The organism is Phyllobacterium sp. LjRoot231, assembly GCF_964253365.1.
Taxonomy (GTDB): Bacteria; Pseudomonadota; Alphaproteobacteria; order Rhizobiales; family Rhizobiaceae; genus Phyllobacterium.
Genome location: NZ_CAXUQT020000001.1, coordinates 1,532,501 through 1,586,159, shown reverse-complemented (window position 1 = coordinate 1,586,159; position 53,659 = coordinate 1,532,501). Strand labels below are relative to the sequence as shown.

Sequence of the window (53,659 nt, the reverse complement as noted above, 5' to 3'; positions counted from 1 at the left end):
GCGCTCGCTGATCTCTCTACTGCAATCGCCATGTATTCCGGCGATCCGGCCGTCAACTGGTCAAATCTGCATGATTGGGAAGGGTGGAAGGCGATAAGCCCGGCGTCAGTCAATACAGCGACGCCTACGCCAACCGCACCTCCCAGCGCCGAAACGGTCTATCCGCTCCAATCGAAGAAAAGTCCGAGCAGCGCGATAACGCTGTCGGCCTCGACCATTTCAGAAGCAGCTGCCGTCAACGCCACTGTGGGAACGTTGAGTGGTGGCACGACGTACCGGCTGGTTTATGATCCCGGCCGGTGTTTCAAGATTGTCGGCGGGGAGCTGCGTGTTGCGCGCAGGCCAATACCTCCCGGCAGTTACGCGGTGCAGGTTTCATCGCCATAGCAAACACAGCCCGTCGCGGTAACAGCGGCGGGCTTTTTGCAGATTACCCGCTCAACCCCGACCCTTCTGCGCTGTTGGCAGACAGGATCAAGGCGATATCCTTAGACCCGCATGCAGAGCATTTGAGCTTGGGAACAAGATCATCCCTCATGGTGCTGTGATCGCGGCCTAGACGCTTTGCCAGCGCTTCCAGATCGAGCATGACGCAATGATGGCATTCGGGGTTATTGCAATAGGCCCGCAGATTATGTTCATTATCGATCAGGGAACCGATGGTGTCTAAATGGATTGTCATGCAACGGAGATAGGAACCGGCACGGGATTCGGCAATGGAAGACGAGAAGTGGTTTAAAGAAGTCACGGTAATGACCAGCACGCTCGGACGGATGCGTGTCGTCACATCAGCGCTTCAGGCGGCTGAGTTCCTGCTGACCGACTGGCCAATTGAGGAAGGCGAAGCGCTATCCGCTGCGAAATATGCCCTCCTGTCATGCCTTGAAGGCAAACTCTCTCCCGGATCGGCGCGGTTCGCGTTCATCCAGGCTGCGAAGGAAGCCAATATCTATGTCGATGCACCGGAGCGAGGACCGCCAACCGGCAAGCCGACGCGGTGGCATCGGAGCAAACCACGCCGCCGGGCGTGACCTATTTGCTGGTGCCGTTCTTCACGCTATCCTGAAAATGGTTAGGCAATGCACGGCCGCGCGAGTCGTCTTTCTCGATATCGTTATGCGGGTGCCAAGAACGGATACGATGATCGAGATCCTGTTCGCGCTGGCGAACCTCCGCCGCATGCTTCGGAAGCAGTGCAGATCCGTACAAGTGATTTTCAGGAGCCCACGGCTGGCCCGAAACCGCTTCCACAAGTTTGATCAGCTCATGCTGATACCGCATGTGCCGGACGTGAACGAAGCGGCTATAGCGATGCGCCGTGTCCGATCGGAACCAGACGAACCATGCGTCGTCTCCCACCGTATCGCCGCTGCTGTTTTTGAATTGCATCGTGGTGACCTCGATGCCGATATCTTCGAATGACGTGTGTCGGCCGACAGCACTGCCAAGCCAAAGCAGCCAATGCTTTTCAGGTTGCCGATCGTGCTGGTGCCATTTGAAGCCTGAAGCACTCAACCAGGCTTCGCTGATCAGTTCTTCAGTCATCCGGCGTTCCTCAACGGGTTAAGCGCAAGCGAAAGGTGCGTCAGTCCTTTTGCAGTGATGCGAGCTTGGGTATAAGTGCGCTCGTGCCCGTCCTCTCCGATCTTGACCGTCAACTTTGTCTCAAGATTTCCGGTCCTGATTTGAGAAGAGTGGGCGATAAGGACGCTGCTGCCCGTGCGACGATACACCCAGCCGTTCCTGACAAGCCAGTTCGTCAGATCCATTGGCCGCATCTGAAGGCTCTTGGCGGCATCGGTGACGCAAAGGCTTCCGTCGGCATTGGCGATGCGCTGCAGAGCGTCATGCGACGGCTGAAGCTGTTGCACCTTACCTTCTAGCGCGATGACCTTCTCGACGTTGTCCAAGAGCAGTGCGCGAAGATGAGCCGGATCATTGAGTGAGACTGATGGGTCTTTAGCGCGGCGTTCGCATTCGAGGAAATATTGCCGCGCTTCCTTGCCCTTGGCGCTACGCTCCACCATAGATATCTCTTTCGCCATATCGATCGAAATGACGTACTCCAAACTCGGCCGACCTTTTTCGGAACTTTCCGAATAAGTCACAAAATCGCTGTCGAGGGTGAAATTATATTGGACGATACGATCCTTGATCCAAGTTGAGAAATGATCCTTGTTGCCAAGGAAGGCATGCAAGTCACGGGCATTGACCGACTGAACGATATCGCCACCAATGGTGCGTTTAATAACTACCGGAAAAGATGTCATAGGATGATCCTTAGAACGGTTGATCAACATCCAATCGAGGATGCCTTTGCTTTTCTGGGCTATGGGCTATCCTCCCAACCATGCTGCGTTTCGATCCTTCCACGCGAGCAGCTCGACCTTGGCGTGGCCGATGGCGCCGGGATGGCACACACCGGTAAATTCGAGCGTTGCGGCGCTGGTCATCATCGCAAACTGGACGCGGTACCGAAGCACTTGACGAACGCGCAGCGTGCCGCGCTCGATGTCACGCTTAAGCGATGGACAGTACCGAAGGCTGGTCGCGGCGCATTCCTTGTGCAGCAGCGGCTCGACCTGCATCACGCAAAGCCCTTCTGCACCAGGTTGCGGCCGCGCGTGCGATAGTGAAACCTTGGTGCGCTGGTGAAGAGTTTTGCCGCAAAGATCGCACAATCCGTCAGCGATCACTTCGCGATGGCGCTGCATGTGCGGTTTTCCGAATTGCGGCTTGCCCTCTCCCGGCGCGACGGCGTTGCAAGCGGCTATCCTGCCCTCCGCATGCGGACATTTCGCAAGGTGCTGCGATTCTTCGGCCGACCACGAAACGGAGTACGGCACCGGCATGTTGCCGTAGCGAAGTTCTCGGGTCATTTAATCGGCTCCCGTTGGACCATCGAATCCGCCTGGGCGGTCATCGTGCTTTCCTGATCCATTGCATTCGAGACAAATGTGGGTGCCGTCCAGCACCGATCCTGTCCCGTCGCAAACGATGCAAGGTTCCGATGCCTGTGCGTGAGGTTGGGAAAGTGCACGTCCATCGGCCAGACCGCGACCATAACCCTTCTCTTCCTCGTTGATCAGCGCGCGGGCGTGGTCAGCGCGCATTCCATGCATCTCGCGATCCTTGTCACTATCCTCGGCACGATATCGTTCGATCTCGCGTTCCATCTCCCGTACGTCCGCAGCCGACATGCAGCAAATTGGCTCACAAACTTCGTGCGAACCAAAGTGATCGCGCGCCGCCGCAGGATCGGTGAACACTTCTTCGCAGTGGAAACAGCGCCACTCTTGGCTGGTGATGTGAGCGGCGAATGCCATGGCAATACACACGACAAGATCGTTGGGAATCGGAGTTCCATCGATCTTACGCACCCATTTTGCATTGTGCGGCTTTGCAGCCCACGTCGTATAACCCTGTTGCGCAATACTGATCGGATCGTTCATGGCGTGCTTTCCCCTTTGACGACGATCACGGTGCCGCATTTGTAATTCAGTTCGACGGGCTCTTGGTTCCAGACACGATCGAAGATGGATTCGAGGTCCGATTGCACGGCCGCAAGGGTCTGCTCTGTCACCTCAAGGCGTGCTTTGAGAACAGCGACCTCGATGCGCTGCCGCATGCGCTCGTCCCGGCCGTCCGGATGGTGGATGTTGCTGTGGCTCATGACAGTTCCCTTCAGTGGAGGCCAAAAGCGCGCATGTTGTTGGTGCGCTGGGATTTCGCTCGAACAGCGTCTTCACGCCATTTCAGTTGCTCGACCATGCCGGCGCTCTCGACAATCAAAGCCTGGACGTGTGCTTCGTAGCTATGCCCGCGAGTGACGGCACATTCGCCACCGCCAAGCTGACCATCGTCGCAACCGTGTTTGCTGCCAGTGTGAGCAGCCTGGTAAAGCGGACAGAACTGAACGTCGGAATGCGGGCATTTGGTCTTGGTCATGGGGTTTCCGCCTTCAGTTTTGCCCGGTGAATGTCGCCATCGTTGGCGACATAGAGTGGTGGTTTGCAGCCGTGTTCGCAGCGCAGCGCCTGCATTTTCTTGGCCGCTTCTGCCAGAGGTGTCGGAAGGTCGAAACCTTTGAACACATGGCCGCACGCGCCGCATCTGGCCCAGATTGCGCTGGTCATTCAGGCACACTGATCGACACCGATATCCGTTTGCGATTTTCGTCCACCTCGTCGCCATCTACGACCATTGGCACGCGCAGTTCCTGACCATCAACCGATACCGTAGGATGGTGCCAGCTGACGCCCAGCGGCACTCCGCGAAAGACGGCGGCTTTGCCGCAAATCGTGCAGTGGCCCGTAATGTCGACCATCTTGATTGTGTCGTCTTCGATGTTCGCGACGTTGACCTGAAACTGAAAATCAGGATGCGGGCATTGCGTGGAAGCGCTCATTGCTCCCACTCCCAAAAGCCCTGCATCCCCTTCGCTGGCACAAACGGCTCGAAGACCTTGATCTCCGATAGCGGCCAAGCGAAGTTCGAGTGCTGGTTGCGATCGCTGTCATTCAGCTTGCCGCCGAACTCATGCACGATATCGTTGCCGCCCTTGGCCTTGCCGATCTTCACGGTGCCGAGAATCGATGACAACGGAAGGATTCCCGGTGATGTGATTGCGCGCTCGAGGAGCGGCAACGCGATCTCCTTGTTCAAGCAGGTTGTCCAAGCCTGATCGGACGTAAGGCGCGTAATCAGGTCTGCGAGCTCGCCGCGCTTCATCGGCCGGGCACCTGCATGTATGGCGATGGTTGTTCCGATGATGACGTGAGGCACGGGCCAGCCGCGAAACTCGTAGGGCTTTGCGTTGGCCATGATGAGCGAGGCCCAAGGTTGCCAGATGGTGATTGCTTTCATTGCGATACTTTCGGAAATTGGGTGTGGGTGATGGCGTCGAGCAATTCGTGGACGCTGGTGCGGTGTGCTGGTTGAGCGCTAGGCGCGGGTTTTCGCGGGTCGAAACGTAATCGTTCCCATCGACCGGCGTTGGCGAGGACGCGTTTTTCGAATTCGCTATTGTTGACTAGGAGGTTTGCAATTCCTTCGGCCCACGTGTCGTAATCTGGCGGCCGCCGCCACATTTTCGTGCGCCTGTTTCCAATGCTTTTGAGGCATTCGGCACAAGCTGGCGAGTATTCAAACAATTCAAACACTTGGTCGTCTTCTTCATCAGCGCACGTCGTCACGCTCAGAAAATCCGGACATATGAACCGTTCAAAACCGCGAAGCTTATGCGAATAGCCGTGGTTACATCTAGCGATATCCCCGCAAAGGCAGCACACAAGGCCCAATTCTTCGCCGACGTGACGCACTGTGTCCCATGGCTGATAAAACTTGAGATAGCCTGCGAGGTGAACTTTATAGAGCGAATCTGGCACCGCGACTTCTCGGTCCCAAGTTGCCGCGGGATTTGCCTTGCGAAAAACGGGATCAAACAGCTTGTCCAGCGCGTCAATGATTTCCTGCCTGTCGGCGTGGACGAATTGACCGGCGGACAGGATGGCATCAACCATCTGAGATTGAGTATATATTTGTTCGTTGGACAAGCTGTTCATGGACTTAGGAAGAACCAAGCGGCATTGGAGCGCCGAGGAATGAATTGTGCGGCGCTTGGGACATTGGGGCAGCATGAAGCTTCAAATGCTTCTGGACTTCGATCTCCATGCGGACGGTTTCAACTATGCCGGTGGCAAGCTTAGCGACTGCATTCGCTCGAGTCGGATTGCTTGTCCCATTACGAATTGCGTCGATTTCATCAAAAATGGCGTCACGCAAACCGGCGGTCGTGCGCGAGATAGCGGGCTGTTCTGTTTTTGTAACGGCGGGAGTCGACATATCATTTCCTTTAAGAGCCCGTGAAATAGGTCGATGAGTTGGGCAAAGTCTCAGACCGTTCGTGATTGGTTGCGCGCACCTGGCTAGGTTTGTGGCACCTTCGGAAATGCATCGTGGGTCATGCCGTCGAGGTGACGGCCGGCGGCTTTCTTGCCGATGCGCTGAAAGGGCCAGCCGGATTCGATGCGTTCTCCGCCTGCAGTCAGTCGAATGCAGGTCGAACCGTCGATGGGCCAGTGACCATCGTTCGCCGCAAGCGGCTTCCATTCGCCCCATTGCTTGAACAAAAATGGGACATTGGCTTCTTTGCATTGATCGCGGATCATTCTGACCCAATCCGGATGCAGCGGCCGGGCATGGGGACCGCTTTCGCCGCCTACGATGATCCAGTCGAGTTTGCGCAAACCGTCCAGATGGTTGGTGAGGTACTTCGATCCGATCGGGTGCCACGTAGCCCAGCGGAACGATATCCCGCTCAAGAACGGCTCCATCGAGAGGAAGAGCACAGCAGGACGTGGTTCGACGGCCGTTAAGTGAATGACGCGCCGATCGGCTTCGGGCTGATCCTCCGTCGAGGTGCCAAGCCAAACGTGCCCGCGTATCTCGTCCCAAAACGGTGGGAGCATCTTCTTGATGTTTTGCGGCCGTTTGGTCAGCAACTGCCAATCGAGCGCTGGTGTATCCCTGATCAGCTGCCACAGATCAGCCCGCCACGACGGATCGACGGCATTGTCGAACACATCCGCCAGTGAAGAGCAGAAAACGCGCTGGCGGCGTCCGTGGAGGCCGTAGAACTCTAGAGCGTCGCGTTGCCAGCGATGCGGTTTGCTCCAGTTGGATGCGGAAGTCCTGCGACGAGGCGCACCAGGCCCCCAATTCGTCGCGGTACCGCCTCCGAAGCGCTGGTTGCGCGCCTCGGCATAGCAATGGTCGCAGCCAGGTGAAACCTTCTGGCATCCTTCCCATGGGTTGAACGTATGGTCGCACCACTCAATCGCGCTGTTCTCAGCCATGTGGTTGCCCTCTTTCCCGCATTGATATGAACTGCCGCATTAGCTCCTCGGCGAGGTGCCGAATGAGGCTCGTATCTCCCCGTAATCCCTCTATCGCTTCGTACAGAACTCTGGCTGCGCCGCTCAACTCGTTGGGTCCAAGGGTGCCGTGCTCATTCGAAACGAAGCTGTTTTCCAACCGCGCCACTATCTCCGCAGTCATACTGCGATGATTGTCGGACGCCGATTTGTCGACTTTCGCCTTTAATTCTTCCGGTATACGGAGCCGGAAATGTAAATCTTCTCTAGCCATGTGATCCGATCTCGCTGCGCGCTAACTCGGTCAGAGCGGTAATCTTCGCGCGCTGGTTAGCGATATGAGTTTCAATTATCGGCCGGGCGAGTGACCAAGGGACATTGAACAGCTGGTGCCCGTTGTTTCCGCTCGGTACGCCAAGCTGCAGGCCGTCCTGCCGCCTTCCGAACGCATCGCGGATATCAGGCGTCTCGCGGCGGTTAATTTGTTCGGAGATATCGGCAAGAAGCTTTTCGGCGGTTTCAACCTCCCGATAAGCCAGAGCGATATCCATGGCGGTTTGCTTGCTGACGAGGCCCTTGGTGTCATCCATGAGGACTTGCCTCCAGCCACGCCTTAGCCTCGGCCAGCTCGCGCTCGTAGCGCTCCTGATCGATGACGATGATGCGGGAGTAGTCGATGTAGAAGGAGGAGACGGTCTGCTTGGCGCACCACGCCACCCAGAACGAACTCAACTTCTGGAAGCCAACAAGCTCGTTGAACGCGTCCTCATGGTGGTTGTCGCTCATGTAGGATTCGATCACGCCTTCGATATCTAGATCAAAGCCGTGCCGTGTGGTGGTAAAACACCACGCCGGCAGGTTCGGCTCGCCATCGATCACAACGTCGTCGCCGAGACGTTCGAGCATTTCCTGCACGTCGGTAAAGTAATCACCGCCTTCCAGCGTGACCATGTTGTCATCTTCCGGAACGACGGTGGCCTTAACAAAGCGGCTTAGGTCGTAGCGCTTGGCATTGACTTCTTTGTACTCGGCGCTTTGCAGCGTCATTGAGTTTTGAGCATGCTCCATTGTCGTGAATATCTGGTCGCCGCTACCGGTGGCCCAACAGTTCGGGTTTTCGGGGTTGGCCTTAACGAGAAGCGGCAGCGGCTTCGTAGCGTCGTGATCCGCTGGTATGGCGATGCGAAGGCGCTGAAGGTCGAGATCGATTTCGCTGGTCATTGGACAGTACGCTCCGCTGGAAAGTATTCCTCGTTGCGCGTCTCTCCGAAGCAATAGTTGTGACCATGCAGGCCGTGCTTGCCCATCCACACCCACAGCGCGTCGGCGAGCATCTTTTCAAGTTCCGCCTTCTGTGCCGACTCAGCGTGGATCATGGAGCCGTCCTCGCCCCAAGACTCCTCATTGTGTTCTTCGTACTGCTCAAGCACGTTGTCAGCGTCGAAGATGTTCGTTGTCGGTACCTTCTTGTTGGCCTCGATGATGGTGAAGCCATGAACGTGCGCGTCGTCGGCGCGAGCGGCCGCGATCGCAGCTTCCCTGGTGGACACATCCACGACGGAATAGCTTTCCGGTTCGGCTCCATGCGCCCAATACCAGAGGAAAGGATTTGTCATGCTGGGGATTCCTTCGATGCGAGGTGTTTTGCAAGCTCGGCCTTGCCGAGGGCTGTGAGGTGGATTTGGTGCGTTAAATCAACGTCGGGAATATCGCGGCCGTCGCCCCTGTCGGATGGAACGGTCACGGCAAGTGGCACGGCCATAAGAAGGCCGCGACGGAGGAGAAGATCGCAGTCCTCGCCGTCGCAAACGTGGTTATTGCTCGGCGCAAGATGGACAAGCGGCCACATGTTGGAGCCAGCGGCAAAGCCCGTGAACGGAGCTTCCTTCAGGCAGGCGATCTGCTCGGCGGTCAGTTCGGTCATCGTGCGCTACTCCTCGCCTTGCAACGCTCGACCACGACGGCAACATCCGTCACGACCATTTCGAACCGCGGGCTTTTGGGACAGGCTGCGATGGCCGCGTATTCCGATCGGATGGTCCGGACGTGCGCGCCGACGCGGTGCTGATTGATCCCGAGTGAATTAGAGCACTCAATGTTCGTGGCGCAGGGGTATGCCTTGAAGAACGCGCGCACCGCTGCGAGGTTTTGTCGGCCGAGTTGGATTTGCTTATGGTTCATGCCGGATCTGGCTCCGTAGCTGCTGCTGGCCACGTTTCGTCACCACGCAGGCGCTTTGCCTCAACGGCAGCAAGGTAGCTGCCATGAGCGTCTTTCTCCGGATCGTAGTCGTCGCCGGGTTGCGCTGGTGTCTGCGCGATCGTCAGCGCGCCATTGGAATGCGTCGCGGTGATCGTGAAAACCATGTCAGGAAACGTTTCCCGCAAAGCGGAAATGCGAAGGTTCATTTCAGCGTGCAAGTCCGTCATGGGTGGCTCCTTAGCCAGCAGGCGACGCAGCCGACCATCAGCGCCAGGGCAACGATGGCGATGTAGGCGATCGTGGTGTGGTTGCTGGTTTCAAGATCGACGTCGCGATCCTCCCACGCGGACATTTCCGCGTAGGCTTTGTCGGTAAAGCGATTGAGATCATCGCGGGCGCGGTTGTCGTTCATGCCGAAACCCTCACGCTTGCCAGCCTGACGAACTCACCAAACTTCAGGCTCGGGTAGCAGTCGGCGATGTTTAGATAACGCTGGTATCGCGCTTGAGCCCGAGACGTGGCCGGGATCGTTTCGCTGTAGCCGTTGAACTCGACCTCAAACGCACGCCACGGCTTGCCCATGTGCACGGACTGCTTGTCGAGGTGGTCCTTCAGGGCATTGCGACCAGCGTCAGTTACGGCAAAGTAAGCCATGTCGCCGCGCTGCCCGACCTTCTCCCAGTAGGGAGAGGCGGCGAACTCCTTGGCGTCCTGGCTGTCTTCGCTCGTAGCGAAGTAGTTGCGATGACTCTCGCGCAACGGGCTAACAGGTCTACCGAGCGCGTGGTCAATGTGGTCAAAAGCCTTGTGCTCAAGATAGCGATTGACGCTGACGTTCATCAGTAGTCACCGATGTTAGTAGACACGTGATCTTCGTCCACGATGAAGGTGGAGCCGCTGCAATAGGCGGCAAATATCAGCTTCTGCCAGCTGCGCCACGGTCCCAATTTGATTGAGGTTTTCGCGTCCATGCCTTCGATGGTGAGCGATGAGAATTTCCCTTCGGGGGTGACAGTGATCTGCACGGCGCACGCTTTCGGCTGAACCCTTTCTTCCTCGTCGAGATACACTTTGAGGTAACCCTGCAAGACCGAGGAGTCGGGATAGGCTTCCTCAACGAGGCACGTCACGCTGGCGCCGTAGCGGCCTGCCGAGTTTTCCTCGACATACTTGACCATGGTCTCGACGACCTGCGAGAGTTTCAGCTCTTTCGGCGCGATAGAGAGGATCTCGGCCATTTCCTCTGAAATCTTCGCGTTGATAAGGCCTGACAGCGTTTCGTCCATCTTGGCGCGAAGTAGTGCCATGACCATATTGCCGTAGGCCGGAACGTCGAGCTTGTATTGGCCAATATCGAGCGCCTTCTGAACAACCTGCTCGATCTGCTTGTTGACGCTACCGTAGGATCGGAAGGCGTCATTTACTGCGCCTTCGATAGCCTCTCCGATCTTCTTCTCAACGTGCGCGCGGAGCTTGTCTTCGCTGGTTTGGCGATGAACCTCCGCAATGATGAATTCTGCGAGCTGGGACGGTGCCGCAGGTGTGTTTTCGATATCGGTCATATTCCAGTGTCCTTTCTGGGTGGGTTGTGAATGATCTTTTGGACGCGTGCTGTTTCCCGCTCGCGCATTTCTTCGGTGTCCCAGCCTTCCTCGGCCTCGATCTTCTGAATGATCGCGTTTGCAAGGCGCTCCGCTGCCCTCATGATCTCCGCGCGACGCTCGTTGCGACGCTTGAGGATCCGCGAGCCGTTGGGGTTTAAGATCGGATGATATTCGGCACCGGCATCTGCGACCTGGCGCGCGTCGAAGCGCTCGAAATGCGGGATGCGATACGCTAGCTCCCAGCTGCCATGGTTGGTCAGATCCCGCACCATCAGATTGAGCTCGGCACCACGGGTGTAAGGCGTGGCGTCCTGGCCAACCGGCATTGCTGCAATGTTCCCTTCAAAGCGGGAAGGTGCGCGTGCTGGCGTACGGCCGGAAAACTCGCGGTTGACCGCAGCGTCCACTTTATCCAAGTCGACATGCGGCTTGCCTACCTCAAAGCCTTCGATCCAGCGGCGCACAGCTTCCGCGCCGTAGCTCGAAACCGTCATACCCATGATCATCAAGCCGCGCGGTTGTTCTGCAGTTTCGGGATGCTTGCGCAAATCCGAACTCATGGAGGTGGTGGCGCCGATCAAAGCGCCACGCTTGACGTAATCAAGCGCGCGTTCCTTGCACCAGATCATGTGATCCTCGGCGGTGCGCTTTGGCGTCTTGGGGTGGATATCCAGCTCTGCCCGGCCTTCGCTGGTCAGGTAGAGCGTGTCACTGTGCCCATTCACGCCGACATACTTCGGGAATAGCTCGCGGGGCAGTGATTTACCGAGCGGTCCCATGTCTTCGATCATGCTGCGCTCGGTTGCCTTACCGCCGGCATCGAAGATGTATTTCAGCGCCTGGAGTGCCTTGGGGGAAATGCTCATACCTCAAGCACCTTTGCGCGGCGATCGGACTGCCACTGCTTGATCAGGGGCACCAGCTCGTTGATGTGGAACCAGCCCTTGCCTTTGAGCGCTTCGACTTCGGCGTCACACGTCGCGAGGTCAGTCGCGACCTCCTCCGGACGCATGGTCAGCAGCTCGGTGTAGCCGTTTTCATCGACGGCGGTGTCCAGCGAGGCGCGCAGCACTTCGTGCAGAGGGCGGGTCAATGGCTCATCCTCGTAACCAACTTGCCCTGGTCGTCGTAGATGAACGCGAGATAGCCTAGCTCGTACTCATCGGTGCCAGCCCGGCGAGCGACTTCGAGATCTTCGAAGATTTCGTTGCGCATTTCGGTAGCCGGCACCCTGTCTGGTCCACGGATACTCCATGTGAAGGTTTTCAGACGGTATTGCCCGAACGGCGCCATGTCCGCGACGTTGATCGCGGCGGATGCAGACGTGAGTTCGTTGATGACGTGCCCGGTATCGTCAGTGATCGTGACCCGTTGAAAGCCTTCCTCGATGAGTATCAGCGCATGGTGGCGCGCGGCATGCACATCGGAAAAATCTACAATGGATATTTGTTCAGCCATTGGATCGCCGTCTGGAGAGGCTTTGCGCCCATTCACCAGAAACTCGCCGGGGCGGGCCTTTTTTCCCCAAAGGCTCGTCTTGCCAATACCAAGCTGCCGTCCGTTGATTGACTCGGTGCGCACGATTGGACCGGGCTGCATGGCGCGTTTCTCTTCGTCCGTCCAATTAAGCGCGGCGGCGTCCAGCTTGCCGGTATCTTCAAGCCCCAGCTTGACGGCGCGTTCTTTCTTGAACCGCTCAAGGCGGTCAAAGTCTATGCGTCCGTGAGCGCGAGTTAGATAGGCGACCAGATCATCACCGCTGGAGAACGCGGCCATCGTTTGTGGTATCAGATGTGGTGGCGCGTCCTCGGTGATTATCCACCCGCCATTATCGGCAGGGATGACATGGTAACCGTTTGCGAAATCGAGATGCTTTGCGGAGGTCAAAATGCACCCCCAGCCGACAGGCCATAAACAGGCTGTTTAAGGGAGCTTGCACGCAACTTGCACGCAGATGTCGCTTTGTTCCCGCAACGTTTCCCATCAGTTCCCCATAGACCCACATAGGATAAGCACCGAATCCCATAGGTTCTACATAGGTTTTTGGAATTACCCCCTGCGTTGACATCGTAGGGGTCACAGGTTCAATCCCTGTCACGCCCACCATCTGAACCGAAGCACGTCTCGGTAGTGGCAGGCAGTTCCTGGACGAGAACCCGACAATAAAGGTCCGGCTCAGCCGTGAAGGTTTCAGAACCTCGTGGGGAATCTTTCTGCGCCACGTCATCGGGGCACGATCGTGCGCCTTTCCTGAGATGCGTGCGCAAACTGCTTTCTACAATTCAGTTTGGTTTGATCGTGTGAAGCGCACCCCGCCCGATGCAAACTTCGTTTGTGTGACAAGACCTTACCCTACATCCCGTAGGACGGCGAGTGCGGAAAAGATTTCGGCTGACCTTTCGACTTCGGACGGCGGTCGTCGCTTCGTCCCTTGGACGAGACTTGCTCCAACGAGGCGCCGCCTCCAAGTGGCATGCGAACGTTTTCGATGATAGATTCCTATCCCGGCGATGACGTAATGAAGGACATCCCGAAGAATTGTGGCATTGCCACACCGCACTGGAAGATGCGGCCGATGGGCTAATAATTGCCGTCTCCATATGAAGGCTTTCGCAATTACTCACGATTCCGGTCTGGTTCGCCCCCGGAAATCAAACCAAAGTATGAGTCTATCAAACCAGCGCATTATTTCCCCGCACGTTAGTATGGTGGAGTATCCATGGATGCCTCGCTACTGTCTGGGGAACGACAAACGTGCCGAAGCAGAAGCAGAAGCCGATTCCGCCTCAGACGAAGGATTAAAGTTATGGAGAAGCAGGATACGATTTGGGTCATGCTGTTTCTGGTGGGTTCTGCTACCATCGTGACCCTCGCATTTACCACCGGCGATATATTCGCCCTGTATTGAGCCTATCAGACTGCATCATTGTCGATCAACCAAACCAGCAGCAGTTAATGGTTTTCCATACTATGGATTAATTCGCTCTGCGGGCTGACGATTCCATCCATTTAGACTGTAAATTTTGCCATATTTGACCGATTATAGAAATAAATCACAAAAACATAAGCGTATATAAAATATATATATTATTATAATTGCGACAAATACCGAATTATTTTCTTTTAATCACCAAAATATTACTTTCTAGCATCTAGAAATTGCGCGAGATTATTTATAAATAGATTGGTAGATCGGGAACCGCCGACGCTGGAAAATATCCAGCGTGACACGACGGAACTGGACGGTCTTACAGCAGGAGGGCGACAACCTCACCCTCAATACTTCTGGAGGCGCCAAAAATGCGCTCTTTAATAGTTAGGACGGCACTGACCGCCTTGTTTATTTCCACTCCATTTGCAACCGCATTTGCCGCTTCACACGGCGGTGGCGCGGGCGCATTCCACGCCTTCCACACGGGTCGATCCGTTAGCAATGGTAGTCAAAATTCCAATCGTATGGTTACCACCAGCCCGTCCTTTCAATCCGGGAGCCGTATGGACATGAATTCAGTTAGCCAAGCAACAGCCACTCCGGGAAATACAGATATCAAAGTACGATAGACCATGCGTTGAAACTAACCCAGCTTGACTGATGCCAAGCACGGAAGAGTACCTGTTCACGACGATGAGACACGGCAACAGTTGAGCACGAAATCGCCCCCGGGACGTCCCGGGGGCGATTTCCTGAGCGTGTGCCGTCTTGGCGGTATTGCGCATCGGGTAGGCGCGTTCGGTTTGCCGTGAGCGTGCCATCCATCACGATCTTATGACCGCCTGCCTCGCTTGTAGTGGCAGACGCGCACGCCTACCTTGTTCCTGGCATTGCCCCGTCACCGATTAGGTGTAGCCTCCAGAACAATTCCAACCCTTCGGCGGAGATTCGAGATGCAGCTTGGTATGATTGGACTGGGGCGTATGGGCAGCAATATGGCACAGCGCCTGATGAAGCATGGTCACGACTGTGTCGTGCACGATACCCGCGCCGAGAGCATGGTGGAGTTGCAGGGCCTCGGCGCCAAGGGCAGCACATCGCTGCAGGAGTTCGTCTCGATGCTGGCAAAGCCCCGCGCTGTCTGGCTTATGCTCCCCGCCGCGGTGGTTGACAAGGTGCTGGCGCAATTGGTGCCTTTGCTCGACAAGGACGATAGCATTATCGACGGCGGCAATTCCTATTACCATGATGACATACGCCGCAGCGGCGAGCTTAAATCGCACGGCATCCACTATGTCGATGTCGGCACGAGCGGCGGTATTTTTGGCTTCGAGCGCGGCTATTGCCTGATGATCGGCGGCGAAAAGGATACCGTCCAGCATCTCTCTCCGATTTTTGCCGCTCTTGCGCCGGGCAAGGGCAACGTATCCGAGACACCCAGCCGTCTGGAGAACCCGGTCGCCGGCAGCACAGCCGAACAGGGTTACCTGCATTGCGGACCACATGGTGCCGGACATTTCGTCAAAATGGTCCATAACGGCATCGAATACGGGCTCATGGCTGCCTATGCGGAAGGCCTGAACATTCTGCGCAATGCCGATATCGGCCTGCGCTCGCATGAGGTGGATGCGGAGACGACGCCGCTGCAGCATCCAGAACATTACCAGTACGATTTCAACCTGCCCGACGTCGCTGAGGTATGGCGGCGCGGTAGCGTGATCAGTTCCTGGCTTCTCGACCTGACAGCCGATGCCTTGCATGGTGATCCGGCGCTGGCGAGCTATGAGGGGCACGTTTCCGACTCGGGCGAAGGCCGCTGGACCGTCATGGCTGCGATCGATGAGGCCGTACCGACGCCCGTACTTAGCGCTGCGTTGCAGGAGCGCTTCTCGTCGCGCGGCAATGCCGACTTCGCCAACAAGATCCTGTCCGCCATGCGACGTGAATTTGGCGGGCACGTGGAAAAACAGGCGCCGAAATCGGCAGGGTAATCCCACCCGCCGGACGCCTGTGCTTACAGGAGTGAAAATCATGGATATGAAAATGTTAAGAAGGAGCCTTCCCGCACTCGTCCTCGGCGCTGCTGTGGCGGTATCGCTGCCCTTGCAGGCCAGTGCTGACAGCACTGCGAAAAAGGCTCAGTCAACCATGATGAAGGCATCCAACCGGGTCAATGTGCGCGGGACGGTCGAGAGTTTTAACGACACGTCGCTCGTGGTCAAGACCCGCGAAGGATCGGATGCAACCGTCACGCTGAGTGATGGCTGGGTTGTCGGCGGCGTCGCCAAGGCGTCGCTCGATGACATCAAGAAGGGCGATTTCGTCGGGATAACCAACGTGCCGAAAAGCGATGGGGGCAACAGCGCGCTTGAAGTGGTGATCTTCCCCGCCGCCCTCAAAGGCACTGGTGAAGGTGATCGGCCATGGGACCTGAAGCCGAACAGCAGCATGACCAATGCCACTGTCGCCGACGCAGTCAAGGATGTTGACGGCCGCACACTGACGGTCACTTATCGCGGCGGGGAAAAGAAGATTGCAGTTCCCGACGGCACGCCGATTGTCACCCTTGCAAAGGCCACAAAGGACGATTTGAAGCCGGGTACAACCGTCTTCGTCTCCGCCGATAAGGGCAGCAACGGCACCCTCACCTCGAAACGCGTCATCGTCGGCACGAATGGCGTCGTTCCACCCATGTAATCACAAGCCAATATCCCGGAAACAGTGCTGTTTCCGGGATATTGTTATGCCTCAATGCTGCGCGCCAACCTCGCTGTCGAGATGCGCCATCTGGGCTTCGGCATAACGCGTCCCGGCAGCAGCGCCTTTCGGGACGGCATTTTCGATGGCGCTCAGGTCGTCGCTCGTAAGGTCGACGTCGAGTGCGCCAAGCGCTTCGCTTAACCGGTCACGCCGTCGCGCACCGACCAGCGGTATGATGTCCTCGCCCTGCGCTGCGACCCAGGCAATGGCGATCTGCGCGACCGTCACGCCCTTGCGGGCGGCAATCTTTTGCAAAGCTTCGACCAGAGCCAGGTTCTTGTCGACATTGTCGCCCTGGAAGCGCGGGCTATGCGTGCGAAAATCGCCCGGATCCGTATTATTCTTCTTCCAGTACCCGCTGATGAGACCGCGTGAAAGCACGCCGTAGGCAGTGATTCCGATCCCGAGTTCGCGGCAGGTCTGGAGAATGCCGTCTTCGATGCCGCGCGAAATCAGCGAGTACTCGATCTGCAGGTCGACGATCGGATGCACGGCTGCGGCTTTCCTGATCGTTGCCGAACCAACCTCGGACAGGCCGATATGCTTGACGTAACCAGCCTTGACCATGTCGGCGATCGCGCCAACGGTATCTTCGATCGGCACATTGGGATCCAGCCGCGCCGGCCGATATATGTCGATATAGTCGACACCCAGGCGTTGCAGCGAATAGGCGAGAAAGTTCTTGGTCGCTTGCGGCCTCGCATCAAAGCCGGACCAACCGCCCGCGGGGTCGCGAAGCCCGCCATATTTAACGCTGATGATCACGTCTTCACGCTTCTTGCCCTTCAAGGCCTCCGCAATCAGCATTTCATTGTGGCCTTGACCATAGAAATCGCCGGTGTCGAGGAGATTGATCCCGGCATCAAGCGAAGCATGAATGGTGGCGATGCTTTCCGCGCGATCGGAGGGGCCATACATACCCGACATGCCCATGCAGCCGAGACCGATTTCGGAAACGCGCGGCCCGGTTTTTCCAAGTTGACGATATTGCATATTCTAACTCCGTATATTCCCAACGTTCCCGATCAATATAAAACAACTATGTTTGTGCGATAATCCCGTCTATTATGTACGGGTTGTTCGGGAAAATGCACAATGAACGAGCCTGATCTGTCCGACCTTGGTGCTTTGGTAGCTGTCGCACAGGCGCGCAGCTTTCGCGCGGCCGCCACGCTTCGCGGCGTCTCGGCATCTTCCTTGAGCGAGGCCATCCGCCGGCTGGAAGCGCGGGTAGGCGTGCGGCTTCTCAACCGGACGACACGCAGCGTCACGCCCACAGAGGCCGGCACCCAGTTGCTCGAACGCCTCAATCCTGCGCTCGGGGAAATTGCCGGAGCGCTCGACGCGCTCAACAGCTTTCGCGACAGCCCTACCGGAACGCTCAAGCTCAATGTGCCGATCATCGTGGCGCAAAAGATCCTGCCACCGATCATCAACCGGTTCCTTACCGCATATCCCGGAATCACACTGGAAATTTCGGCAATCGATACTTTCATCGATGTACTGGCGGCGGGCTTCGATGCAGGGATCCGCTACGATGAGAGCATCGAGCGCGACATGATTGCGATTCCCATAGGGCCCCGCACCCAGCGCTTCATGGTTGCGGCGGCACCATCGTACTTGGCGAAAAACGGCAAGCCCGAGCATCCGCGCGATCTGGTCGATCACGCGTGCATTCGCCACCGCTTTGCCAGTGGCGTCATTCCAAGCTGGGACTTCGAGCGAAATGGCAAGCTGATAAAAATTATGCCGAAAGGCCCGCTGATTGCCTCGACCGCGGAAATCGGCATCGGCGCCGCCATCGCCGGTATCGGGCTGGTCCATACGTTTGAGGAATATCTCAGTCCGGCAATCGCCTGCGGCGAGCTCGTCCCGGTGCTTGGCGCCTGGTGGCAAAATTTTACCGGTCCACGCCTCTACTACCCCAGCCGCGCGCATATGCCCGTACCGCTACGGACCTTCGTCGATTTCATCAAAAGCGCCGAGGAGCGCACTCAACTTCGAGCCTAGCTCTCTTGCATCCGTCGCGTTGCTATGCCATGACGCGCGCTCCCTATTCGAGGGCGCATCGCGCCGCCTTTGCAGGCAAATTCTCGATCTCTGAAATTCGCTGGACGAAAGGAGCGCTGTAATGGCTCAGGCGCTGGGTTTCGACTTTGGCACGACAAACACGGTTATGGCGCTCGCCGATGGAGCGACCACGCGTTCCCTGGCTTTCACCAGCGCATCCGGTACCGCCGACAGCATGCGCACAGCCTTGTCTTTCATGAAGGATCCCCTCGCCGGCGCTTCAGCTTTGAAGGTTGAGGCCGGACACGCCGCGATCCGCCAGTTCATCGATCACCCAGGCGAATGCCGTTTCCTGCAATCAATCAAGACGTTTGCTGCAAGTGCCTTGTTCCAGGGCACTCTGATCTTTGCCAAGCGCCAGACCTTCGAAGACCTGATGGAGATCTTCCTGCGGCGCCTCAAGGTCTATGCGGACGACAACTGGCCGTCGGACATCACACGTGTGGTCACCGGGCGCCCGGTACATTTCGCCGGGGCCAGTCCAGATCCGGCATTGGCGACGGAACGTTACAATGAAGCACTGTCGCGCTTCGGTTTTCCGGAAATCCACTTCGTCTACGAGCCAGTCGCTGCAGCTTTCTATTTCGCGCAAAATCTCAAATCCGACGCCACGGTTCTGGTAGCCGATTTTGGCGGCGGCACGACCGATTATTCGATCATCCGCTTCGAGACTTCCAGCGGCAAGCTCAGCGCGACACCGATCGGTCATTCGGGTGTCGGTGTTGCCGGAGATCATTTCGATTATCGCATGATCGATCAGATTGTCGCGCCGCAGATCGGTAAAGGCGGTTTCTTCAGGAGTTTCGACAAGACGCTTGAGGTTCCCGCCTCCTGGTACGCCAATTTCGGCCGCTGGAACCAACTTTCGATCTTCAAGACCTCCCGCGAATTTGCAGCGTTGAAGAAACTCGTCCGCGACAGCCTCGAGCCGGAAAAACTGGAGACCTTTGTCGACCTGGTCGATCACGACGAAGGTTACCCGCTCTATCAGGCCGTGTCCGCAACGAAGATTGCGCTTTCATCGGCGGATGAAGCGGAGTTCGACTTTGCGCCGCTTGGGCGCGGCGGCCGCAAGACCATCCGCCGATCTGATTTTGAAAACTGGATCGCCAGCGATCTGGCACGCATCGAAAGTGCCCTCGACGACGTGCTGGAGAAGACAAAAACGGCGCCTGCACAAATCGACAAGATATTCCTCACTGGCGGAACATCATTCGTCCCGGCCGTCCGCCGCATCTTCACCGAGCGCTTCGACCGCGACCGTATAGAGAGCGGCGGCGAACTGCTCTCCATCGCCCATGGCCTTGCCCTTATCGGCGAGCGTGACGACATCCGGCAGTGGACCGCCTAGGGTCAAATTCCTTGAGGGATGACAATCCGGCCGCAACGGTCTATCCAACAGCTTTGAAAATGCATTCGGAAACGGGATTATGAAAGAAGCGATCACGCTCAAGCAATTGACGGCAGCAATCGGAACCGAAATTGGTTGTTCGGAGTGGCGCGTTGTCAGTCAACAGATGATCAATCAGTTCGCCGATGCGACCGATGATCATCAATTCATTCATACCGATCCTGAGCGCGCGGCGGAAACTCCCTTTGGCGGCACCATTGCGCATGGTTTTCTGACCATCTCGCTCCTGTCGACACTGGCTTATGAGGCGCTCCCCATGATCGAAGGCGCGACGATGGGCATTAATTACGGTTTCGACAAAGTCCGCTTCATGGCACCGGTCAAATCCGGCAAGCGGGTGCGGGCTCGCTTCAAGCTCGTCGACGCAGATATTCGCCCGTCCGGCCGTGTCCTCAACAATTACGAAGTAACGCTGGAAATCGAAAACTCGCTCAAGCCCGCGCTCGTCGCCAATTGGCTCACCATTGCGGTACTTGAACATCCGCCGGAAATGGATTGAGACCCTCTGCCTCAGGCCGGCTGAACCAGGCTTCCAGCCTCTTCAAGCGGCGCGGCGCTGTTCCCATAGATCGTCACCAGATCCCTGAAGGCAAAAGGGCCCTGAACAAACATTCCCATATCGTAGGGATTGCGGATTTGTGCGCCCTTCAAAAACAGCAGATGCATCTTGAAAAAGTTCTTCTTCGCCCGTGCATAGCGGGTGGCGCTGTGAATATGTTTGAAACGAATCTGCCGGATAACGAGTTCGTTGAGGGGCTTGATGCCGAGCGCCTTCACAGGATCTGATTTATAAAAATGAATAATATCCGTGATGGTCTGGAATTCCGCCCATAAAACCGGAGTCTCCTGGCAGATAACCCGCACATCCTCTCGCAAACCGGCGGCTCGCGGATGAAACGCGATCATCAACAGGCATGAGCCTGCCGCCAGCAATGACACGGGCTTTTGTTTTAGAAGTTCCGGATTGCTACGCCAGACATCGGCGATGGCTTCCACAGCCGGAACTGTCCCAAGGCTGTGCCCAACAATCACAACCTCATCGGCATCGCTAGTTCGCAATTTTTGCGCGAGATGTTCTGCAAAGTCCCGCCTACGTTGCAACAAGCTCGGGTTGCGGTGGTGAATACGATCGGATGCGGCTGTCCAATCATCAAGCAGGTACGAAAAAAACACTTTATCGCCCGGCCAGCGAACGAGCAGGCGGCCAAGCACCAATGCCAACGGGATCGTCCAGAAGAGATGGAAAGCGCTGTGACCGGCGAATAGCGGAAAAAGACCAACGCCGATCGTGACCAAAGTGATGAAACAGGCGAGGGTAAACGGCCACATGAAGAAAATGCAGAAGCGCCAGCTGGTGCGAAGATAGCGCCAGAATGTGCCCGTCAGCAATATATCAAGAAACGCCATGAGCCCTGTCGCGAAGCGTGTGGCGACGTTACGAGCTGCATAGGTATCGAAAATATCGGCCGTACCATATTGGCAGAATTCCGTTTCGGTCTGCCAGTTCGCTCCAGTGGTTTCGATTTGCATGGAAGCGATGTTCTGCCCTTCGGCTGCCATCGGTCCGGCTTGGGTTTTGGCATGCCAGAGCCGGTTGAAGTCGGCGGAGCTGTTCAGGTAGCGGCCGCGTACGGCATCGGGATGCAACCCTTCATAACCGGTAAAATTGATAACCAAACGCTTTTTGACAGCCATTTCGCTTCTCTATGCAAAGAGACTACGCGAATCGGCAGTCACCGGCATCTCATTTGGGGCAAACGGCGGCGCAATTGTGGTTGGCCGTTCGAAGTTGAGCGCCACTAACATAAAATTGCTGCGGTTTGTACTGCCCTGCCCCAGTTATCTTCCGTGAAGGAATCCGCAAAATTGGGGATGAGTTTTAGTACGTTTACTAGATCCTTTTGAGAGTTTAACAAGGGCTACATCCAAGATCTCCCGCATAGGTTGTGTTGTCCGGATGGCAATGCTGCTGTGCGTGGTTCGACGGGGCTCACCATGAGGGAGGTGGGTTGATGGCAAGGAGCCAAGATTTGCATGGCAAAGAGTCAAGAGTTACGACAACGATCCCAGATTTGCGAGGTTGGCGACTATCCATGCAATCCTCAATTTCCCTCATGGTGAGCCTGTCGAACCACGCACAGCAGCATTGCCATCCGGCAAATCAGCACCCTTAAAAACGACCCGATCAAAAATAATCGTGGCTGTTTATCCACGTCCTCCAAACCTCGGTTATTCTAACCTGGTCCTTTCCATGGGGAACTGCTTCCGGAGCCGTTCGAAGTGGGGAGAGGATCGGCGCCTCCGATGGCGGGTAACGGGCCCGTCGTCCGGGGAAGTTCTGTCCAAGGGTTCCCCTGCCGGTACTAAGGCCGGTGCGTGCTGGACGAGCACTGTGAGGGCGGCAGATTGGCTGGGCGCAGTCCTGGCCGCTGGCGTTTCCGACGCGGAACGGACGGGATCAAAAAACGCCGGACGGGCGGTCTTCGGATCGCATTACTTATCTACCAAGACGCGCTTCGACGACCGCCCGTCTTTCCCACCACCAATCAATGGCCAGACGCGAAAGCGGGCGTGGCAAAGGGCAAGCACACCCGGTTCTTTGACATCGAGAGAAAAGCGAAGAATGCTCTAGATAGCAACGTCCCGTGCGGATTCCTGCAAAAATGCGTAAGCGTAGCTGGAGAACGACCGCCAGCATTCAACACGAAAACTGTTTTCGCCGGTGCGCCACAAGACGATCTCGATCTTGCCGAGAACAGTCCGGGATGCGGCTCCTACGGGAAAAGCCTTGAGCGACAGATCCTGCGGACACCCCCCATTGACGACCGCATCGGCGCCCTTGCCAACCACAATAATTCCCACGTTGCGATGCGAAACATCGACCGCCGAATGCAGCACCTTTACCTTGGCAAGATCAGCAACAAGGCTGCTGTCTGCAGTGTCGATGATCAACCATTCATCGGGGCCAAGCCATAGCGCCGTGCGGCTGCCGCTGGAAGCAGTTGTCTTCGGCTTCATCGGCAAGGCCAAACCCAACACCTTGGACAGTGCCGGGACCGCATCAGCCTTGGCGCGGAGTGAAACGCGGGTCGCGTTGTCAGCCAGGGTGACCGATACGGATGCGACGTCTGAACGGCCCGCTTGCAGCGGATGCAACCTTCTTGCCTGGATAATCTCAACCATTCAAACGCTCTCCTTTTTCATCGAAGAAAACCGTTCCGGTGACTTCCACTTCGATCACTCCATTCGGCATTGGTACGTACAGCGTCTCGCCAAGGCGTTTCGTCCCGTCGATCACCAGCGCCAGAGCGATGGAGCATCCGCAATTTTCCGACCAATAGGACGATGTCACATGACCGATCATGGTCATTGGCACCGGCTGGTTCGGGTTGGCGACAATCTGCGCACCCTCTTCCAGCACTGTTGTCGGATCAACCGTCTTCAGTCCCACAAGCTGTTTACGGCCATTGGCCACCAGATCCCGGCGCAAAAGACCGCGGATACCGACATAATCCGTCTTGTTCTTGCCGATGGCCCAGGTCAGCCCCGCATCCTGTGGGGTCACGGTTCCATCTGTGTCCTGGCCGACGATGATATAGCCCTTCTCGGCGCGCAGAATATGCATCGCTTCAGTCCCATAGGGTGTTAAACCAAGGGGCTTGCCGCGTTCATAGACGGCCTCCCAAACGGCGCGGCCATAATCCGCTGGCACATTGATTTCGTAGCCGGATTCGCCCGTAAACGACATGCGGAACAGCCGTGTCGGCACACCGCAAATCTTGCCTTCGCGCACGCTCATGTGCGGCATGGCCTCGTTGGACATGTCGATACCCTCAACCAGCGGCGCAATAATTTCGCGCGCCTTCGGACCCTGCACGGCAATCACCGCCCATTGCTCCGTCGTCGAAGTCAACCACACATCCAGATGCGGGAATTCGGTCTGAAGATAGTCCTCCATATGATGCATGACGCGCGGCGCGCCACCGGTCGTCGTCGTCACATGGAAACGATCTTCCGCCAGGCGCCCGACGACACCGTCATCGTAAATGAAGCCATCCTCGCGCAACATGATGCCGTAACGAAGACGCCCGACGCCGAGCTTTTCCCAAGGGTTGGTATAAAGCAGTTCCAGGAACTTCGCCGCATCCGGGCCGACAACTTCGATCTTGCCGAGCGTCGATGCATCGAAGATACCGGCCTGATTGCGCACGGCAACGCATTCACGGTTGACTGCGCTGTGCATGTCTTCGCCGGCTTGCGGATAGTACCACGCGCGTTTCCATTGACCGACGTCCTCGAACGCGGCACCCTGAGCGTGGTGCCAGCCATGCATTGGCGTGCGCCGCGTCGGATCGAACAGATCATGGCGCGCGTGATTGACGATTGCGCCAAATGTGACGGGCGTGAACGGAGCACGGAACGTCGTGAGCCCCACGGCAGGGATTGGCCGGTTCAGGGCTTCGGCGGCAATCGCGAGGCCGTGCAGATTGGACGTCTTGCCCTGATCCGTCGCCATGCCGTTGGTGGTGAAGCGCTTGACGTGCTCGATCGAATGCATACCCTCGCGCACAGCCAGACGCACATCTTTGGCAGTGACATCGTTCTGGAAATCGACAAACGCCTTGACGGTCGTATCCGCGCCCGCGCCCGGAGCCGAACCAATCATGCCGCCGATCCAGTCGGTTCCACCGGTCGCAACAACCGGTGTGGCTTTGCCTCCGCCAGCCGCAAGGGCCTCGTCCAGTGTCGCTTGCAAGCCATCTGTGCCATTGCAAGCGCCGATGGAAACGCAATCTTGCGCGTAGGTGCCGGGCAAGAAACGCTCGTTTGCGGCATCCCACGCGACCTTGCCGCGAGACTGCGAAAACAGATGCACCGACGGCGTCCAGCCACCGGACATGATCAGCGCATCGACGGCGACTTTCCGTTCGTTGCCACCTCTGGTCGGCTGGATCGACATGGACGAGACGCGCCGTTTGCCGCCTGCACTGAATACGGCATGACCGGTCAGGACTTCGATGCCAAGCGAGCGGGCCTCATCAACAATCGCGGATGTCGGGTTATCGCGCGTATCCACGATCACTGGTACGTCGACACCGGCGCGTTTGAGATCGATCGCTGCTGCATAGGCGGAATCGTTGGAGGTGTAGACCCCCACCTTGCGACCGATGGCAACGCCATACTGGTTGAGGAATATCCGCGCAGCTGATGCAAGCATAACACCCGGGCGATCATTGTTGGCGAAGACCATATGCCGTTCGATGGCGCCGGTGGCCAGCACGACTTTCTTGGCTCGAACCTGCCATAGGCGCTCGCGCGGCATATCCGAAGCCGGAGTGCTCAAATGATCGCTGATGCGCTCAACCAGACCGACGAAATTCTGGGCGTAATAACCAAACGCTGTCGTTCGCGTCAGGACGGTGACGTTGTCCATCGCCCGCAATTTTGCGATCGTCGCTGCTGCCCATTCATAGCCCGGGACGCCGTCGATGGTGACGTCGCTTTCATAGCGCAATGCGCCGCCAGCTTCAGCCTGCTCGTCGCACAAGATGACCTCAGCACCTGTCGATGCGGCGCTGAGTGCCGCCGCAAGACCTGCTGCACCTGCGCCGACAACCAGCACATCGCAATGCGCAAAACGGTTCGAATAGCGATCCGTATCCGGCTCGCCCGGCACGACGCCAAGCCCCGCTGCGGCGCGTATTTTCGGCTCGTAAATCGTCTTCCACGCGAACTTCGGCCACATGAAAGTTTTGTAGTAGAAGCCTGCCGGCAGCATTGGCGAAAACACATCATTGACAGCTCCGACATCGAAGGTCAGGGACGGCCAGCGGTTCTGTGATTTGACCTTCAGCCCGTCGTAAATCTCCTGCACGGTCGCACGGACATTCGGCTGTTTGCGTGACTTGTCGCGTTCGATATCGACAAGCGCGTTCGGCTCTTCGCTACCTGCTGAAAGGATGCCGCGTGGCCGGTGATATTTGAATGAACGCCCAACGAGATGAATACCGTTGGCTAGCAGCGCCGAGGCCAGCGTGTCGCCTTCGAGGCCAGTCAGGTTCTGCCCGTCAAATGTGAAGCGGATGGTTTTCGCCGGAGTTAACCGGCCGGCACCCTGGATACGGTTGCTGCCGGAGTGGGTAGAGGTGCTCATGGGCTTATACCTCGACTTTCTTGGCACGGGGGCGTTTCGTTGCAGGTCGTTCAGTCGGCTCGGCAGTCGCAGGTGACAACAATGTGTCCACATCCGGACGAGGCTCACCGGCTTTATAAACAGTCAAAAACTTGTCCGAGACGGAATCGCGAACGGCATTGAAGAACCGCCCGCAACCATGAATGTGCCGCCAACGCTCGAACTGCAGTCCCTTCGGATTCTGGCGGAAATAGAGGAAACCGGCAAAATCCTCATCAGATTGTTCAATAATGGGATTGGCGCGAACCAGGTGCGCTTCACCCGCATTGCGGAATTCGAGTTCCGGACGCTCTTCTTCACAATAAGGGCATTTGATGAGAAGCATTGTTTTTTCTCGTTCCTTGAAAATCAGTGCGCAACAGCAGCGGCGGCAGCTTCGTCGATCAGGCGCCCGGTGGTGAAACGCTCGATCGTAAACGGCGCATTGATCCGGTGCGGCTCATCGCGAGCAATCGTATGCGCAAACACGTTGCCCGAGCCCGGCGTCGCCTTGAAACCGCCTGTTCCCCAGCCGCAATTGACATAGAGACCGGGCACAGGCGTTTTGGCCAGGATCGGTGAGCGATCGGGCGTGACATCAACAATACCGCCCCAGGAGCGGAGCATCTTCAATCGGGTCAGAACCGGAAACATCTCGCAGATCGCATCGAGCGTGTGGTTGATAATGTGAAGACCGCCGGTCTGGGAATAGGACGTGTATTGGTCGGTTCCCGCACCTATGACCATCTCCCCCTTATCCGATTGGGAAATATAGGCGTGAACCGTGTTCGACATGATCACGCAGGGGATAAGCGGTTTGACTGGTTCCGATACCAGCGCCTGCAGCGGATAGCTTTCGAGCGGCATGCGCACGCCGGCCATGTTCATAATGACGGAGGTATGACCAGCTGCCACAACGCCGACTTTCTTGGCATTGATCGGGCCGCGATTGGTATCGACACCCACCACAGCACCGTTAGCCGCACGGCGAATGCCCGTGACTTCACAATTCTGGATGATATGCACGCCGCGATCGGCCGCCGCACGGGCATAACCCCAGGCGACGGCATCATGCCGAGCGGTACCGCCTCGCCGCTGCAGCGCTGCGCCAATGATGGGATAACGGGCATCCGCTGAGAGATTGATTGGCGGGCAGAATTCTTTCACCTGTTCCGGCGTCAACCATTCATTATCGATGCCGTTGAGGCGGTTGGCGTGAATATGGCGTTTGAAAACCTGAACGTCATGGATGTTGTGCGCCAGCATCATCACACCGCGCGCCGAGTACATCACATTGTAGTTGAGGTCCTGGCTCAGCCCCTCCCAGAGCTTCACCGCGTGTTCGTAAATACCAGCGGATTCGTCGTAGAGATAATTGGAGCGGATGATCGTCGTATTACGGCCGGTATTTCCGCCACCAAGCCAGCCCTTTTCGAGAACAGCTACGTTAGTAATGCCGTGTTCCTTGGCCAGATAGTAGGCGGTCGCAAGGCCGTGTCCGCCCGCGCCAACGATGATGACGTCATATTCCGGCTTGGGTTCGGGAGAGCTCCATTGCTGATCCCATCCCTTATGGGCACGCAGGGCTTCGCGGGCCAAGGCAAACACCGAATATTTCCGCATCATTTATTCCCAGCAGCTTGGCCCAGCAATTGAGCCATCGCAAAGCGATTGTTCGAACAAGTTCACTTGCATGTCCTGTTCAGAAATCGACATCGATTTTAAGAGCACGGACCATGCCTTTATGCATCAGTATCGTATCCGCCCAAAGCTCTTTTGCCATTTTGCGACGGAGATTGGCGCTGCATGCCGGTTAATCTAAAATTACATGGGAGTCGGACGTTGCTATCCGAATATCAGCCATTGCGCGTGACAGAACCATAGACATGCCCCGAACTTTCTGATAATGGCCACCGCAGTTTGCGATGGATGACCGTCGCGAAGTCTGGTTTGTTGTCCCTCGTCAAGGATTTGGGGGTCGCAAGCCGGGCTCACCGAAATTCTAAGAGATACAGGATAAAACGTGCAGGTACTCGTACGCGAAAACAATGTTGATCAGGCTCTCCGCGTTCTCAAAAAGAAGATGCAGCGCGAAGGCATGTTCCGCGAAATGAAGATGCATGATCATTACGAAAAGCCTTCGATCAAGCGCGCCCGCCAGAAGGCAGAGGCAATCAGCCGCGCCCGCAAGCTTGCTCGCAAGCAGGCTCAGCGCGAAGGCCTTCTGCCGATGCCAGTGAAAAAGACACCGGTTCGCGCTTCAGCGGCTCGTTGATCTTCTATTTATCGACGCCTTGACCCGATTACGGGGTGGAGTGGCTTGCGTCACACCGCCCTTTTTCGTTTGGTGCCATCGGAACAATAAAGCTTGTAAGGGCTTTTCGTTGAACGGGACACATAGAATATGACACATTCGGTTGAAATGGCCTCACACCGCGGAATTTGGTCGGCCCCTAAGACAGTACGTGTCACCGGGCTTGTGATAGCGTCACTCGTGATGCTGGCGATCGCCGGGTGCCAGAGCACCTCGACGACCGACATGACTGGTATCGACAAGGCACAGGGCTCGACCGAGAATATCAGCTCACTCGATGAAGTCATTCGCAACAATCCAAAAGATCCTGAAGCGTATAACGTTCGCGGATCGGCCTATGGTCGCGCAGGCAAGAACAATGACGCGATCAAGGACTTCAATACGGCGTTGCAGCTTAACCCGAATTTCTATCAAGCCTATGCCAACCGCGCACTCGTCTATCGCAATATGGGCAATACGGCGCAGGCAGCTGCGGACTACAGCAAGGCAATCCAGATCAATCCGCAATATGATGCCGCGTATATCGGCCGCGGCAACCTTTACCGTCAGGCAGGCCAGCTGGATCAAGCCTTGAACGACTTCCAGCAAGCGATTCAGCTCAACACGACTGACCCGCGCGCCTATCACAATCGCGGCCTGATCTATCAGGCGCGCAACCAGCACAAGCAGGCAATCGAGGACTTCTCCACTGCCATCTCCCTGCAACCGGATGCGGCGGAGCCCTATAATGGCCGTGGCATTTCCTATGTTGCGCTCGGTGACGATGACAACGCCTTCGACGATTTCAACGCGGCAATCAAACTCGATGACAAGATCGCCGAAGGTTGGGCCAACCAGGCGTTGATCTACGAACATCGTGGCGACAAAAAGCGTGCAGCAAAGTCATATGCCAGAGCCGCGCAGCTTGATCCAAAATACAAGCCAGCTCTTGACGGTCTTGCACGCACCCGTGGCGCCTGAGGTGCCATGGGCAAACGCGTCGTCGTTGTCCTCGCGCACCCGCTAAAAAATAGCCTCTGCGCACATCTGGCAGCACGCGTTGTTGAAATAGTCAGCGGTGCCGGACACCATCTGCAGATGATCGATCTGTACGAGCGGGATTTCGATCCCCGTCTCACGTCAGGCGAGCGGCAGAATTATTATTCCTCCAACTATGATGCCAGCGCGGTTGCCGATGGCGTGGAGGCGCTTCAAGCTACCGATGTGCTGATTGTCATCTTCCCCACCTGGTGGTTCGGGCTCCCGGCGATACTGAAAGGCTGGATCGATCGGATGTTTGTGCCGGGCGTCGCCTACGACCATGCTCCCGATTTCGGCCGCATGATCCCCAGACTTACAAAGCTGCAAGCATGCTTGGCAATTACTACGCTTGGCTCACCCTGGTGGATCGATTGGTTCGTGATGCTTCGGCCAGTCCGGCGCATCCTGTCACGTGCCGTCATCGGTACCTGCGCACCGAACGCGCATTTTTCGATGCTCTCACTCTATAATACGGAAAAGCTCCCACCCGAACGCTTGAACGCGTTCGAACGAAAGCTCATGCAGAAACTACAAAAACTGGTTTGAAATAAAAAAAGCCCCGCCAATGTGAACTGACCCCAAAAGGTTAGACGGTTGATGGGCTAGGATAATAAGGACTGGGTTCTGTATTGCACAGGGCTCAGTCCTTTCAGTTTCAGCTTTATGCGATGATGATTGTAATAATGGATATAGTCACTGAGACCATCCCGTAGGCTCTGGATGGTGTCAAAGCGGCTGAGGTAGAAGAACTCGGATTTGAGCACGGCGAAGAAACTTTCCATGGCGGCATTGTCGAGGCAGTTTCCTTTGCGTGACATACTCTGGGTAATGTTGTGCGTTCGAAGCCGACGCTGATAGACCGGCATCTTATATTGCCACCCTTGATCGGAGTGCAGGATTGGTCGTTCGTTGTTTCCCAACCGGCTCAATGCCTTGGTCACCATGCTTTCCACTAGCTTGAAGTCAGGTCGCGTTGCAGTTTCAAAGGCGACGATTTCGCCGTTGAATAAGTCCATGACTGGCGAGAGATAAAGCTTCTCACCGCTCACATGGAATTCCGTTACGTCGGTCACCCATTTCTGATTGGCTCCGTGCGCAGTGAATTGCCGCTGGAGCAGGTCCGGGGCAACCTGGCCAGCGCCGCCTTTATATGATCGATATTTCTTCGGACGCACCAGCGACTTCAATCCCATCTCAGTCATCAGGCGTTGTACCGTCTTGTGATTGACCTTTTGCCCGAGCTGTCGGATTGCCGCAGTTACCCGACGATAGCCGTAGCGGCCTTTATGAGCCTCGAAGATAGCCTTGACCTTCTCCTTGAGCGCGGCATACCTGCTCGTCAGTGATGATCTTTTCTGCCGGTAGTAAAAGGTACTGCGGGCAAGGCCTGCCAGTTTAAGCACCTCATCAAATGGATAAAGCGGCCTTAACGCTTGGACGATTTGTGCTTTCTGAGCACTGGTTGTTCTTGCGTTAAGGCCTTCAGTTTTTTTAGATAGGCGTTCTCCATGCGCAGATAATTTAACTCCGCCAGCAACTCTTCGCGGCTCTTGGCCTCGTCGCTCTGTGGAACGTCTGGTTCTTTAGGCACCGGCGGCTCGGGCATCGATCGAGGCTTTCTTCTGCGGCGCGGAGTCAATGCATCAATCCCGCCGATCTCATAGCACTTCTCCCAATCCGGTATACACTGAGAACCGTGAATATTGAACAGCACTGCCGTCTGACGATAGGACAAACCATCCTCCCACATCCGCTGCAGCACTGATAGTTTGAAATCTGCATCGTAGTGCTTCAGCTTCTTCTTCGTAATGCCAACAGCACCATGCGCCTTGTAGCGCGCTACCCATCTGCGAACAGTAGAATGATCGATACCATAAGGCCGGCCTGCCGCACGGTAACTCTCGTTCTCGTTCACGCACCGGCTAATAATCGATAGCTTCAAACTTTCGCTATATCTCAACATGCAAACCCCCGGAAGTTGGTGTCCAACTTTCGGGGGTCAGTTCACAATGGCGGGGCTTTTTATATGGCAGACGATATACACTTAGTGATCAAGTGCCTTGACGATGTTTTCGACCATTTTCTTGGCATCGGCGAAGAGCATCATGGTGTTGTCGCGGAAGAACAGTTCGTTCTCGACGCCGGCATAGCCCGAACCCATGCCGCGCTTGATGAACAGCACGGTGCCTGCCTTGTCGACATCGAGGATCGGCATGCCGAAGATCGGCGATTTCGGGTCGGTCTTGGCTGCCGGGTTGGTCACGTCGTTGGCACCGATGACGAAGGCGACGTCGGCCTGCGCGAATTCCGAGTTGATGTCCTCGAGCTCGAACACTTCGTCGTAAGGCACGTTGGCTTCGGCGAGAAGCACGTTCATGTGGCCGGGCATGCGGCCGGCCACCGGATGGATGGCGTATTTGATCTCGACGCCTTCGGCCTTGAGCTTGTCGGCCATCTCGCGCAAGGCGTGCTGGGCCTGCGCCACCGCCATGCCGTAGCCCGGCACGATGATGACCTTGGAGGCATTCTTCATGATGAAGGCGGCATCGTCGGCCGAGCCCTGCTTGACCGGACGCTGCTCGACTTCGCCGCTTGCGGCGGCTGCCGTCTCGCCGCCAAAGCCGCCGAGAATGACCGAGATGAACGAGCGGTTCATGCCCTTGCACATGATGTAGGAGAGGATCGCACCGGAGGAGCCGACCAGCGCCCCGGTGATGATCAGCGCCAGGTTCCCGAGCGTGAAGCCGAGCGCCGCCGCCGCCCAGCCGGAATAGGAGTTGAGCATCGACACGACCACCGGCATGTCGGCGCCGCCGATCGGCACGATGATCAGCCCGCCGAGGATGAGCGACAGGATGACGATGAGCCAGAACACGCCGTGGCTTTCGGTCAGGACCAGCGCAACGACCAGAACGACGATGGCGACGAGCAGGCTGACGTTGAGGAGATGCCGCCCCGGCAGCATGATCGGCTTGCCCGACATGCGGCCATCGAGCTTCAAAAAGGCGATGATCGAGCCGGTGAAGGTGATGGCGCCGATGGCGACGCCGATCGACATTTCGACCAGCGCCTGCGCATGGATCATGCCGACCTCGCCGATGCCGAAGGAATCCGGCGAATAGACCGCAGCGGCCGCCACCATCACCGCGGCAAAACCGACGAGCGAGTGGAAGGCGGCAACCAGCTGCGGCATGGCGGTCATGGCGATGCGCTTGGCGATATAGGCGCCGACGCTGCCGCCGATGGCCAGACCGACGACGATCAGGCCAAGGCCTTTGATGCTTGGTTCGGCCAGTGCCAGCGTAGTCAGGATCGAGATGCCCATGCCGGTCATGCCGTAATAATTGCCCTGGCGGCTGGTGGTCGGATGCGAAAGGCCGCGCAGCGCCAGAATGAACAGGACGCCGGAGACAAGATAAAGAAAAGTCGCGAAATTCACGCTCATTGCTCAAATCTCACTTTTCTTTTTTCTTGTACATGGCGAGCATGCGGTGGGTGACGAGGAAGCCGCCGAAGATATTCACGCTGACGAGAACGAGGGCAATGAAGCCGAAGCCGGTGGCAAACCCGCTGGCCGACAGGCCGACGGCCAGCAGCGCGCCAACGACGATCACCGAGGAAATGGCGTTGGTGACGGCCATCAGCGGCGTATGCAGGGCCGGGGTCACCGACCAGACGACATAATAACCGACGAAGATCGCCAGGACGAAGATCGCCAGGCGGAAGACGAAGGGATCGACCGCGCCGCCGGTGACCGCGTGGGCCGCCGCGCCGGCGGCATCCGGCATGTTCTCCGCCGCCTGGCGCACCATCTCGGTGGCCTGGCTCAAGGCATCGAGCGCCTTGTCGAGTGTCGCATCGGCAGCCATCATGCCTCTCCTTCAGTTTTGGGCGCAGTGGTTTTGGGAGCAGTCCTTTTGGGTGCGGCTTTCGGCGTTGCCGCCTTCTTGGGCGCTGCTTGCTTGGCCTCTTTCACAGGAGCCTCCGCGACCGGCGCTTTGGCGGACGCGGCCTTCTTCGCGGCAGGCTTGGCTGCAGCCGCTGCAGGAGCAACAGCCGCTGCACTTGCCGCACTGGCGAAATTCGGATGCACCACCTTGCCGCCATGCGTCAAAACGGTGGCCTTGACCAGCTCGTCGTCGAAATTGATCTTGACGGTTCTGGCGTCCTTGTCGACCAGCGTCTCGAAGAAGGCGACGAGGTTCTTGGCATAAAGCTGCGAGGCCGTGGCGGCGATGCGGCCGGCGACATTCAGATGCCCGACGATCTTGACGCCATCGACCTCGACGATCTGGCCCGCTGCGGCGCCCTCGACATTGCCGCCGCGCTCGACCGCAAGATCGACGATCACCGAGCCCGGACGCATGCGCGCATACATCTCGCGGCTCACCAGCCTCGGCGCCGGACGCCCGGGGATGAGCGCCGTGGTGATGATGATATCCTGCTTGGCGATGTGCTCGGCGACCAGCGCCGCCTGCTTGGCCTGATACTCCTTCGACATTTCCTTGGCATAGCCGCCGGCGGTTTCTGCCGCCTTGAACTCCTCGTCCTCGACGGCGAGGAACTTGGCGCCGAGCGAGGCGACCTGTTCCTTGACCGCCGGGCGCACGTCGGTCGCCGTCACCACCGCACCGAGCCGCCGCGCCGTGGCGATGGCCTGCAGCCCGGCAACACCGACGCCCATGATGAACACCTTGGCCGCCGGCACCGTGCCCGCCGCCGTCATCATCATCGGCAAGGCCCGGTCATATTCCTCCGCCGCATCGATCACCGCCTGATAGCCGGCAAGATTGGCCTGGCTCGACAGAACGTCCATGACCTGCGCACGGGTGATGCGCGGCATGAATTCCATGGTGAAGGCCGTCACGCCGGCATCCGCCAGTTCCTTGACTGCCGCATCATTGCCGTAAGGATCGAGCATGGCGATGACGACCGCGCCCTTTTTGTAGGATTTGAGCTCGACTGACGAAGGCCGGCGCACCTTCAGCACCACGTCGGCGCCCTTGACATCGGCAGCCTTGCCGATGGTCGCACCCGCCGCCTCGAAGTCGCGATCCGGAATGCGCGATGCCGTGCCGGCACCAGCCTCCACGATCACGACAAACCCCAGTCCGACCAGCTTCTTGACCGTCTCCGCCGAACCGCCAACCCGCGGCTCGCTGCCATCGATCTCTTTCGGTATGAACAGTGTCTGAGCCAAGCTCTCACCCCCAAGCAAGTTAAACACAACAAAGGCAATGGTCCGGAAGACCAGCGCGCCTTTCCCGCCTATGACGATTGGCAACCCTGAAGTAAGCGCCGTTCAGCCGAACGGTTTGCGGTAAGGTTATCCACCCGGTCTATGAACAGAGCCTGCCGGTGCTCTAAAGAAGGAACCAGGCAGCAACACAAATAATGATAAAGAGGAGACTGCCGGAGAAAAAGCCGCCGACAAAAAAGCCAAATGCCATTGCAACCAACAGCGCTGCGCAGGATACGATGCCCCATTTTGAGAGCGAAAGGAACAGATTGTAGGTGCTCTCGTGTTCCTTGTAATCCATGGGAGCGCCCAATTCTGCCGGCGCAGTATCGTGATGATCAGCCATCTTCAAACCTCATAGTGTCGATGTCGCATTGGCAATAGCGAAAACGCTGCATCAACGCAATGCGCAGATAGTCGCTTGCAGGGCACTCAATCGATATAAATCAGAGAAAGAGTTTATTCTCGAAAGATAGAATCTTTCCGGGCTCCTTAAGCAAGGAGATGTGGAAACAGTCCCGTCACGCCGATAATGATCAGATAGAGCGCAACAATATAGTTGAGCAGCCGAGGGGCGATCAGAATAAGGATACCCGCAATCAATGCGACGAGTGGCGCAATAGCGATTTGAGCAATCATGTTGGTTCTTCCTTGATTTCAATTTCACTACCCGTCTGCAATGTTCCATCAAGGTAGTTTAGGCCACCGGGGGCCTCATGTCAGCGCGAGAAGCACCTTATCCAATGGACATTGTTCGTTGTGATAAACTGAAATCCGGCTAGTCAGTGCAGGGACGGAGCATGCTCTTTCACAGGCAGCAATTTCTGTTCCATTGGAATATCAAGTAGCCTTGCGATATCCTGCGCAGGCATCGCAGCACCATACAAGAAGCCTTGCACATATTCAGCGCCGATCCATTCATTGATCAATTCCGATTGTTCATTGGTTTCAAGCCCCTCGATTGTCACCGACAATCCAAGCTCATGGGACATCTGCACAATGCCTCGAAGCAGTTTCAGGGACCTTCCCTCTGCGACAATATCGGCGATGAAAGACCGGTCGATTTTGACCTTCGTGACCGGGAGGTCTTTTAGATAACTCAAACTCGAGTACCCCGTACCGAAATCGTCGATCGCGACCTGTATGCCAAAATCTTTGAGCTCCGAAAGGACACTCCCGGTCCTTTCACGATCGGTTATGAGCGCACCTTCCGTTACTTCCACTTCCAGCAGATGCGGCTCGACATCGTACCGCTTTAAAGCAGAACGGATAATGTTCACCATATCCATGTTCTGCAAGTCATATGACGACAAGTTGACCGAAACGGCGATCCGCGACTCCCAGCCGTTGCAATCCTTGATGGCGCGCTCGATCACGCAGCGCGTGAGATCGGAAATAAGCCCCATTTCCTCAGCCATAGGAATGAACTCAGCCGGAGAAATCGCACCGAATTCCGGATGATGCCATCGGGATAGTGCTTCGCACGCCGTCATACGCAAGGTTCGAACGTTGACGATCGGCTGATAGGCAACCGTTAGTGTGTTCTCGGCAATCGCTCTGCGCAAATCCGCCTTGAGCCGTTGTTTGCTGCGGAACGAATGATCCATGGTCTCGACAAAGACGGCCCAGTCCTTCTGGCTGTCTTTCTTCGCGACATCGAGGGCAATATCCGCGTTCATGTGCATGACGGCAAGATCGAACTCGGTAGCGGCAACAATCGCTACACCTGCATTCGCGCCAGTCAAGATGTCATGACCAGAAACGAGGTATTGGCCGGAAACCATCCTCATGATGTGGTCGACAGATACCAGTGCTTCATTCCGGGTCGGCGCGGCGAATAACATTACGAACTCGTCGCTCCCAAAGCGTGAGATCACGGGACAATTGGCGTCGGCCAACGTCAGGCGATCGGCAAACGCGCGAAGCAGTTCGTCGCCAATGCGATGGCCAAACGTATCGTTCGTTCGTTTCAACCCATCGATGTCGACGACCATAAGAGCGATTTGTGCATCTTGCTCAACCGTCTCAGTATAAGAACTGGCGATCTCGGCAAACTGGCTACGATTCGGCAAGCCCGTAAGGCTATCATAACGTGCCATCCGGTTAATTTGCGCTTCAGCTTCCGCACGGCGGGTAACATCCTGAAAAATCAAAACTGTCCCGCGTTCTGGATCTGGCGTTGCCGTAAATTCATAATGGCGTTTGGCCGGCGACACGAATATGTCCCGTTGCTTTGACCCCGCCAAAAGGTCCCGCATCTTCGAACGCAGGGCTTCCAGCGCCTCATTGGAAAAGTAGGTCCGCAATTGAGCCAGCCGCAGCAACGTTTCCAGTGATCTGCCCTGAAGCTGTTCGGGATTATCAAACCCCATCATTTTCGCCGCTTTCATGTTGGCAACCGTAATGATCTGCTCCCGGTCGAACATTAGCAGCCCTTGCGGCATGCCATTGAGCGCTGCATCGAAATTGTTGACGACAACGCCAAGTTGCCGTTTGCCCAGCAGTGCATCGAACAGCGACTGGCGCAGATTCGCGGCGATACCAATATTGCTCCAGATGAAGGGGAGAATGAGCAAAGCGAGCAGCCAGTTATAAAAACCGCCGAGGAGTATGAATGTTACGAACAGCGGAGCAAGCAGACCGAACGACATTCCGATCACAACTGTACGCGAAACATAGTTGCGCGTAACGAGCGCGACCGTCGAAGCAACAACGATAATGATACTGGTAATGGCTGCCGATGGGTCAGCCAGAATATAGATGCTGACAAAACAAAGAAATCCGAGAAGGATACAGGTACCCAGCGCACCGGATAAATAGCGCCATTCCCATTTCTTCAAGGTCGCCGCCGTTGCCTCGGTCAGATCAGCCTCTTCGAAAGCATTGGCGTTTGCCATCCTTCCGAGAACCGTCAGAAAGAACGCAACGGCAAATGCAATATAAATTGGATGCTGCGTCTTGATATAGATCATCAAGGTGGCGGTGATCTGGACGATGGAAGTCCACCAGATCGCCTTCTTGTTCGCATAAAGTGTGCGAAGAACGATGGTGTCGAGCGACATGCTCTCGTTGGGTTCAGTTCTCATCAAAATGTCCGCGCATAACTGTATCCGCCTTGGATACGTTAACGATTACTTACACAAAAACGCCAACGATAATGAAACTAAAGATTGGACAACGATTTAGAATATTTATTCTTATCGCATGTCAAATCTAAATCCCATAATTCGGAAAATAGAATTACCAACTTCTGAAAGGAATCAGAATATGGTGAGTATCTGTATTTCAACAGACGGTTGGTATCGATTGTATTAAGTAGGGCAAGCCGCAGACGGATTTCCCGTGGATTCTTTATCGGGATTGGGGTCGTAGAAAGGACCGACAACCAGCGGTTTATCCGGCATGACGGACTGATCGGTGTCTGAAATCATGTTCCGCTCGATCGTTTGCAGTAATTTGCCGTTGGCGTCTTCAACACGCATGCTGACCTTATATTTCCGGTTTGCCTTCACGCATTTGACAGGCGGACTTTCGACTGTGATTTTTTCCATCGTCAGCCATATCTTCTGCCGAACAACCATCGGATCGCCTCCGGCCGGATTTTCAAAAGTCGTCTCCAGCATGGAGCCGTCGGGCAACGGGCGCAGCTTCGCTAATGTAAGCAGATAAGTCGCCTCTGCTATACGATAGTTGAAGACGAAAATCTTGCCGGAGACGTTCACATAGTCGCCCTCGCCTGTGTCACGGCAGGCGCCTAGGCAGAGAAGACCGGCGAGAAGCATCGACAACGCTCCTGGACGCAAGAATGTGGTTTTCTCATGCATGATTATTTCCAGCTTGCTTTACATTCCGATTGTAATGCCGCCGGGCTTTCGCCCGATTGCCGCAGACATTCATATCGCACCACCGGCGGCTCCGATTACGGCTCTCATCGAAATAGAGCCAATGGCAATTCGGACAAATCTTGATACGCTCCAGCCGCGCGGGCTCAAGTAAACTTATAGCTGAAAGAAAGGCCGCTGCGCCTAACGATAATTCGCGTTTCTTTTCCGACAGATTTGGTAGCCTGAGGTCTCGTTCTTCCGGCTCGTTGCAAACGAGATCGGAACCGAGACGCAGGAACGCGGATAAGTGTTCAGCTTTAAGACCGTCTTCGCGTGCAGCGCCTCGAAATAACCTGTTGATCGCCTCTCGAATGCCGATGAGCGCTTCAATCCCCTTTTGTGCCAGCGGAGGGTGGAATTGCACCTCGCCCCATTCACCAATCCGGAAAATTGCCGCAGCTTCCGCAAAGCGGGGCAATTCAACCAAATCACCAAAACGATCCAGCAAGCGTTCCGGGTTTTCGCGAAAAATCACAGTGTTGGCCAAGTCAAGGGCCAGCACACCGCCGCTGAATCGATGGGCGTTCCAATCAAAAGTCATAGCAAAATTCTAACTGGTAAAATCACTTTTGCAAGTTAGAATAAGCAAGGGTGGAGGGCGATGGATGGCATATTTTCTTCAGCTTCTTTTCAATGGCGTTCATAACGCCGCGCTATATGCCCTGCTCGCCTATGGGTATGTGCTGATCCACGGCTTAACCCACCGCACTGACCTGTCTCTCGGCGCCATTTTTGCTTTTTCAGGACAGACTTTCATTCTAGCAACGGCATTCGGCTGGTCAGTGCTGTGGATGACGTTGCCGGCGGCGCTTTCTTTCGGGTTGCTCATTGCCATCGTCTATATCGGCGTTGGCGGCTTCATCGTTGCCAAGTTCATCTACGCCCCGCTCGATGTTGGAAACCGCAATACGGTTCTGGTTGCAACGCTAGGGCTGAGTATCTTCTTGATGGAGCTGTCGCGAATTGCCGCTGACACAAAAGACTATTGGCTGCCGCCGCTGCTCGCCTCCCCTGTGCGCCTGCTTGGTCCGGAGATTGGTATTAGCCTGACCCAATTGCAGGTTATAAACATCGCTGTTGCATTCGTGGTGATAGCGCTCGGCGAGATGATCATGCTGCGCACGTCCGCAGGTCGAATCTGGCGTGCTGTCAGCGATGAGCCTGCAGCTTCGGCTCTGTGCGGCATCGATCCATCGAAAGTAAGGACACAGGCAATCCTGGCTGCCTACGGCGTTTGCGCATTAGCAGGATTTCTCGCCGCGCTTTACTATGGCAATGTCAGCTTCAACACTGGCATGATCTTCGGGTTGAAGATCCTTTTTATCACCGCAGCTGGCGGATTTTCCCGCCCCCTTCATGCAGCTTTCGGCGCCGCCATTATCGGGATGGTTGAATCATTGTGGGGCGGATATTTTTCTATCTTATGGCGCGACGCAGCGGTATTTTCGCTGCTTGTTTTCGTCCTCGCCACACGTATCAATGTTCAGGATACAGAACGTATCTAACCCTGCAGGCTGTGGCCGCCGTCGATCGTGATAACCGTCCCGGTGATATAGCTGCTGGCATCCGATGCCAGCATTAAAACCGCACCGTCAATGTCTTCCGCCTCGCCAAGCCGTCTCATTGGATTCTTGCCTTTAAGGTATCCCTTGGCCGGTCCGTCCATGATCGTCTCATTCAGACGTGTCGGGAACCAGCCAGGTGCGATCGCATTGACGCGAATACCATGTGGCGCCCATTCAAGCGCCAGAGATCGAGTCATCTGGGCTACCGCCGCCTTCGACATGGCATATGCGCCCGAACCTTTCAGCGGTGCGTCGGCAAGTATGCTGGATAGATTAATGATGCACCCGCCAACGCCCTTGGCGATCATTCGCTTGGCGGCTTCCTGAGCGATGAAAAATGCGCCTTCGACATTCACTTCGAAAATGTGTCGCAGCTGTTCGCGGGTCGTTGTGAGAGCCCTCTCAACCGTCGCCACGCCGGCATTATTGAAGACCACGGTTACGGTTCCAAGTTGCCGCTCCGCTTCATCAAACGCGCGTTCTATATCGGCAGCAATAGTGACATCGGCTATGATGTTCAGAATGTTGGATCGATGCTCATTGTCGGGCGCAGGCGTCCGTGAGATAGAGACGACGTTCGCGCCATGCGCCGAAAGGACCTGCACCATTCTCAAACCCAGTCCGGATGATCCTCCGGTAACCGCAATGGTCTTCCCCGCAACAGAAATAGAAGAATTACCTGTCATTGAATCGAATACCGGTGAGCCTCACGCCAAATTTGTTTTGTCACTGTTAGACTGCTCCTGCAGATGTGACAACAGGCAGCACAAAGAACCCGGCCTGTCAGGCCGGGGTTCTAATTTCTGTAGCAAGGGATTAGAGCTTCCCGTTACGCTGCTGCACCATCATGAAAGTATCGAAGGTGTATTCGGCAACCTGGGCATACAGGAAATGTTCGTTGCGGAACGCCTTGATCGAGTCCCAGATTTTCTTGAACGGCGCGTTGCTCTCTTCAAGTTGTCCATAGACCTCGTTGGCTGCTTCAAAACAGGCGGCCAGGATTTCCGGACTAAATGGCCGCAATTGCGCGCCACCAGCGACGAGACGCTTGATCGCCGCCGGATTCACATAGTCGTACTTCTGCAACATGTTGGCATCGGTTGCCTGAGCTGCCGTGCGGAACAACGATTGATAGGCTGGAGGGAGCGAATCCCACTTCTGCTTGTTTACCATAAAGCTGACCGTCGGGCCGCCTTCCCACCAACCGGGATAGTAGTAATAGGGCGCGACCTTCTGAAAGCCCAGCTTCTCATCATCATAGGGTCCGACCCATTCGGCAGCATCAATAGTGCCTTTTTCAAGCGCCGGATAAATGTCTCCGCCAGCGATCTGCTGCGGCACGACGCCAAGTGTCTCGAGAATTTTGCCAGCAAAGCCGCCGACGCGCATCTTAAGACCTTTCAAGTCGTCGACCGTCTTGATTTCCTTGCGGAACCAACCACCCATCTGCACGCCTGTATTGCCGCCGGGATAGGCTTGCAGACCCTGTTTGTTGAAGAATTCGTTCATGAGATCAATGCCGCCGCCATGATACTGCCAGGCGTTCATGCCGCGCGCATTGAGCGCAAATGGGACCGCGGCGCCCAAAGCCCATGTGGGATCCTTGCCCCAGTAATAATAAGCAACAGTGTGGCAAAGTTCGACCGTACCAGCTGCTGTCGCGTCGGCAACCTGAAGACCTGGAACGATTTCGCCAGCTGCAAATGGCTGAATGGTAAAGTTACCGTCAGTCGCCTCCCTCAAATATTTCGACAATACTTCGGCGCCGCCATAAATCGTATCCAGTGATTTGGGAAATGACGATGCGCAACGCCAGGTGACCTTCGGCGTTGACTGTGCAATTGCAGGTGCTGCAAGAGTGGTGGCTGCAGCCGCCCCCACCCCGGCAAATCCTGCCTTCGTAATGAACGAACGACGATCCATATATCCTCCTCCCAAAACTATTGATCCTCAACTCTTCGGCCCAGATCACTAGACAATCCTGTCTAGTCCTCCCGATCTCGTGATCACCATACACACTCGTCAATTCAAGTCCAGCGGATGGACCTTCAAGCAGGACGTCACGTTCAACTGGATTGAAACTGCTTTAAGCCGGCGACGAGTGTGGCATCGCGTCGGATTTTCCATCCACCACCGCCATTGGAAACGGGGGTGATTTGCACTACATTCAAGCCAGAGTCTTTTGTGGAGTAACGCAATGCGGCAACCTCTCGTCGCCATAACGTCAGATGTACGTACATTTGAAAATTACACGTGGCACGCGGCACCGGATCAATATCTTATGGCGGCATACGACGCAGCCGGAGTCATCCCGTTGATCGTGCCTTCATTTGGCAATGGCCTCGATATCGACGCTATTCTTGACGGAGTCGACGGCGTTCTGATCACCGGGTCCAAGTCGAATGTTCATCCGGCTCTCTATGGCGTCGCACCAAGTGAAGCCCACGAACCGTACGATCCTGCGCGTGACGCCACATCGCTGCCGCTCATTCGGAGAGCCATCGAGCGCGGCGTACCACTACTGGCCATATGCCGGGGCATTCAGGAGCTGAATGTCGCCCTTGGCGGTACGCTGGCAACGGAGATACAGGAACTTGATGGACGTATGGATCACCGCGCGCCCCAATCCGATCAACAGACCGAGCGCTTCGCCATCCGTCATCCCGTGCACATCAAGCCCGGATCCTGTCTGGCGAATGTCATGCAAACCGACGTTATTCAGGTCAATTCCGTGCACCGGCAAGCGATCGACAAGCCCGCGCCACAGCTCGATATTGAAGCAGTTGCCGACGACGGCACGATCGAAGCTGTGTCGGTCAAGACTGCCCGGGCTTTTGCTGTTGGAGTTCAGTGGCATCCTGAGTATTGGGTAAAAAGCGATAATCCTTCGCGCAAGATATTTGCCGCATTTGGCGACGCCGCGCGAGCTCACAAGGCAAGTCGTGAGCGCCTACAGGCAGCGGAATAGTTATAGCGGATTTACCCCTTCGGCGGACATAGACAAGATCACTGTGCGTGGTTCGATACTGATGTAGGCGAGGCCGTCGCTTGGGCTGAATTCCACGATCGTACGGCCAAGGTTGTCGGCAAGATCAATCGTGCCGTCTTCGTTGTTGCGCCAAGTCCTGGCGTTTGCCAACGGCTGATAAAGACTCCCGCAGCTGCTATCGATCGAGAGTGCATTATGACCGGGTGTGCCGTTTTCTATGGGAAACGCCTTGCAGCTTTCCCCAGCGCCCGGACTGCTGATAACAAATCTTGGCACGTCAAGGCTGCTTGCCCCCGGCGCAACAGAGGCAGTCGTCTGCGTGTCGACGTCAGCATCTTCGTCGGAGGTAAAAGTCGCGAAATCGAGGAACATGGCGACAACCGCCGCTGCAGTCACGAAGCCAAGACAAGTCGTTTTACCCAACAACATACTATACTCCACGGGAAACAAACGCCCCTTGAAGCCTAGTCGCGCAGCATTAATGAAGGATGAAGCAGCCGCGCATAAGATAGCTGGCGCTCCTGCTATCTCTCCTTCGGCTTTGATGTCGACTGCCGGATTCGCAATTCCGGCTTGATTAATTCCTGCCGGGCGTGTGTATCGGCGCCATTGAGCTGATCGAGCAAAGCTCTCGCCGCGCGCTGCCCCACTTCTCTCTGACCGTTCCAAACCGTAGTCAATGCTGGCGTGGCAATCGCTGCCTCTTCAAGATCGTCATAACCGGTGACGGAAATATCAATGCCGGCGACCAATCCAGCGCGGGCAATACCATTCATCATGCCGATTGCGCAAAGATCATTCCAGCAGACGGCTGCAGTCGGGTGATCCTTCAGAGCAAGAAACTGCGGTGCAGCATCAAAACCGGCCTGTTTGGTTCGCGGGCCGGGTATGCGCCATTCCGGCTTCACCTCAAGGCCTGCCTTCTGCATTGCATGGAGATAGCCCTCGTAACGGTCGCGGCCCGTCGAGGTCTGATCAGTACCGCCCACCATGGCGATGCGCGTGTGTCCCAAGGAAATAAGGTGGTTGGTGGCAAGGCCAATACCATAGGCATCATCACCACGGAAAACCGGCACATTGGCGTCCTTGACAGTGCGGGCAATCAGTACAACAGGTAATCCGTTTTCTTCCGCCATGCGAATATCCTCCGCCGGCGTACCGATAGCCGGCGACATAATTATCCCGTCTCCCCCCAGCTGCAGCACGGTATCTATGAATGTCCGCTGTTTATCCAACTGATCATAGTGATTGGATAGAATAAATGTCTGGCCGGAGCGATCAAGTTCGCCCTCAATGGCACGCAATATCTCTGCAAAGAACGGGTTCATGATGTCGTGAACCACGACCCCGACAATACCTGATCGCGAAGTGCGCAGGCTGGCCGCGCGCCGGTTATAGATGTAACCAATAGCCCGCGCATGTTCTTTGATCTTCTCGCGCGTCTGATCGGCCACAAGCGGACTATCTCGCAAAGCCAGCGATACCGTTGCTGTAGACACTTTCAGCGCGTCGGCAATAGTCGATAGTTTGATTTTCTGCGCCAAAAAGACCGTCTCCCCACAGTACCATCAAATAAGCTACGTTATGGTACTCGGCGTTATGCCATTGCAACCAAATAAATCAAAGTCCTTTCAACCTTGCCGCCCGCGACTGTCGTTCGCGGTGCACGACGTAAAGACCACTGCCAATGACAATTGCCGCACCACAAAGCGTGTACGTATCCGGAAATTGGCCGAAAAAGAAATATCCGAAGGCCAGCATCCAGATGATTTGCAGGAACGGATACGGTGCCAAAGCAGCCGTCGTCGCTCTCCTGTAAGCCAGAATGATCAGATAATGGCCAAGACCGCCAAAAAAACCGAGTATCAGCAGCAGAACAATCTGAAATGGTGTTTCCGGGATGACTGCCTGCATCACAGCAGGCGACATCAATATTGTCGGTGCAAGGGCAGAAAAGAAAATCAGGCTCTCTGGAGATTCCGTTGCCGCCATACGCCGCGTCAAAAGAACGTAGAGCGAATAGCTTAACATCGCAGCAATCGAAAAAGGCAATCCGGGATTGAGCGCCGCAAATCCCGGGCGAGCAATAATCAGCACTCCTATGAACGCGACGATAATGGCTGCCCACCGCCTCCATCCCGCCCACTCGCCGAGCAAGGGGCCCGCTAAAGCTGCAATTACCATCGGCGCTGCAAAGGTGATGGTGATTGTTTCGCCGAGCTGCATGGTCTGCAATGCATAGAAGTTGAAATAGGTAGATCCAAACAAGCAAAGCCCACGAAGGAACTGGAGGGGGATGTTGCGAACCTTGAAGAAACCGGGGATTTGACCAGGCCCGGAAGAAGATCAACGCCAGGATCGCGTGTTCGACGAACCGCATCCAGGAAATGAACGCAGTCGGAATACCGGATAGAACCAGATATTTCGCACTAGAATCGAGACACGAAAAAAGAAAGCCGGCCGCGAAAATATAAAGAATTGCAACAACGGGCGCAGCTTCCTGCGAGGAAGAGAGGGTTGGAGACAACAGGCTTACCAATCAGGCGGGAAGGAACTGCCGCCATGATAACAAGTTCATGCGTTTTGTAACCGCAAATTGAAAAAAACTTTTGCCGATCCTCTATTCGTCGTCGGCATCATCATCGTCATGATCATCATCGGGCGCGGTTTGACGTAAAAGTTCCGCCGCCGAGAGATTGATCTCAAGCCGCGAAAGCATTTTTACAAAGGCCTTGCGCTCTTTCTTGTCAAACCCCTTCATCGCATCTTTTTCAGTCTTGCGAATGGATTTCTCGATTGATTTGATTGCCTCGTTGCCGGTTTCTGTCAGGAAAATATGGGCTTGGCGCTGGTCTGTCGCAGAGCCTTCCTTCTTGACGAAACCTTGCGTCTGCAGGCGGGAGATCGTTTTGGTAATTGTTGGCGGGCGCACGCCCAAGCGTTTGGCAAGAACGCTCGGCGATAGACCATCTTCATGCGCCAGTTGCAGCATTACCGCATCCTGCCCTGCGTAGAAACCATAGCCAAGCAGTCGGGTGGCCAGCGCCGTCCGTGTCAATCGCGCTGTCGATTGCAGACGATGAAGAATGAGGGGTTTACGATCCTTGACCATTCAAACTCCTGCTTGCACGACACACATTGTCCGGTTGATGATAAGGCGGCTAGTTCTTTTCGACAGGGGGTAATTAACAGACGAACATTTATGCGCTGACACAGCCCTTACATAGCAAAATCCGAAGTCGGGAATGTGCAAATCAGACCAGAACCGCGGCATTCCTTGCCCGACAAACCCGCGTTACAATGCTTATATGACAATCTGATGAAATTTGCCGACGAATTGGTGCGCAGCACTAAATAAGCCTGTAAAACTGCAATCGAACGCGACTATCCTTTCACCAGTCACGGGGATAAGCCGACCGAGCCAAACAGGACAAGTGAGCCGGAAATGCCGACGAAACGAGCGACAATTGCCCTCCTTCCTCTTGGCGCGCATGAGCAGCATGGCCCGCATCTGCCGTATGAAACCGATACTCTGATTGTCACGGCTTTAGTCAATCGACTGAAAAGCACCCTTCCGCAGGCGCTATCGGTCGAATTTCTGCCTGCCGAACCGGTGGGCTATTCCATCGAACATATGGACATTGCCGGCACCAGAACTCTCTCCTTCGATGAAGCTGTGTATCGTTGGATCAACATCGGCGAAGGTGTGTCGCGGCAGGGAATATCGAAGTTCGTCATTCTGAATGCCCATGGCGGCAACGCCCCGCTCATGACGATCGTTGCTACAGAATTGCGGGTACGTTGCAATATGCTTGCCGTGGCAACAAGCTGGACCCGATTTGGTTTGCCGGATGGTATAATATCGCCTGAGGACAAAGCACTCGATATTCACGGCGGTTTCATCGAGACTTCGGTGATGCTCGCCCTGCATCCCGAGCTTGTGGATATGACCAAGGCAAGGAACTTCGGTTCCAATCAAGGCCACTACGCTGAAACTTATAGACACCTGCGTGCCTATGGCCCGCACGCCTTCGGCTGGAAAATGACGGATCTGAACAAGGAGGGAGTGGCGGGTAATGCCGCCCGCGCTACCGGAGAAACTGGAGAAAAAATCCTCGCTCACAGCGTGAGAGGCACGGTCGAATTGCTGCAAGACGTCGACAGGTTCAATTGCTCTGTCTTCAAGCAATAAGTTCAGCCGGATTGAAACAACCATCTACCCATTTGAACACTATAGCTGTGGCAATACCTGATATGATCACCTATATCGTGGGTCTATCAATTCAAAGAGGCACACGATGAGTGAAGCTCCTACAACGTCCACCGCGGCAGCGGCTCCGCGCAATGCACAGATCCCAGTGACAGTCCTGACTGGTTATCTCGGCTCAGGAAAAACCACACTTCTCAACCGCATCCTGAGCGAAGATCATGGCAAGCGCTATGCTGTCATCGTCAATGAATTCGGCGAAATCGGTATCGACAACGACCTGATCGTCGAATCCGACGAAGAAATCTATGAAATGAACAATGGGTGCATATGCTGCACGGTGCGTGGAGACCTGATTCGCGTGGTGGAGGGTCTCATGCGCCGGCCGGGCCGTTTCGATGCCATTATCGTGGAAACGACGGGTCTTGCCGATCCTGTGCCTGTTGCGCAGACTTTCTTCATGGATGACGACGTTCGCACCAAAACAATGCTTGACGCTGTTGTCGCACTGGTCGATGCAAAGCATCTGCCGCTGCGCCTGAAAGACAGCCGCGAGGCTGAGGATCAGATCGCTTTTGCCGACGTCGTTCTCGTGAACAAGACAGACCTGGTTACAGCGGAAGAACTCGCGGCTGTCGAGGCAACCGTACGCGCCATCAATCCACATGCCGTAGTTCACCGCACCGAGCGCGCCAGCATCGATCTATCGCGTGTTCTCGACCGTGGCGCTTTTGATCTGGCACGTGCACTGGAAAGTGATCCACATTTCCTCGATCACGATCATCCGGATCATACCTGCGGTCCCGACTGCGATCATGACCATGAACACCATCATCACCACGATCATGATCATGGACACGAGCATCATCATCGTGATCATGCGTCGCCGATCCACGATGTCACGGTGCAGTCTGTTTCGCTACGCATGGGCGAACTCAATGCGGACAAGTTCTTTCCGTGGATTCAGCAGATCACGCAGGAACAAGGTCCCAATATTCTTCGCCTGAAGGGCATTCTGGCTTTCAAGAATGATCATGAACGCTACGTTATCCAGGGTGTTCACATGATCATTGAAGGTGACCATCAGCGTGCGTGGAAAGACGGTGAAAAACATGAGAGCCGCCTGGTGTTTATCGGTCGTGAACTCGACCACGCTGCATTGAAATCCGGTCTCGAAAGCTGCCTTGCCTGATGCCGACAATTGCTCCGTTAGACCTCGCCGGCCATTGCATTGATGCGCGCTTTATCCGAGATGTCCCTTTCCTTGCGTTGGCCGATGGCACCATACACCGCCTCGACAATGGTCATAAGATAACGGAAGCTCATGATGGGCTGCTTTGTGCTGTACCTTCCTTTGACGGTAAGTCTCTTCTTACCGGTGGTGAGGACGGCCGTATTTGTGCGACTGGCTTGAACGGCGAAGCGGAAGAACTAAGCAACGTATCGCGCAAATGGATGACTGCACTCGCCGCGGCTCCAAATGGTGCAATCGCCTTTGCGTCGGGACGATCAGCATGGATACGCTCTGCAGATGGCTCCGTTCGGGAAATTTCGCATGAACGCAGTGTGGAAGGGCTAGCCTTCGCACCCAAAGGATTTCGACTGGCCATTGCCCGCTATAATGGCGTGACCCTGCATTGGCCCGCAACAAATAGCGCGCCGACCGAACTCGAATGGAAGGGTGCACATGTCTCGGTGACTTTTTCACCAGACAATCGTTTTCTCGTAACGTCCATGCAGGAAAATGCCTTGCACGGCTGGCGTCTGGAAGACAGTCGCCATATGCGCATGACTGGCTACCCGAATAAGGTAAAGAGCTGGTCTTGGAGCGCGAAAGGCAAATGGTTGGCCACGTCTGGCGCACCCGCTGCTATCATTTGGCCCTTTTCCGGAAAAGACGGTCCTATGGGCAAGGCTCCCCTTGAGCTTGGAACACGCGGGGACAGCCTTGTCACCGCCGTTGCCTGTCATCCAGTGGAGGAAATCGTCGCGATTGGTTATTCGGACGGCATGATTTTGGTCGGCCGTTTCGGCGACCAAAAGGAAGTCCTCCTGCGGCGGCCGGGGAAGGGAGCTATTTCCTCCATGAACTGGGATGCAACCGGACATCGTCTGGTTTTCGGAACGGAAATTGGCGATTGCGGTGTGGTGGATATCACGGCGTGACACGTCGATGCCGCTGATCCCGTATTTCAAGTTCGCAATTGATTTGTTCACTTTTTGTTCTATAATGCAGACATGCAATATGCTCTGGATTTTGGAACTCCGACCCCGCTCGTCGTTCTCCATGATCGCTTGAAGGCGCATTATGGCATCCAGATTCCCGGGCCGCGTTTTCCCCCGGTAAGCATGCTTATAGTGGCGATGCTGGGAAGCCGTACGCGTGATGCTGTATCGTTAAAAGCTTTTCATAATCTGAGGACGGCATTTCTCGATTGGGATGCCGTGGCAGAGGCATCGTATGATCAAATCTATTCGCATATTCGTAACGTGACATTTCCGGAAAAATACGCTGCTTACCTGCCCGATGTTCTGCGCGCTATCATTCAAAAGCGAGGTACGCTGGATCTCGATTTTCTTGATAGCTGGTCCGTCGAACAGGCGCGAGAATGGTTGGAAAAACTCTGCGGCGTGGGACCAAAGGTCAGTGCTTGCGTGTTGAACTTCAGTGATTTGCATAAACGCGCACTCGTGATTGATACACACTATTTGCGTTTTGCAAAGCGAGTTGGTCTCATCCCGGATAATAGGCCGATCAATAGAGTAGTGATCGCCCTTGAAAGACAAATACCTAATTCTTGGAACGAAGATGAGTCGGAGATGAATTATATCTTGGTAAGGCTTTTGACGGAGGAATTTTGCAGTGCGAACTCTCCAAAGTGCTCTAGCTGTCCTCTGCAAGACATTTGCGCCTACGGCGAGCAGTTCCACAATAAAAATGGAAAGTAGGTTGGTTGCGGGGACAGGATTTGAACCTGTGACCTTCAGGTTATGAGCCTGACGAGCTACCGGGCTGCTCCACCCCGCGTCACCAAATACGGCGATTGCCGTTGATACAGCCCGGATTTCTCCGTTTGTCCGGCCTTTCAAAGCCTTGACGGAGGCTTTGCCGGCTTCGGACGGGGTGCTGCTCCACCCCGCGCCACCACATCGGCAAATGCTTGCCGGCGTTTTGTGCTTTTGCATCTTGTAAGTATGCTCTTACGCTTCGGGATTTGCAAAGCAAAAGGCGTTTTGTTGCAAAAGCAAAAGGCCGCCCTGATTGCGTTAAAAAGGAGCGGCCTGATGATGGTTGTTCCGAGTTCTTGAGAAGATATTTTGTATCGCATGCGGCTTACATGAAAGTCCGATGGCTTTTTGCGCGCATGCTTTGAACGTTGCGTTTGGCAGACCTGGCAGCGACCTACTCTCCCGCGTCTTGAGACGAAGTACCATTGGCGCTGGGGCGTTTCACGGCCGAGTTCGGAATGGGATCGGGTGCAGCCACCCCGCTGTAACCACCAGGTCAGCAAAGCGCAACGTTCATGAGAAGCTGGGAGTTTTTTTGTCTCACGCGCCGTATCGCCCCTGCCGGGGCGGGCGCTGCGACGGCGCGGCCAACAATGGCCGACGCGCTATCGCGCTGTATGGGCGATAAGACGTCACGCTCTGTTATTGGCACCTTATCCTGAAGTTTTCAGAAGGGAGTGCCCGTACAGACCGCTAGGTCGTCGCCGGTCGTCCGGCGCCCTCGCGGAGCATAGGGTCGTAAGACCCGCTCATGCGTGAGCGCTTTTAAAATCAAATTCCATCGCTTTGCGATGGATATTTGTAATGAGAATGATCAAGCCAATCGAGCTATTAGTACCGGTAAGCTTCATGCGTTGCCGCACTTCCACACCCGGCCTATCAACGTGGTGGTCTTCCACGGCTCTGATAGGGAATACTCGTTTTCAGGTGGGTTTCCCGCTTAGATGCCTTCAGCGGTTATCCCGTCCGTATATAGCTACCCTGCTATGCGGCTGGCGCCACAACAGGTCCACCAGAGATACGTCCATCCCGGTCCTCTCGTACTAGGGACAGATCCTGTCAATATTCCTACACCCACGGCAGATAGGGACCGAACTGTCTCACGACGTTCTGAACCCAACTCACGTACCGCTTTAAATGGCGAACAGCCATACCCTTGGGACCTGCTCCAGCCCCAGGATGCGATGAGTCGACATCGAGGTGCCAAACAACCCCGTCGATATGGACTCTTGGGGGTCATCAGCCTGTTATCCCCGGCGTACCTTTTATCCGTTGAGCGATGGCCCTTCCACGCGGGACCACCGGATCACTATGACCGACTTTCGTCTCTGCTCGACTTGTCAGTCTCGCAGTCAGGCGGGCTTATGCCATTGCACTCGACGACCGATTTCCGACCGGTCTGAGCCCACCATCGCGCGCCTCCGTTACTCTTTAGGAGGCGACCGCCCCAGTCAAACTACCCACCATACACTGTCCTGGATCCGGATAACGGACCGCAGTTAGACATCCATATAGGTAAGGGTGGTATTTCAAGGATGACTCCACCATGGCTGGCGCCACGGCTTCAAAGTCTACCACCTATCCTACACATGCCGACACGAATGCCAGTGTAAAGCTATAGTAAAGGTGCACGGGGTCTTTCCGTCTAACCGCAGGAACCCCGCATCTTCACGGGGAATTCAATTTCACTGAGTCTGCGTTGGAGACAGCGGGGAAGTCGTTACGCCATTCGTGCAGGTCGGAACTTACCCGACAAGGAATTTCGCTACCTTAGGACCGTTATAGTTACGGCCGCCGTTTACTGGGGCTTCGATTCAAAGCTTGCACCTCTCCTCTTAACCTTCCAGCACCGGGCAGGCGTCAGACCCTATACGTCGTCTTGCGACTTCGCAGAGCCCTGTGTTTTTGGTAAACAGTCGCTACCCCCTGGTCTGTGCCACCCTCCTCGACTTGCGTCAAAAAGGGTCACGCTTCTTCCGAAGTTACGCGTGCAATTTGCCGAGTTCCTTCAACGCAGTTCTCTCAAGCGCCTTGGTATGCTCTACCAGTCCACCAGTGTCGGTTTAGGGTACGGTCTATACGCGGGAGCTATTTCCTGGGACCGCTTCGAAGCCCCTCCAATCCAATAAGGAGGAACAACACACGCGATCCGTCACTACCCGCAGGCCCACGAATATTAACGTGGTTCCCATCGACTACGCCTTTCGGCCTCGCCTTAGGGGCCGGCTAACCCTGCTCAGATTAACTTTAAGCAGGAACCCTTGGACTTTCGGCGAGGGAGTCTCTCACTCCCTTTATCGTTACTCATGTCAGCATTCTCACTTCTGATACCTCCAAAGGCCCTCACGGGTCCCTCTTCAACGGCTTACAGAACGCTCCGCTACCACTTGCCTATTGCTAAGCAAATCCACAGCTTCGGTGTATGGCTTGAGCCCCGGTACATTTTCGGCGCAAAGACCCTTATTTAGACCAGTGAGCTGTTACGCTTTCTTTAAATGATGGCTGCTTCTAAGCCAACATCCTGGTTGTTTTGGGATCCTCACATCCTTTCCCACTTAGCCATAACTTAGGGACCTTAGATGGTGGTCAGGGTTGTTGCCCTCTTCACGACGGACGTTAGCACCCGCCGTGTGTCTGCCGATCAGTACTCTTCGGTATTCGGAGTTTGGTTAGGTTTGGTAAATCGGTGAGATCCCCTAGCCCATCCAGTGCTCTACCCCCGAAGGTATAAAATCGACGCTCTACCTAAATAGATTTCGCGGAGAACCAGCTATCTCCAAGTTTGATTGGCCTTTCACCCCTAGCCACAAGTCATCCCAATCTATTGCAACAGATGCGGGTTCGGTCCTCCAGTAAGTGTTACCTTACCTTCAACCTGCTCATGGCTAGATCACTTGGTTTCGGGTCTAATCCAACGAACTGAACGCCCTGTTCAGACTCGCTTTCGCTGCGCCTACACCTACCGGTTTAAGCTTGCTCGTCAGACTAAGTCGCTGACCCATTATACAAAAGGTACGCTGTCACCCAGAACAAATCTTGGGCTCCAACTGTTTGTAGGCATTCGGTTTCAGGATCTCTTTCACTCCCCTTGTCGGGGTGCTTTTCACCTTTCCCTCACGGTACTGGTTCGCTATCGGTCATGCACGAGTACTTAGGCTTGGAGAGTGGTCTCCCCATGTTCAGACAGGATTTCACGTGTCCCGCCCTACTCAAGGACTTGAGTTCGCATTACGTGTACGGGGCTGTCACCCACTTTAGCCACCCTTTCCAGAGTGTTCCACTTGTCTCACTCAAGCCACTGGCCTGGTCCGCGTTCGCTCGCCGCTACTGACGGAGTCTCGTTTGATGTCCTTTCCTCCGGGTACTTAGATGTTTCAGTTCCCCGGGTTCGCTTCTAACCCCTATG

The 53,659-nt window shown here is 55.7% G+C and carries 61 protein-coding genes, 1 tRNA gene and 2 rRNA genes (2 of these 64 cut by a window edge); 16 read left to right on the top strand and 48 right to left on the bottom strand.

The genetic code is table 11. The features are described 5' to 3' along the window. Both ACSQ3H_RS07755 and ACSQ3H_RS07750 read left to right on the top strand, forming a co-directional pair. A protein-coding gene (locus ACSQ3H_RS07755; protein ID WP_436116508.1) for a hypothetical protein crosses the window boundary here: on the top strand, nt 1-387 show its 3' portion. 1,590 nt of this gene lie to the left of the window's left edge; the window shows 387 of its 1,977 coding nt (coding positions 1,591-1,977); the start codon falls outside the window, past its left edge; it ends in the stop codon at nt 385-387. A gap of 329 nt (nt 388-716) precedes the next feature. Then, on the top strand, nt 717-1,031 hold the full coding sequence (locus ACSQ3H_RS07750) for a DUF982 domain-containing protein (protein ID WP_436116507.1): 315 nt from the start codon (nt 717-719) through the stop codon (nt 1,029-1,031). A 1-nt stretch (nt 1,032) separates the two neighbouring features. On the opposite strand, the gene ACSQ3H_RS07745 is transcribed toward ACSQ3H_RS07750, so the two are convergent. The 24 genes from ACSQ3H_RS07745 to ACSQ3H_RS07630 form a co-directional block, all read right to left on the bottom strand. Next, nucleotides 1,033-1,545: a hypothetical protein gene (locus ACSQ3H_RS07745; protein WP_436116506.1), complete on the bottom strand. Its 513-nt coding sequence runs from the start codon at nt 1,543-1,545 to the stop codon at nt 1,033-1,035. Then, on the bottom strand, nt 1,542-2,270 hold the full coding sequence (locus ACSQ3H_RS07740) for an antA/AntB antirepressor family protein (protein ID WP_436116505.1): 729 nt from the start codon (nt 2,268-2,270) through the stop codon (nt 1,542-1,544). Before ACSQ3H_RS07740 ends, ACSQ3H_RS07745 begins: the two co-directional genes overlap by 4 nt. 66 nt (nt 2,271-2,336) lie before the next feature. After that, a complete protein-coding gene (locus tag ACSQ3H_RS07735) occupies nt 2,337-2,879 on the bottom strand; it encodes a hypothetical protein (protein WP_436116504.1) in 543 nt (180 codons plus the stop codon). Beyond that, nucleotides 2,880-3,452: a hypothetical protein gene (locus ACSQ3H_RS07730; protein ID WP_436116503.1), complete on the bottom strand. Its 573-nt coding sequence runs from the start codon at nt 3,450-3,452 to the stop codon at nt 2,880-2,882. Beyond that, nucleotides 3,449-3,673 (bottom strand): hypothetical protein, encoded by a 225-nt coding sequence (locus tag ACSQ3H_RS07725; RefSeq protein WP_436116502.1) that lies wholly within the window; start codon nt 3,671-3,673, stop codon nt 3,449-3,451. The genes ACSQ3H_RS07730 and ACSQ3H_RS07725 overlap by 4 nt, the downstream gene beginning before the upstream one ends. A gap of 11 nt (nt 3,674-3,684) precedes the next feature. Then, complete coding sequence (locus tag ACSQ3H_RS07720) at nt 3,685-3,948, bottom strand: hypothetical protein (RefSeq protein ID WP_436116501.1); 264 nt, start codon at nt 3,946-3,948, stop codon at nt 3,685-3,687. Continuing rightward, a complete protein-coding gene (locus ACSQ3H_RS07715) occupies nt 3,945-4,136 on the bottom strand; it encodes a hypothetical protein (RefSeq protein WP_436116500.1) in 192 nt (63 codons plus the stop codon). Before ACSQ3H_RS07715 ends, ACSQ3H_RS07720 begins: the two co-directional genes overlap by 4 nt. Beyond that, nucleotides 4,133-4,408: a hypothetical protein gene (locus ACSQ3H_RS07710; RefSeq protein WP_436116499.1), complete on the bottom strand. Its 276-nt coding sequence runs from the start codon at nt 4,406-4,408 to the stop codon at nt 4,133-4,135. Before ACSQ3H_RS07710 ends, ACSQ3H_RS07715 begins: the two co-directional genes overlap by 4 nt. Next, nucleotides 4,405-4,866 carry a hypothetical protein gene (locus ACSQ3H_RS07705; RefSeq protein WP_436116498.1) on the bottom strand — a complete coding sequence of 154 codons (462 nt, stop codon included), beginning with the start codon at nt 4,864-4,866 and terminating at the stop codon, nt 4,405-4,407. The genes ACSQ3H_RS07710 and ACSQ3H_RS07705 overlap by 4 nt, the downstream gene beginning before the upstream one ends. After that, nucleotides 4,863-5,522 carry a hypothetical protein gene (locus tag ACSQ3H_RS07700; protein ID WP_436116497.1) on the bottom strand — a complete coding sequence of 220 codons (660 nt, stop codon included), beginning with the start codon at nt 5,520-5,522 and terminating at the stop codon, nt 4,863-4,865. The genes ACSQ3H_RS07705 and ACSQ3H_RS07700 overlap by 4 nt, the downstream gene beginning before the upstream one ends. A gap of 46 nt (nt 5,523-5,568) precedes the next feature. After that, nucleotides 5,569-5,844 (bottom strand): hypothetical protein, encoded by a 276-nt coding sequence (locus ACSQ3H_RS07695; protein ID WP_436116496.1) that lies wholly within the window; start codon nt 5,842-5,844, stop codon nt 5,569-5,571. An 83-nt stretch (nt 5,845-5,927) separates the two neighbouring features. Then, on the bottom strand, nt 5,928-6,857 hold the full coding sequence (locus ACSQ3H_RS07690; protein WP_436116495.1) for a phage Gp37/Gp68 family protein: 930 nt from the start codon (nt 6,855-6,857) through the stop codon (nt 5,928-5,930). Then, on the bottom strand, nt 6,850-7,149 hold the full coding sequence (locus ACSQ3H_RS07685; RefSeq protein WP_436116494.1) for an Arc family DNA-binding protein: 300 nt from the start codon (nt 7,147-7,149) through the stop codon (nt 6,850-6,852). The genes ACSQ3H_RS07690 and ACSQ3H_RS07685 overlap by 8 nt, the downstream gene beginning before the upstream one ends. Next, complete coding sequence (locus ACSQ3H_RS07680) at nt 7,142-7,465, bottom strand: hypothetical protein (protein ID WP_436116493.1); 324 nt, start codon at nt 7,463-7,465, stop codon at nt 7,142-7,144. The genes ACSQ3H_RS07685 and ACSQ3H_RS07680 overlap by 8 nt, the downstream gene beginning before the upstream one ends. Beyond that, a complete protein-coding gene (locus tag ACSQ3H_RS07675; protein ID WP_436116492.1) occupies nt 7,458-8,096 on the bottom strand; it encodes a hypothetical protein in 639 nt (212 codons plus the stop codon). Before ACSQ3H_RS07675 ends, ACSQ3H_RS07680 begins: the two co-directional genes overlap by 8 nt. Beyond that, nucleotides 8,093-8,491 carry a hypothetical protein gene (locus ACSQ3H_RS07670; RefSeq protein WP_436116491.1) on the bottom strand — a complete coding sequence of 133 codons (399 nt, stop codon included), beginning with the start codon at nt 8,489-8,491 and terminating at the stop codon, nt 8,093-8,095. Before ACSQ3H_RS07670 ends, ACSQ3H_RS07675 begins: the two co-directional genes overlap by 4 nt. Then, on the bottom strand, nt 8,488-8,799 hold the full coding sequence (locus ACSQ3H_RS07665; RefSeq protein WP_436116490.1) for a hypothetical protein: 312 nt from the start codon (nt 8,797-8,799) through the stop codon (nt 8,488-8,490). Before ACSQ3H_RS07665 ends, ACSQ3H_RS07670 begins: the two co-directional genes overlap by 4 nt. A 253-nt stretch (nt 8,800-9,052) precedes the next feature. After that, complete coding sequence (locus ACSQ3H_RS07660; protein ID WP_436116489.1) at nt 9,053-9,304, bottom strand: hypothetical protein; 252 nt, start codon at nt 9,302-9,304, stop codon at nt 9,053-9,055. Then, complete coding sequence (locus ACSQ3H_RS07655; protein ID WP_436116488.1) at nt 9,301-9,489, bottom strand: hypothetical protein; 189 nt, start codon at nt 9,487-9,489, stop codon at nt 9,301-9,303. The genes ACSQ3H_RS07660 and ACSQ3H_RS07655 overlap by 4 nt, the downstream gene beginning before the upstream one ends. Beyond that, nucleotides 9,486-9,917: a hypothetical protein gene (locus ACSQ3H_RS07650; RefSeq protein WP_436116487.1), complete on the bottom strand. Its 432-nt coding sequence runs from the start codon at nt 9,915-9,917 to the stop codon at nt 9,486-9,488. Before ACSQ3H_RS07650 ends, ACSQ3H_RS07655 begins: the two co-directional genes overlap by 4 nt. Next, entirely contained in the window at nt 9,917-10,639 is a 723-nt protein-coding gene (locus tag ACSQ3H_RS07645; RefSeq protein WP_436116486.1) for a hypothetical protein, read from the bottom strand. Before ACSQ3H_RS07645 ends, ACSQ3H_RS07650 begins: the two co-directional genes overlap by 1 nt. After that, nucleotides 10,636-11,547: a hypothetical protein gene (locus tag ACSQ3H_RS07640; protein ID WP_436116485.1), complete on the bottom strand. Its 912-nt coding sequence runs from the start codon at nt 11,545-11,547 to the stop codon at nt 10,636-10,638. The genes ACSQ3H_RS07645 and ACSQ3H_RS07640 overlap by 4 nt, the downstream gene beginning before the upstream one ends. Further along, the gene (locus ACSQ3H_RS07635; RefSeq protein WP_436116484.1) at nt 11,544-11,774 is read right to left on the bottom strand and encodes a hypothetical protein; all 231 of its coding nucleotides are present in this window, start codon (nt 11,772-11,774) and stop codon (nt 11,544-11,546) included. Before ACSQ3H_RS07635 ends, ACSQ3H_RS07640 begins: the two co-directional genes overlap by 4 nt. Beyond that, a complete protein-coding gene (locus ACSQ3H_RS07630; RefSeq protein WP_436116483.1) occupies nt 11,771-12,457 on the bottom strand; it encodes a hypothetical protein in 687 nt (228 codons plus the stop codon). Before ACSQ3H_RS07630 ends, ACSQ3H_RS07635 begins: the two co-directional genes overlap by 4 nt. 2,109 nt (nt 12,458-14,566) lie before the next feature. Here ACSQ3H_RS07630 and gnd point away from each other — a divergent pair. Both gnd and ACSQ3H_RS07620 read left to right on the top strand, forming a co-directional pair. Continuing rightward, the gene (gene gnd / locus ACSQ3H_RS07625) at nt 14,567-15,604 is read left to right on the top strand and encodes a phosphogluconate dehydrogenase (NAD(+)-dependent, decarboxylating) (RefSeq protein ID WP_436116482.1); all 1,038 of its coding nucleotides are present in this window, start codon (nt 14,567-14,569) and stop codon (nt 15,602-15,604) included. Between the two features lie 40 nt (nt 15,605-15,644). Further along, a complete protein-coding gene (locus tag ACSQ3H_RS07620; RefSeq protein WP_436116481.1) occupies nt 15,645-16,310 on the top strand; it encodes a hypothetical protein in 666 nt (221 codons plus the stop codon). Between the two features lie 51 nt (nt 16,311-16,361). Here the strand turns inward: ACSQ3H_RS07620 and ACSQ3H_RS07615 are convergent, their stop codons facing one another. Next, entirely contained in the window at nt 16,362-17,366 is a 1,005-nt protein-coding gene (locus ACSQ3H_RS07615) for an aldo/keto reductase (RefSeq protein WP_436116480.1), read from the bottom strand. A gap of 102 nt (nt 17,367-17,468) precedes the next feature. Here ACSQ3H_RS07615 and ACSQ3H_RS07610 point away from each other — a divergent pair, with 102 nt between their 5' ends. From ACSQ3H_RS07610 to ACSQ3H_RS07600, 3 genes are all read left to right on the top strand, one after another. Beyond that, on the top strand, nt 17,469-18,383 hold the full coding sequence (locus ACSQ3H_RS07610) for a LysR family transcriptional regulator (protein ID WP_436116479.1): 915 nt from the start codon (nt 17,469-17,471) through the stop codon (nt 18,381-18,383). A 121-nt stretch (nt 18,384-18,504) separates the two neighbouring features. Then, on the top strand, nt 18,505-19,794 hold the full coding sequence (locus tag ACSQ3H_RS07605) for an Hsp70 family protein (protein WP_436116478.1): 1,290 nt from the start codon (nt 18,505-18,507) through the stop codon (nt 19,792-19,794). Between the two features lie 79 nt (nt 19,795-19,873). Continuing rightward, on the top strand, nt 19,874-20,353 hold the full coding sequence (locus ACSQ3H_RS07600) for a MaoC family dehydratase (RefSeq protein ID WP_436116477.1): 480 nt from the start codon (nt 19,874-19,876) through the stop codon (nt 20,351-20,353). Nucleotides 20,354-20,364: 11 nt separating this feature from the next. Here the strand turns inward: ACSQ3H_RS07600 and ACSQ3H_RS07595 are convergent, their stop codons facing one another. The 5 genes from ACSQ3H_RS07595 to ACSQ3H_RS07575 form a co-directional block, all read right to left on the bottom strand. Further along, nucleotides 20,365-21,549 carry an alpha/beta hydrolase gene (locus tag ACSQ3H_RS07595; protein WP_436116476.1) on the bottom strand — a complete coding sequence of 395 codons (1,185 nt, stop codon included), beginning with the start codon at nt 21,547-21,549 and terminating at the stop codon, nt 20,365-20,367. 933 nt (nt 21,550-22,482) lie between these two features. Then, the gene (locus ACSQ3H_RS07590) at nt 22,483-23,037 is read right to left on the bottom strand and encodes a sarcosine oxidase subunit gamma (protein WP_436116475.1); all 555 of its coding nucleotides are present in this window, start codon (nt 23,035-23,037) and stop codon (nt 22,483-22,485) included. Then, nucleotides 23,030-26,008: a sarcosine oxidase subunit alpha gene (locus ACSQ3H_RS07585; protein ID WP_436116474.1), complete on the bottom strand. Its 2,979-nt coding sequence runs from the start codon at nt 26,006-26,008 to the stop codon at nt 23,030-23,032. Before ACSQ3H_RS07585 ends, ACSQ3H_RS07590 begins: the two co-directional genes overlap by 8 nt. A 4-nt stretch (nt 26,009-26,012) precedes the next feature. Continuing rightward, nucleotides 26,013-26,372, bottom strand: a complete 360-nt coding sequence (locus ACSQ3H_RS07580) for a sarcosine oxidase subunit delta (protein ID WP_436116473.1) — start codon at nt 26,370-26,372, stop codon at nt 26,013-26,015. A gap of 23 nt (nt 26,373-26,395) precedes the next feature. Then, nucleotides 26,396-27,649, bottom strand: a complete 1,254-nt coding sequence (locus ACSQ3H_RS07575; protein ID WP_436119381.1) for a sarcosine oxidase subunit beta — start codon at nt 27,647-27,649, stop codon at nt 26,396-26,398. A 400-nt stretch (nt 27,650-28,049) separates the two neighbouring features. Between ACSQ3H_RS07575 and rpsU the strand changes: the two genes are divergently transcribed. From rpsU to ACSQ3H_RS07560, 3 genes are all read left to right on the top strand, one after another. Continuing rightward, nucleotides 28,050-28,301, top strand: coding sequence for a 30S ribosomal protein S21 (rpsU, locus tag ACSQ3H_RS07570; protein ID WP_112532314.1), 252 nt, complete (start codon nt 28,050-28,052; stop codon nt 28,299-28,301). Nucleotides 28,302-28,448: 147 nt separating this feature from the next. Then, on the top strand, nt 28,449-29,300 hold the full coding sequence (locus ACSQ3H_RS07565; protein ID WP_436119380.1) for a tetratricopeptide repeat protein: 852 nt from the start codon (nt 28,449-28,451) through the stop codon (nt 29,298-29,300). A 6-nt stretch (nt 29,301-29,306) separates the two neighbouring features. Beyond that, nucleotides 29,307-29,906, top strand: a complete 600-nt coding sequence (locus ACSQ3H_RS07560) for an NAD(P)H-dependent oxidoreductase (RefSeq protein ID WP_436116472.1) — start codon at nt 29,307-29,309, stop codon at nt 29,904-29,906. Between the two features lie 56 nt (nt 29,907-29,962). Here ACSQ3H_RS07560 and ACSQ3H_RS07555 read toward each other — a convergent pair. The 9 genes from ACSQ3H_RS07555 to ACSQ3H_RS07515 all read right to left on the bottom strand — a co-directional run bounded on the left by ACSQ3H_RS07555 (nt 29,963) and on the right by ACSQ3H_RS07515 (nt 39,024). Beyond that, nucleotides 29,963-31,323, bottom strand: a protein-coding gene (locus ACSQ3H_RS07555; RefSeq protein WP_436116471.1) for an IS3 family transposase whose coding sequence is annotated in 2 segments (ribosomal slippage) — nt 29,963-30,843 and nt 30,843-31,323 — 1,362 coding nt in all. Because the reading frame shifts where the segments join, the coding sequence is not laid out codon by codon here. Nucleotides 31,324-31,404: 81 nt separating this feature from the next. After that, nucleotides 31,405-32,805 carry an NAD(P)(+) transhydrogenase (Re/Si-specific) subunit beta gene (locus ACSQ3H_RS07550; RefSeq protein WP_436116470.1) on the bottom strand — a complete coding sequence of 467 codons (1,401 nt, stop codon included), beginning with the start codon at nt 32,803-32,805 and terminating at the stop codon, nt 31,405-31,407. A 10-nt stretch (nt 32,806-32,815) separates the two neighbouring features. Next, the gene (locus tag ACSQ3H_RS07545; protein ID WP_436119379.1) at nt 32,816-33,229 is read right to left on the bottom strand and encodes an NAD(P) transhydrogenase subunit alpha; all 414 of its coding nucleotides are present in this window, start codon (nt 33,227-33,229) and stop codon (nt 32,816-32,818) included. Further along, the gene (locus tag ACSQ3H_RS07540) at nt 33,229-34,560 is read right to left on the bottom strand and encodes a Re/Si-specific NAD(P)(+) transhydrogenase subunit alpha (RefSeq protein WP_436116469.1); all 1,332 of its coding nucleotides are present in this window, start codon (nt 34,558-34,560) and stop codon (nt 33,229-33,231) included. The genes ACSQ3H_RS07545 and ACSQ3H_RS07540 overlap by 1 nt, the downstream gene beginning before the upstream one ends. 163 nt (nt 34,561-34,723) lie before the next feature. Beyond that, on the bottom strand, nt 34,724-34,945 hold the full coding sequence (locus ACSQ3H_RS07535) for an aa3-type cytochrome c oxidase subunit IV (protein WP_436116468.1): 222 nt from the start codon (nt 34,943-34,945) through the stop codon (nt 34,724-34,726). A gap of 146 nt (nt 34,946-35,091) precedes the next feature. Then, complete coding sequence (locus ACSQ3H_RS07530) at nt 35,092-35,238, bottom strand: DUF3096 domain-containing protein (protein ID WP_271899685.1); 147 nt, start codon at nt 35,236-35,238, stop codon at nt 35,092-35,094. 143 nt (nt 35,239-35,381) lie between these two features. After that, nucleotides 35,382-37,685 (bottom strand): putative bifunctional diguanylate cyclase/phosphodiesterase, encoded by a 2,304-nt coding sequence (locus ACSQ3H_RS07525; RefSeq protein WP_436116467.1) that lies wholly within the window; start codon nt 37,683-37,685, stop codon nt 35,382-35,384. A gap of 225 nt (nt 37,686-37,910) precedes the next feature. After that, a complete protein-coding gene (locus ACSQ3H_RS07520; protein ID WP_436116466.1) occupies nt 37,911-38,423 on the bottom strand; it encodes a hypothetical protein in 513 nt (170 codons plus the stop codon). Then, complete coding sequence (locus tag ACSQ3H_RS07515) at nt 38,416-39,024, bottom strand: CGNR zinc finger domain-containing protein (protein ID WP_436116465.1); 609 nt, start codon at nt 39,022-39,024, stop codon at nt 38,416-38,418. Before ACSQ3H_RS07515 ends, ACSQ3H_RS07520 begins: the two co-directional genes overlap by 8 nt. Nucleotides 39,025-39,088: 64 nt before the next feature. On the opposite strand from ACSQ3H_RS07515, the gene ACSQ3H_RS07510 reads away from it, so the two are divergent. Next, entirely contained in the window at nt 39,089-39,988 is a 900-nt protein-coding gene (locus ACSQ3H_RS07510) for a branched-chain amino acid ABC transporter permease (RefSeq protein WP_436116464.1), read from the top strand. Here the strand turns inward: ACSQ3H_RS07510 and ACSQ3H_RS07505 are convergent. After that, nucleotides 39,985-40,734 carry an SDR family NAD(P)-dependent oxidoreductase gene (locus ACSQ3H_RS07505; protein ID WP_436116463.1) on the bottom strand — a complete coding sequence of 250 codons (750 nt, stop codon included), beginning with the start codon at nt 40,732-40,734 and terminating at the stop codon, nt 39,985-39,987. The two genes, ACSQ3H_RS07510 and ACSQ3H_RS07505, sit on opposite strands and share 4 nt — an antisense overlap. A 130-nt stretch (nt 40,735-40,864) precedes the next feature. Then, a complete protein-coding gene (locus ACSQ3H_RS07500; RefSeq protein ID WP_436116462.1) occupies nt 40,865-41,971 on the bottom strand; it encodes a TRAP transporter substrate-binding protein in 1,107 nt (368 codons plus the stop codon). A gap of 274 nt (nt 41,972-42,245) precedes the next feature. Here ACSQ3H_RS07500 and ACSQ3H_RS07495 point away from each other — a divergent pair, with 274 nt between their 5' ends. Next, a complete protein-coding gene (locus tag ACSQ3H_RS07495) occupies nt 42,246-43,016 on the top strand; it encodes a gamma-glutamyl-gamma-aminobutyrate hydrolase family protein (protein ID WP_436116461.1) in 771 nt (256 codons plus the stop codon). Here ACSQ3H_RS07495 and ACSQ3H_RS07490 read toward each other — a convergent pair whose 3' ends face one another. The 4 genes from ACSQ3H_RS07490 to ACSQ3H_RS07475 all read right to left on the bottom strand — a co-directional run bounded on the left by ACSQ3H_RS07490 (nt 43,017) and on the right by ACSQ3H_RS07475 (nt 46,149). Next, on the bottom strand, nt 43,017-43,466 hold the full coding sequence (locus ACSQ3H_RS07490) for a hypothetical protein (protein ID WP_436116460.1): 450 nt from the start codon (nt 43,464-43,466) through the stop codon (nt 43,017-43,019). Nucleotides 43,467-43,561: 95 nt separating this feature from the next. Further along, on the bottom strand, nt 43,562-44,581 hold the full coding sequence (locus ACSQ3H_RS07485; RefSeq protein ID WP_436116459.1) for a LacI family DNA-binding transcriptional regulator: 1,020 nt from the start codon (nt 44,579-44,581) through the stop codon (nt 43,562-43,564). A 76-nt stretch (nt 44,582-44,657) separates the two neighbouring features. Next, on the bottom strand, nt 44,658-45,305 hold the full coding sequence (locus ACSQ3H_RS07480; protein ID WP_436116458.1) for a DMT family transporter: 648 nt from the start codon (nt 45,303-45,305) through the stop codon (nt 44,658-44,660). 352 nt (nt 45,306-45,657) lie between these two features. Beyond that, on the bottom strand, nt 45,658-46,149 hold the full coding sequence (locus ACSQ3H_RS07475) for a MarR family winged helix-turn-helix transcriptional regulator (RefSeq protein ID WP_436116457.1): 492 nt from the start codon (nt 46,147-46,149) through the stop codon (nt 45,658-45,660). 333 nt (nt 46,150-46,482) lie between these two features. On the opposite strand from ACSQ3H_RS07475, the gene ACSQ3H_RS07470 reads away from it, so the two are divergent. The 4 genes from ACSQ3H_RS07470 to ACSQ3H_RS07455 all read left to right on the top strand — a co-directional run bounded on the left by ACSQ3H_RS07470 (nt 46,483) and on the right by ACSQ3H_RS07455 (nt 50,193). Further along, nucleotides 46,483-47,229 carry a creatininase family protein gene (locus ACSQ3H_RS07470; RefSeq protein WP_436116456.1) on the top strand — a complete coding sequence of 249 codons (747 nt, stop codon included), beginning with the start codon at nt 46,483-46,485 and terminating at the stop codon, nt 47,227-47,229. A gap of 106 nt (nt 47,230-47,335) precedes the next feature. Further along, nucleotides 47,336-48,436 carry a CobW family GTP-binding protein gene (locus ACSQ3H_RS07465; protein ID WP_436116455.1) on the top strand — a complete coding sequence of 367 codons (1,101 nt, stop codon included), beginning with the start codon at nt 47,336-47,338 and terminating at the stop codon, nt 48,434-48,436. Next, a complete protein-coding gene (locus ACSQ3H_RS07460) occupies nt 48,436-49,410 on the top strand; it encodes a WD40 repeat domain-containing protein (protein ID WP_436116454.1) in 975 nt (324 codons plus the stop codon). The genes ACSQ3H_RS07465 and ACSQ3H_RS07460 overlap by 1 nt, the downstream gene beginning before the upstream one ends. 72 nt (nt 49,411-49,482) lie before the next feature. Beyond that, nucleotides 49,483-50,193, top strand: a complete 711-nt coding sequence (locus ACSQ3H_RS07455; protein WP_436116453.1) for an endonuclease III domain-containing protein — start codon at nt 49,483-49,485, stop codon at nt 50,191-50,193. 2 nt (nt 50,194-50,195) lie between these two features. On the opposite strand, the gene ACSQ3H_RS07450 is transcribed toward ACSQ3H_RS07455, so the two are convergent. The 3 genes from ACSQ3H_RS07450 to ACSQ3H_RS07440 all read right to left on the bottom strand — a co-directional run. Continuing rightward, nucleotides 50,196-50,272 (bottom strand) — tRNA-Met (locus ACSQ3H_RS07450). A 362-nt stretch (nt 50,273-50,634) separates the two neighbouring features. After that, nucleotides 50,635-50,749 (bottom strand): 5S ribosomal RNA (rrf, locus tag ACSQ3H_RS07445). A gap of 314 nt (nt 50,750-51,063) precedes the next feature. After that, a 23S ribosomal RNA gene (locus tag ACSQ3H_RS07440) occupies nt 51,064-53,659 on the bottom strand (it continues 374 nt past the right edge of the window).

What these genes read in the sequence shown, in the direction of transcription:
- ACSQ3H_RS07750 (WP_436116507.1), top strand. Translation starts at nt 717, where the DNA reads ATGGAAGACGAGAAGTGGTTTAAAGAAGTCACGGTAATGACCAGCACG.
- ACSQ3H_RS07745 (WP_436116506.1), bottom strand. Translation starts at nt 1,545, where the DNA reads ATGACTGAAGAACTGATCAGCGAAGCCTGGTTGAGTGCTTCAGGCTTC.
- ACSQ3H_RS07740 (WP_436116505.1), bottom strand. Translation starts at nt 2,270, where the DNA reads ATGACATCTTTTCCGGTAGTTATTAAACGCACCATTGGTGGCGATATC.
- ACSQ3H_RS07735 (WP_436116504.1), bottom strand. Translation starts at nt 2,879, where the DNA reads ATGACCCGAGAACTTCGCTACGGCAACATGCCGGTGCCGTACTCCGTT.
- ACSQ3H_RS07730 (WP_436116503.1), bottom strand. Translation starts at nt 3,452, where the DNA reads ATGAACGATCCGATCAGTATTGCGCAACAGGGTTATACGACGTGGGCT.
- ACSQ3H_RS07725 (WP_436116502.1), bottom strand. Translation starts at nt 3,673, where the DNA reads ATGAGCCACAGCAACATCCACCATCCGGACGGCCGGGACGAGCGCATG.
- ACSQ3H_RS07720 (WP_436116501.1), bottom strand. Translation starts at nt 3,948, where the DNA reads ATGACCAAGACCAAATGCCCGCATTCCGACGTTCAGTTCTGTCCGCTT.
- ACSQ3H_RS07715 (WP_436116500.1), bottom strand. Translation starts at nt 4,136, where the DNA reads ATGACCAGCGCAATCTGGGCCAGATGCGGCGCGTGCGGCCATGTGTTC.
- ACSQ3H_RS07710 (WP_436116499.1), bottom strand. Translation starts at nt 4,408, where the DNA reads ATGAGCGCTTCCACGCAATGCCCGCATCCTGATTTTCAGTTTCAGGTC.
- ACSQ3H_RS07705 (WP_436116498.1), bottom strand. Translation starts at nt 4,866, where the DNA reads ATGAAAGCAATCACCATCTGGCAACCTTGGGCCTCGCTCATCATGGCC.
- ACSQ3H_RS07700 (WP_436116497.1), bottom strand. Translation starts at nt 5,522, where the DNA reads ATGGTTGATGCCATCCTGTCCGCCGGTCAATTCGTCCACGCCGACAGG.
- ACSQ3H_RS07695 (WP_436116496.1), bottom strand. Translation starts at nt 5,844, where the DNA reads ATGTCGACTCCCGCCGTTACAAAAACAGAACAGCCCGCTATCTCGCGC.
- ACSQ3H_RS07690 (WP_436116495.1), bottom strand. Translation starts at nt 6,857, where the DNA reads ATGGCTGAGAACAGCGCGATTGAGTGGTGCGACCATACGTTCAACCCA.
- ACSQ3H_RS07685 (WP_436116494.1), bottom strand. Translation starts at nt 7,149, where the DNA reads ATGGCTAGAGAAGATTTACATTTCCGGCTCCGTATACCGGAAGAATTA.
- ACSQ3H_RS07680 (WP_436116493.1), bottom strand. Translation starts at nt 7,465, where the DNA reads ATGGATGACACCAAGGGCCTCGTCAGCAAGCAAACCGCCATGGATATC.
- ACSQ3H_RS07675 (WP_436116492.1), bottom strand. Translation starts at nt 8,096, where the DNA reads ATGACCAGCGAAATCGATCTCGACCTTCAGCGCCTTCGCATCGCCATA.
- ACSQ3H_RS07670 (WP_436116491.1), bottom strand. Translation starts at nt 8,491, where the DNA reads ATGACAAATCCTTTCCTCTGGTATTGGGCGCATGGAGCCGAACCGGAA.
- ACSQ3H_RS07665 (WP_436116490.1), bottom strand. Translation starts at nt 8,799, where the DNA reads ATGACCGAACTGACCGCCGAGCAGATCGCCTGCCTGAAGGAAGCTCCG.
- ACSQ3H_RS07660 (WP_436116489.1), bottom strand. Translation starts at nt 9,304, where the DNA reads ATGACGGACTTGCACGCTGAAATGAACCTTCGCATTTCCGCTTTGCGG.
- ACSQ3H_RS07655 (WP_436116488.1), bottom strand. Translation starts at nt 9,489, where the DNA reads ATGAACGACAACCGCGCCCGCGATGATCTCAATCGCTTTACCGACAAA.
- ACSQ3H_RS07650 (WP_436116487.1), bottom strand. Translation starts at nt 9,917, where the DNA reads ATGAACGTCAGCGTCAATCGCTATCTTGAGCACAAGGCTTTTGACCAC.
- ACSQ3H_RS07645 (WP_436116486.1), bottom strand. Translation starts at nt 10,639, where the DNA reads ATGACCGATATCGAAAACACACCTGCGGCACCGTCCCAGCTCGCAGAA.
- ACSQ3H_RS07640 (WP_436116485.1), bottom strand. Translation starts at nt 11,547, where the DNA reads ATGAGCATTTCCCCCAAGGCACTCCAGGCGCTGAAATACATCTTCGAT.
- ACSQ3H_RS07630 (WP_436116483.1), bottom strand. Translation starts at nt 12,457, where the DNA reads ATGGCCGCGTTCTCCAGCGGTGATGATCTGGTCGCCTATCTAACTCGC.
- gnd (WP_436116482.1), top strand. Translation starts at nt 14,567, where the DNA reads ATGCAGCTTGGTATGATTGGACTGGGGCGTATGGGCAGCAATATGGCA.
- ACSQ3H_RS07620 (WP_436116481.1), top strand. Translation starts at nt 15,645, where the DNA reads ATGGATATGAAAATGTTAAGAAGGAGCCTTCCCGCACTCGTCCTCGGC.
- ACSQ3H_RS07615 (WP_436116480.1), bottom strand. Translation starts at nt 17,366, where the DNA reads ATGCAATATCGTCAACTTGGAAAAACCGGGCCGCGCGTTTCCGAAATC.
- ACSQ3H_RS07610 (WP_436116479.1), top strand. Translation starts at nt 17,469, where the DNA reads ATGAACGAGCCTGATCTGTCCGACCTTGGTGCTTTGGTAGCTGTCGCA.
- ACSQ3H_RS07605 (WP_436116478.1), top strand. Translation starts at nt 18,505, where the DNA reads ATGGCTCAGGCGCTGGGTTTCGACTTTGGCACGACAAACACGGTTATG.
- ACSQ3H_RS07600 (WP_436116477.1), top strand. Translation starts at nt 19,874, where the DNA reads ATGAAAGAAGCGATCACGCTCAAGCAATTGACGGCAGCAATCGGAACC.
- ACSQ3H_RS07595 (WP_436116476.1), bottom strand. Translation starts at nt 21,549, where the DNA reads ATGGCTGTCAAAAAGCGTTTGGTTATCAATTTTACCGGTTATGAAGGG.
- ACSQ3H_RS07590 (WP_436116475.1), bottom strand. Translation starts at nt 23,037, where the DNA reads ATGGTTGAGATTATCCAGGCAAGAAGGTTGCATCCGCTGCAAGCGGGC.
- ACSQ3H_RS07585 (WP_436116474.1), bottom strand. Translation starts at nt 26,008, where the DNA reads ATGAGCACCTCTACCCACTCCGGCAGCAACCGTATCCAGGGTGCCGGC.
- ACSQ3H_RS07580 (WP_436116473.1), bottom strand. Translation starts at nt 26,372, where the DNA reads ATGCTTCTCATCAAATGCCCTTATTGTGAAGAAGAGCGTCCGGAACTC.
- ACSQ3H_RS07575 (WP_436119381.1), bottom strand. Translation starts at nt 27,649, where the DNA reads ATGCGGAAATATTCGGTGTTTGCCTTGGCCCGCGAAGCCCTGCGTGCC.
- ACSQ3H_RS07565 (WP_436119380.1), top strand. Translation starts at nt 28,449, where the DNA reads ATGGCCTCACACCGCGGAATTTGGTCGGCCCCTAAGACAGTACGTGTC.
- ACSQ3H_RS07560 (WP_436116472.1), top strand. Translation starts at nt 29,307, where the DNA reads ATGGGCAAACGCGTCGTCGTTGTCCTCGCGCACCCGCTAAAAAATAGC.
- ACSQ3H_RS07550 (WP_436116470.1), bottom strand. Translation starts at nt 32,805, where the DNA reads ATGAGCGTGAATTTCGCGACTTTTCTTTATCTTGTCTCCGGCGTCCTG.
- ACSQ3H_RS07545 (WP_436119379.1), bottom strand. Translation starts at nt 33,229, where the DNA reads ATGGCTGCCGATGCGACACTCGACAAGGCGCTCGATGCCTTGAGCCAG.
- ACSQ3H_RS07535 (WP_436116468.1), bottom strand. Translation starts at nt 34,945, where the DNA reads ATGGCTGATCATCACGATACTGCGCCGGCAGAATTGGGCGCTCCCATG.
- ACSQ3H_RS07530 (WP_271899685.1), bottom strand. Translation starts at nt 35,238, where the DNA reads ATGATTGCTCAAATCGCTATTGCGCCACTCGTCGCATTGATTGCGGGT.
- ACSQ3H_RS07525 (WP_436116467.1), bottom strand. Translation starts at nt 37,685, where the DNA reads ATGAGAACTGAACCCAACGAGAGCATGTCGCTCGACACCATCGTTCTT.
- ACSQ3H_RS07520 (WP_436116466.1), bottom strand. Translation starts at nt 38,423, where the DNA reads ATGCATGAGAAAACCACATTCTTGCGTCCAGGAGCGTTGTCGATGCTT.
- ACSQ3H_RS07515 (WP_436116465.1), bottom strand. Translation starts at nt 39,024, where the DNA reads ATGACTTTTGATTGGAACGCCCATCGATTCAGCGGCGGTGTGCTGGCC.
- ACSQ3H_RS07510 (WP_436116464.1), top strand. Translation starts at nt 39,089, where the DNA reads ATGGCATATTTTCTTCAGCTTCTTTTCAATGGCGTTCATAACGCCGCG.
- ACSQ3H_RS07505 (WP_436116463.1), bottom strand. Translation starts at nt 40,734, where the DNA reads ATGACAGGTAATTCTTCTATTTCTGTTGCGGGGAAGACCATTGCGGTT.
- ACSQ3H_RS07500 (WP_436116462.1), bottom strand. Translation starts at nt 41,971, where the DNA reads ATGGATCGTCGTTCGTTCATTACGAAGGCAGGATTTGCCGGGGTGGGG.
- ACSQ3H_RS07495 (WP_436116461.1), top strand. Translation starts at nt 42,246, where the DNA reads ATGCGGCAACCTCTCGTCGCCATAACGTCAGATGTACGTACATTTGAA.
- ACSQ3H_RS07490 (WP_436116460.1), bottom strand. Translation starts at nt 43,466, where the DNA reads ATGTTGTTGGGTAAAACGACTTGTCTTGGCTTCGTGACTGCAGCGGCG.
- ACSQ3H_RS07475 (WP_436116457.1), bottom strand. Translation starts at nt 46,149, where the DNA reads ATGGTCAAGGATCGTAAACCCCTCATTCTTCATCGTCTGCAATCGACA.
- ACSQ3H_RS07470 (WP_436116456.1), top strand. Translation starts at nt 46,483, where the DNA reads ATGCCGACGAAACGAGCGACAATTGCCCTCCTTCCTCTTGGCGCGCAT.
- ACSQ3H_RS07465 (WP_436116455.1), top strand. Translation starts at nt 47,336, where the DNA reads ATGAGTGAAGCTCCTACAACGTCCACCGCGGCAGCGGCTCCGCGCAAT.
- ACSQ3H_RS07460 (WP_436116454.1), top strand. Translation starts at nt 48,436, where the DNA reads ATGCCGACAATTGCTCCGTTAGACCTCGCCGGCCATTGCATTGATGCG.
- ACSQ3H_RS07455 (WP_436116453.1), top strand. Translation starts at nt 49,483, where the DNA reads ATGCAATATGCTCTGGATTTTGGAACTCCGACCCCGCTCGTCGTTCTC.